The organism is Priestia sp. 53B2 (genome assembly GCF_056099005.1).
This window is the reverse complement of the sequence record NZ_JBLZXA010000030.1, coordinates 401,398-459,068: the sequence shown is the minus strand read 5'-3', so window position 1 is coordinate 459,068 and position 57,671 is coordinate 401,398. Positions and strand designations below refer to the sequence as shown.

The window sequence follows — 57,671 nt, the reverse complement described above, 5'->3', positions numbered from 1 at the left end:
CTGCGGTGTCACAAGCGTTTAGCTCATGTATCCCATTTGTTCGCCTTTAGATTGGATTCATTTCGTTATGTCTCAACCTCTTTTTCTGTTGTGAAAAAAACTTAATATACCCGTTAAATGGTCAATAAAAAAGAAGAAGCATAGCCAGCAATGATAGAGAAATTTAACTATTTTAGTAAAAACAACAATAAAAAGAAGTAAAAAGTAGAAACGTTTCATCATATAGCCAAATTATCAGAAATATTACGTTTAAACGTTCCGTTTTGTTAAGTTTTGTAATAAAAGTAGCATGGCTCTGTAACGGCTGTGAAATGTGAGGATGATATCATTCAATCATTGAGTAAATAAGGAGGTATTCGTAATGAAAAAATTTATATTTACTCTAGGAACAACAGCAATCCTTTCAGCAGGATTTGTAGGTGCAGCTTCTGCTTCTACAAGCGGAACGTATCACGTAGAAAAAGGTGATACGTTATGGAAAGTCGCTCAAAAGCACAGCGTGAGCGTAGACGAGCTAAAAGATGCAAACAACTTAACATCTAATATTATTTATCCAAATCAAGAATTAAACGTAGCTACTATAAAAGAAATGACGCACAAAGTTCAGCAAGGAAACACATTATGGTCCATCAGTCAGCAATACGGCGTGACGGTAGATCAAATTAAAGAATGGAACGGACTGAAGTCAGATTTAATTTATCCTGGCGAACAATTAAAAATTCAGTCTCCAAACGGCCAAGCTCAGCAATCAAGCCCTTCAGTAGCCCAAGCTGCTCCAGAAGCTCAGCAAGCTCAAGTGCCGGCTGAACAAGCTCAAAAAGAGCAACAGCAGGCTCAAGCCGAACAAGCTCAAAAAGAGCAACAGCAGGCTCAAGCTGAACAGGCTCAAAAAGAGCAGCAGCAAGCTCAAGCTGAACAGGCTCAAAAAGAGCAGCAGCAAGCTCAAGCTGAACAGGCTCAAAAAGAGCAGCAGCAAGCTCAAGCTGAACAAGCTCAAAAAGAGCAGCAGCAAGCTCAAGCTGAACAAGCTCAACAACAACCTGCTGAATCGTCACAACAAGCCAGCGGCAAATCAATGACAGTTGAAGCAACTGCCTATACGGCTAATTGTGCTGGATGTAGCGGTACAACTGCTACAGGAGTGGATTTAAAAGCAAATCCAAATCAAAAAGTAATCGCTGTTGACCCTAGTGTTATTCCATTAGGTTCGAAAGTTTATGTAGAAGGCTATGGTGAAGCTGTAGCTGCCGATACAGGTGGAGCAATTAAAGGTAATCGAATTGATGTATTCGTTCCTTCTGAAGGTGATGCTCAACAGTTCGGAAGAAAATCTGTTAAAATCACGGTTATGAACTAAGAAGTTCTTTATAAAATTGCTAGTCTAGTATAGAAATACATAGCTAGTAAAGCAAAAGAGGTGCCATATGGCACCTCTTTTTACTTTATAATACGCTTTGCTCCCGCATAGCTGTTTTTCCAGTACGCTGTTGAAAGTGATTGCGTTTTAACGCCTTTGCTGCTGACATAAATGAATTCTTGTTTGTCTAGGTAAATTCCTACGACTGAAACGGATTTGCCGTTTTTAAAGAAAACTAAATCTCCAGCCTGCAGGCTGTTTTGCTTTACGTCCGTGCCGCTTTTATACTGATCTGCTACTGTACGGGGGATAGAAATATTTGAACCCGCGTTTTTATATACATACTGTGTGTACCCTGATACATCAAAACCTTTTGGTGTCGTGCCTCCATATTTATAGGGCTTTCCAATTAGCGTTTTGGCATACGATACAATTTGCTGCTGTTTTGCACTAACAGAAGCTTGAGGTGCTGGAGCCGGCGAAGGTGCGTTTGTACTTTTCACTTTCAGCACTTGTCCAACTTTTAGCGCATCTGTTTTTAAATTGTTTAATTTTTTTAATTCAGCTACCGTCATGCCGTACTTTTTAGCGACTGCTGTCAGCGTGTCTCCTTTTTTCACCGTGTAGGTGCCATTGCTATCAGCCGGTGTAGATGGAGCTGTTGGTGAAGGTTGAATATCTTCATCAAGCAAATAACTCATATTTGCGTTAAACGTTACTTTTCGCTTCGTTTTATAGCTCTTCGCTTTTTGCTGAAATTGCGTATTGTATGCGTTGATTTCTTTTTCAAAATTTGCAGAGATCTTATTAAATTCCGCGTCACTTACATCTCCATACGCATAGTCTTCAAGATCCACAATGTAATTGTAAAGAGCAATTAAGCTGTCGTATAAATACCCTTGAAGCTGATCAGCTTCTGAATTAAGGTGATTCATCGCATAATTTTTATCAGTCTTTGTTAGAAACTGGTCAATTTGATCCGCAAGCTGATCATATGCAGCTAACGCTTTTTCGTCATCTTTTATTCCTTCAATTTCTTTTAGCTTTTTTTCTACGGTTTTATAAAATGGTGCGTAATAATCTGCTAGCGAATTAACGTCTTTTTGATAAATGCTGACAGAAGAAGCAGCATAAGCAGAGTGACTAAAAACAGGCGTTGTCACCGATGCTCCTACTAAAACGGATGCTGCTATAAATGGTACAAGTAGTTTCTCTTTTTTCATTTGTAAAGTCCCCCAAATATCCAAATAATAGTATAGCAGATAGATTATACTATATTAGGTTATAAAAGAACTAGTACTTTTCCTTTAATTTCATATTTTTTAGCAGTTTGCGTACCTAATAGAAGATAATCTAAGGAACAAAGAAAATATGTGATACAATGTACAAATATTCAGTTAAAAAGGAAGTGTACGATATGCAGCAATTTATCAAAGAAATAGCGCGCGGAAAAAGAGGATCAACTGACTTAACGTATGAACAAGCAAAAGAAGCAGCTCGCTTAATCGCTTCAGGACAAGCTACGGATGCTCAGATCGCTGCTTTTTTTATTGCGGAACGTATTAAAACTGAAAATGCAGATGAACTATTGGGATTCGTTCATGCTTTTCGTGAAAAAACAAAAGAAATACCGCTGTCTCAGCCGTTAAAAGATAAATCAATTGATTTTGCAAGCCCTTATGCAGGGAGAAATTCATTTTTTGCGACCATTCCTGTATCGATTTTATTAGCTGAAAGAGGTGTGCCAGCTTTTTTACACTGTACAGAAGCACTTCCTCCAAAGTTTGGAACAACGATTGAAGACGTACTTCATTCATTACAGATCCCTCAAGCTCAAACGATTGAAAACATCGGTCATGTGTTTGAAACGTTAAAAATTGGCTTTGTAAATGCCGAAACAATTTCTTATCCTCTTAGTCGCATCAAAAAAATTCGTCATGAAATTGGTGTAAGGACACTTATTAATACGGTTGAAAAACTACTAAACTTATCGAATGCTTCTTCTTTAATGATGGGGGCTTTTCATCGTACGGCCATTAATAAGATTGTGCCTATTTTTGCTTCTCTGCCTTTCAAACACGTATACGTGGTACAAGGGATAGAAGGATCAGAAGATGTACCTGTACATAGAAGCAGCTTTGTTTTTACTATCTCACAAGGAGAGATGGAGTCGTTTATTGTCAATCCAAAAGAATACGGACTGTTTGTGGAAGAAGAGCACTTTGAAAAGAAAATAAGTGTTGAAAAACAAGCGGAATATGTGACGCGCATTCTGGAGGGTGAATCTTCTTCCGAACTGACTTATGTCTATAATCAAGTAGTATTAAACGCTGGCTTGCGCTATTATCTATTTGGCTATGAAGCTTCTATTGAAAAAGGAGTAGACTATGCAAAACGTCAGCTAGCTGAAGGTTTGGGCTGGAAACACCTGCAGAAATGGAAAACACAAGCGATTTCAGAAGAGTAAAAGGTGAGCAAACATGCTCATCTTTTTTTATCGGAAGAGATAAATTCTTTGTTTTTTGTCAGAAAATTTACTATAATTAGTTATGTATTTGTGTTAGAAAATATCACATTTGATGTTAATAAGAAAATAGATTAGCAGAAAGGAAGCTTTCATTGAAACTTACGTCGAGAGAACAAGAGAAATTAATGATTGTCGTGGCTGCAGACTTAGCAAGACGCCGTCAGACAAGAGGATTAAAACTTAACTATCCCGAGGCAGTAGCTATCATTACATATGAAATTATGGAAGGAGCTCGTGATGGCAAGACGGTAGCACAGCTAATGCGAGAAGGTACCAAGATTTTAAAACGAGAAGATGTAATGGAAGGTATTCCGGAAATGATTCATGATATTCAAGTAGAAGCTACCTTTCCAGACGGAACCAAGCTCGTCACTGTGCACGATCCAATTCGTTAAGAGGAGGGAAAGATATGATTCCAGGGGAATATTTTTTTAAAAAAGACCCAATCACATGTAATAACGGAAAGAAATCAATTAGCGTGACTGTAATCAACAGAGGCGATCGACCTGTTCAGGTAGGGTCCCACTTTCATTTTTTTGAAGTGAATGCTGCGCTCGAATTCCCCCGAGAAGCTTCGCTTGGCTATCATTTAAATATTCCGGCCGGTACAGCCGTTCGTTTTGAACCAGGTGATGCAAAAGAAGTGGATCTCGTAGATTTCTCCGGAACAAGAGAAATCTACGGTCTTAACAATAAAACAAACAGATCGCTTTCTGATAGAAAGGAAGATGTATAAGATGAGTTTTCAAATGTCGCGACGTCAGTATGCAGATATGTTTGGACCAACCGTTGGAGATACTGTTCGTTTAGCAGACACAGAGCTATTTATTGAAATTGAAAAAGATTTCACCACGTACGGAGATGAAGTAAAGTTCGGCGGAGGAAAAGTCATTCGTGACGGAATGGGGCAGCATCCTCTTGCAACACGAAGCGAAGCAGTGGACTTAGTGTTGACAAATGCAATTATTGTTGATTATACAGGCATATATAAAGCAGATATTGGAATAAAAGATGGACTCATTCAAACCATCGGAAAAGCGGGCAATCCCCTGCTGATGGATGAAGTAGACATCATCATTGGTGCGAGTACAGAAGTGATTGCAGCAGAAGGGAAAATTGTAACCGCCGGCGGTATTGATGCACATATTCATTTCATTTGTCCGCAGCAAATTGAAACTGCTCTTGCCTCTGGCGTGACAACAATGATTGGAGGAGGAACGGGACCGGCTACAGGAACAAAAGCTACAACTTGTACACCCGGAGCTTGGCATATTGAACGAATGCTTGAAGCTGCTGAAGCATTCCCAATGAATATTGGCTTTTTAGGAAAAGGGAATGCAAGTGCCAAAGAGCCTTTAATTGAGCAAATTGAAGCTGGAGCAATTGGACTAAAGCTTCATGAAGACTGGGGAACCACGGCATCTGCCATTGACACAAGCTTACAGGTAGCAGACGAGTACGATGTTCAAATTGCGATTCATACAGATACTTTAAATGAAGGCGGCTTTGTCGAAGATACGATTGCAACGATTGGCGATCGAGTCATTCATACCTATCATACTGAAGGAGCTGGAGGCGGACATGCACCTGATATTATGGAAATGGCAAGCTTTCCAAACGTGCTTCCATCATCAACTAATCCAACAAGACCCTATACTGTCAACACGCTTGAAGAACATTTAGATATGCTCATGGTATGTCATCATCTTGATCCCTCTGTACCAGAAGACATCGCTTTTGCTGATTCTCGCATTCGCAAAGAAACGATTGCAGCTGAAGATATTTTACACGATTTAGGTGTATTCAGTATGATTTCTTCAGATTCCCAAGCAATGGGGCGTGTAGGAGAAGTGATTACAAGAACGTGGCAAACAGCTGACAAAATGAAAAAGCAGAGAGGGAAACTTGATGGTGACAGCGAAGCTGGCGATAACGCACGTGTCAAACGCTATGTAGCCAAATATACGATTAATCCAGCGATTGCTCATGGAATTTCCGAATACGTAGGATCAGTAGAAACAGGGAAAATGGCTGACTTAGTCCTATGGGAGCCAGCTTTTTTTGGAATAAAGCCTGACTTGATTGTAAAAGGCGGTTTGATTGCACACAGCTTAATGGGAGATCCTAACGCTTCAATTCCAACTCCACAGCCGGTTTTATACCGTCCGATGTTTGCTTCTTATGGAAAAGCAAGAGCTAAAACGTCTCTTACGTTTGTGTCAAAAGCAGCGTACGAGAACAAAGTGGGCGAGAAACTGGGGTTGCAAAAGCTGCTTAAACCGGTCAAAAATATTCGTCAATTAAAAAAAACAGATATGAAGTTAAACGGGGAAATCCCTAAAATTGAAGTTGATCCCCAAACGTACGAAGTAAAAGTAGATGGACAAATGATTACATGTGAAGCAGCAGAAGTTGTGCCTATGGCGCAGCGATACTTTTTATTTTGAGGTGAAAGAAATGGTAATAGAAAAAATTATCGGAAATATGGCAACATTAGAAAAACGGGCTCCGCATATAGAAAAGGTATATATCGAAAGTGATCACTTAGTAAAACGCGTTCAGCGCGTTGTAACAGATCACGGTAAGGAACTAGGAATTCGTCTAAAAGAAAATCGCGAGCTCACCGATGGCGACGTGCTGTTTATGGATGAAAGCAATATGATTGTTGTGCAGGTGCTGGCAGACGATATTTTGACGATTCAGCCGATTGATATTCAGCAAATGGGAGAAATTGCTCATCAGCTTGGCAACCGACATTTGCCGGCACAGTTTGAAGGTGGAGACATGCTCGTACAGTACGATTATTTAGTCGAAGAATTGCTCCAGCAGCTTGATATTCCCTATAAGCGCGAAGAAAGAAAAGTAAAACAAGCTTTTAAGCATATCGGACACAGTCATGACTAATTCATTGTTTTCGCTGATTCAACTATGTGATTCAAATTTTCCATCCGGTGCATTTTCACATTCGTTTGGCTTTGAAACGTATATTCAGCGAGATCAAATTTACAACACAGAAACCTTTCAAGAAGCGCTTCGTACATACCTTGATGTTCAGCTGACGTATACGGACGGCTTAGCATGCAGACTGGCTTATGAGTATGGGGCTCATGACCAGTTTAACGAAATTATGAGAGTGGATCATGAATTATACGCTCTTGCTTTGTCAAAAGAAACAAGAGAAGGGACAAGACGCGTGGGCCAGCGCATGTTAAAACTTTGCTTAGAGTTATTTCAAGGCTCTTATTTAGAAAAGTATATTAGTGAGGTAAAAGCAAAGAAGGCGTATGGACATCCTGCTGTTGTATTTGCGTTAGCCAGCCTGCAGTTAAATATCACAAAAGAAGAGGCAATTTTAAGTCACTTGTACGCTAGCATTTCTTCGTTAATTCAAAATGCTGTTCGCGGCATACCGATCGGTCAAACGGATGGACAAAAAACGCTCGTTCTTTTTCAGCCGCTGCTGCAGCAAGCACTTCAGCATATTTTACAAGCGGATCAAGAGGAATTTGGTGCCGTGACACCAGGGTTAGAAATCGCTCAAATGCAGCATGAACAATTGCATGTCCGATTGTTCATGTCATAAAAAAGGAGGGAAGGCCTTCTAAAGATGAAGGCGTAAAAAATGAATGCAATTAAAATTGGAATTGGTGGACCTGTTGGTGCAGGGAAAACAATGTTAGTAGAACGATTAACGCGTGCACTAGAAGGACAGCTAAGCATGGCAGTCGTTACAAACGATATTTATACAAAAGAAGACGCGCAATTTCTAGTAAAAAACAGTATTTTGCCAGAAAATCGTATCGTAGGAGTAGAAACAGGAGGATGTCCTCATACGGCCATTCGAGAAGATGCATCTATGAACTTTGCTGCGATCGATGAGTTAGTGGAACGTCACCCCGATGTTGAACTTATTTTTGTAGAAAGCGGAGGAGATAATTTAGCCGCAACGTTTAGCCCAGAGCTCGTTGATTTTTCGATTTATATCATCGACGTAGCACAAGGGGAAAAAATCCCGCGTAAAGGCGGTCAAGGAATGATTAAATCTGATTTATTCATTATCAACAAAACAGATTTAGCCCCGTATGTAGGAGCCAGTTTAGAAGTAATGGAAAAAGATACAATCCAAGCGAGAGGGCACAAGCCTTTTGTTTTCACCAATTTAAAAGAAGATAAAGGGCTCGACCAAGTGATAGAATGGATTAAAAAAGAGGCCTTTTTAATCGGCCTTGAATCATGAGCTACACGGGTTATTTAGAGCTTCGAGCAGAAAGAAACAGTGAGCGAACCGTTATTAAAGATACGTACCATTACGGTGCTTTCAAAGTTGCCAGACCTATTTACATGACTCCTGAATCCCCTTTTGTTTATATGCTTCACGTAGGCGGAGGATACGTAAGCGGAGACAAGTATAAAACGATGATAACGGTAGAGAAAAATGCCCAGCTGACGGCTACTACTCAATCTGCGACAAAGGTGTACAAAACACCGAACGAAGCTGTTTTACAAGAAACGTGTATAACCCTTAAAGAACAAGCCATCATGGAATATATACCAGACCCGCTTATTTTGTATGAAAATGCTGCATTTGTCCAAGAAATAACGGTTCGTATGGCACAAAACGCTGCTTTGTTTATGTGTGACAGCATAACTCCGGGGTGGTCGCCGGATGGGCAGCTGTTTCAATATACCTCTATGCGTTCCAAGCTTAAATTGTATGTAAACGAGCAGCTGAAGGTATACGATCACTTATACTTGAAGCCAGAAAGCCATTTGCGCGGCATGATGAAAATGGAAGGGTATACTCATTTTGGATCGATTATCATTGTTCATCCAAACGCCGACGACGCATTTATAGCGAAAGTACATCAGCTGTGCGAAGAGGCAGGCTGTAAAGTAGGAGCTTCCGCACTTCCGATCCCCGGATGTGCTATTCGAATATTAGCTGCTAGTACACAAGAAGTTGAAGACATAATCGCTAAAGTATACGGATTGTTCCGACAGCATTTACTAAAAGCTGAAGTATCACTTTTGCGTAAGTATTAAAGAGGCTGGGACAAAAGTATTGTAGTTGAAGGAAGATCCGAACGAGCTGGATTCTTAATGGAGAATCAAATTCGTTCGGATTTTTTTATTGGTAGGGTGAACGTAGGTTCCCTGTATGTAGTTCCTTCTAGCCGTTGATTAAAGGGCAAAGCGACGTCTTGCACAGAAATCAACAGCTGTGGAACAAGCAGTCCAGATCATTTATCCTACTTGTTCATCTTTAGATTGAATTGTTTTCGTTATGTCTCATTCGCTTTTAGAACCACAGGCTAAACAATCCGTCGCTTACAGCTAAATTATACATATAATAAAGGCCAAATATAATGCTGACAGCGCCTGTTACCTGCATTAAGCAACGGTTTAACGTCACTTGCTTTTTAGTTGTAACGAATGGAATTCCAATGACCGTTGTAAATAACAGCATGCCAAGACAAGTGCCGATTCCAAAAATGATAATGTACAGAGCACCTTGCCATACGTGAGTAACGGTGCTCATCGTTAATACAACCATCGCTGCGCTTCCGGCCAGTCCATGAACAAAGCCAATGCCCAATGACTTTAAGTAAGACGTTTTTTCGTGATGCGTATGTACTTGTTTTTTGTAAGACAGAAACGATGTGAAACCGAGGTAAACGAGCATAATGCCCACTAAAAATTCAAGTGACATGCTCATACGTTCAGAAATACTGCTTTTTAACACCATTAAAATCATGCCAAAAATAAACAGCGTAAGCGTATGGCCAATCCCCCAGTATACTCCTGCAAGCGAAGAGCGCCAAAGCTTTTTACTTTTTGAAGCAATGGTTGATACAGCGATAATATGATCTGGTTCTAGAGCATGCTTGATTCCTAAAAAAACCCTAGTATTAAAATTGAAAAAAAACTTGTTTCCATGTCAGCTTTCTCATCCCTTCGTACGTATAAAACTAGTATATCGTACGCTTTTGTTTTAATAAACAGAAAATTCTAAACGAAAATGTCTGGTCGAATAGCTAAACTATTTATCAATTTACAATAAGTTACAAATATTAAAGGAGATGTAGTATAAAAATTTTACATTTACAAAAACTATGAGTAAATTATTGTGAGGTTGATAACTATGGACAAAATTTCTACTGATATCATGCTGTGGAGTTCTTTTATACGTCAAAATGTTAGGACAGAACGTGACTAGACTAGAAGCTCTTTTATGGAGCATTGCGTTGCCGGGCTTTGGACAATTACTAAACAAAAAACATATAAAAGGAATTTTGTTTATTGTACTTGAATTTCTCATTAATATGGGCGCAAATTTTAATGAAGGCATTCGCTTAAGCTTTTTAGGAGAAACAAGGCAGTCCCTAGAGGTAATGAACATGCAGTGGTTAATGTTTTATCCATGTTTGTATTTTTTTGCAATTTGGGATGCTGTTAAAGAAGCAGAAAACGGCGCATCGAGATTTACATTTATTCCTTTTGTCTCCTGTGCTTATTTTGTTACAGTAGGCATTATGTATTCCTCAGTAACAACCGTCAACGGTGTTTTTATAGGACCAATTTGGCTTCCTATGCTGTCTGTTATACCCGGACTTGTTGTCGGACTCATTGTCAAAAAGCTATTAGAAGTGTCTATACATAAGAAAAAATAAACGTCATTACAATCTATACATCCGTAGATTTTAATGGACGTTTATTTTATTTTTGTTTATAAATAAGTAATAAACTCTCTTATTTAGGGAACGTACTAACAGTGGCTGTTTTTACATAATTTTAAGAGAGCGCTGACTACTCATAAAAAAGAGCACATTGAAAATGGAGAGAATGTGTACAAGCTTATATAATAGCATTTTGACAAAAAGAAGCTGGAGAGAAGGTGGATAGAGGATGATCACAAATGGTATTTATCGTTTTTTTCTTATCTGGTACGTATGCGGAGTCGTCTTGCTTTCCTTCGATTTGCTGCCTTCATGGTTAGAATGGGCAAACGAGGTCTTTTTACACTTGAGCAGTCTTCTTGCTCTTATTTATCTGGCTAAAGCTTATGGAGTAAGGCGGGCACTGCTCGTTGCGATATTTGTGACAGGCGCATCTATTTATATCGAAAGTCTAGGTGTTAAGTATGGATTTTTATTTGGATCCTACGATTATGAAAAAGATTTTGGCGCCAAAATTTTAGGGGTTCCTCTGACCATTGGTTCGGCTTGGTTTATGGTTGTGATTACAAGCAGAATATTAGCTCTCGGAATTATGAAACGTATGGAACTGCCGTTTATTGTCCATGGAATTGCATATGCAGTCATTAGTTCGCTTTTTGCTGTTATTATGGATTTGGCTATTGATCCTGTTGCCTATGTTGTTAAACAATATTGGGTGTGGGAAGGGGACAGCTTTTATTATAATATTCCTTTATCAAATTTCTCCGGCTGGTTTTTATTGTCTTTCTTCATTCAGCTGGTCGTATATTTCTTTTTAGCTAAGTCTCCTAAAGAGGAAAATCCGGTGTGGGAAAAAAGAATGGTATTTTTGTATAGTGCAGTTGTCATGATGTTTGTGATTGTAGCGTTAGCGAATGGCCTATGGCTTGTCGTATGGCTGACGATGATTCCTTTTCTTATTCTTTATATTGTGTATAAAAAGGAGACTCGCTTATGATTTACCCGAAGAAAAACTCAATATTTGAGCGGTTTTTTCAACTGTTTGTCACATATCAGCTTAAAAAGCAATTTTATCGTATTCATTTACATATAGAAGGGCTCCCAAAAGATAAAAAAATTTTATTAATTGCTAATCATTCCAGCTGGTGGGACGGTTTAGTGACATTTTATTTAAATAACGCGGTATTAAAAACAGATCTATACGCTATGATGTCTGAACAAGGAATGAAGGATTTTCCTTTTTTTCAACGAATCGGAGCTTTTTCAGTAAATGCAGCGTCTCCGAAGCATACGGTGGAATCGTTAAGGTTTGCCGGTAAGCTGTTAGAAGAGAAAAAAGCGGTGCTTATTTTTCCCCAAGGAAAAGAAGAGCATCTTGAAAAAAGACCGTTAACTTTTTCTGAAGGACCTGCTTTTCTTTTAAAGAAGCATTCTGACGTTGAAGTTATTCCCATTACGTATTATTATACGTTTCGCCATGATCAGCGACCGGAGCTTTTTATCTGGGTAGGGCAAGCTGTTTTTTACGAATCAGCTAAGGCAAGAGAAGAGATAACCAACACGCTAGGCGGTGCAGTCACTGCTCAGCTCGATCATCAAAAACAGAAAATAATTCAAGAAAACGATGAGGAATTTACGGTTTTATTAAAAGGAAAAAAGACGCTTAGTGAATGGTTAACGTGGTGGAAAGCGAAGGTGAAAGAATGATTTACTATATGCTTTTATTTATTTTTATGCTGCTTCTAACCATTGTAAATATTCAAGCAATGCCTAAATTAAAAAGATACGAGCCGGATTCCAAAACACCTCAGCCTCTCATTTCTATTTTGATTCCAATGCGAAATGAAGAACGAAATGTAAAGCGAATCATTTCCTCTATTAAAGGATTAACGTACAGCAATCTAGAATGTGTCATACTAGACGATCAGTCCACAGATCAAACACGAACACAGCTGTTGAAAGAAATTCACGGGGATCCGAGGTTTACCATCATAGAAGGAAAAGAGCGGAGAGAGGGTTGGGTCGGAAAAGTTCATGCCTGTCACCAGCTGTCGCAAGCTGCAAATGGAGACTATTTATTGTTTGTAGACGCAGATGTAGAACTAAAAGAACGTACACTAGAACATACTTTAGCCACAGCACAAGCGACAAAAGCCGCTCTTTTAACAGGTTTCCCTCGTTTTCCCGTAAAAACGTGGTTAGAAGCATTGGTTGTTCCGCTTCAGCATGTGGTTGTTTTTAGTTATTTACCGGTTGTCGTAGCTAATCGTAACAAGATGAGCAAAGCTTCAGCGGCTCACGGTGCTTTTATGTTTATAAAAAAAGAAGCTTACGAAGCCGTAGGAGGACATGAAGCCGTCAAATCTTCACTAGTAGAAGATGTCCACCTAGCCCAGCTTTTTAAGCAAAAGAAACACCGCGTCATTTTAGCTAATATTACCTCTCATGTTAGCTGTTATATGTATGAAACAACAGAAGAAGTATGGAACGGTTTTGCTAAAAACATCTTTGTAGGTCTGGGCCGCTCCGCTAAAGCAGTTTGGGTACTAAGCGTTTTTTTTGCCTGTTACTACGTGCTGCCGCTTCCTTTTTTTATAGCAGGAATATTCACAGGCAACATGCTTTGGATTCTGCCTTTTTGTATTATGCTTTTTCAGCGGTTTTTAATTGACCGGTCGGCTCAGCAAAAAGGGCTTTTATTTTGTACGATGCCCGCGTCGGCAATTGTGCTGATGCTGCTGATGAATCATTCCATGAAGCGTGAACGAAAAAAGCAGGGATATGAATGGAAAGGAAGGCATTATCAATGAAAAAAGTACTAATAGTTGGGGCAGGATTAGGCGGATTAGCTGCAGGAGTTCTTCTTCAAACAAAGGGGTTCGATGTCACAATTGTGGAAAAAAATGAGCATGTAGGCGGAAAAATGATGCCTGTGCAGCTAGGAGAATATTCTTTTGATTTTGGGCCTAATACCATTACAATGCCCGAAGTTTTTCAGTGGTTATTTGAGCAAGCGGGTGAACGTCCAGAAGACTATATGCCTCTTGTCAAACTAACGCATCATACGAATAATTTCTTCACCGACGGCTCACAATTTTCCATGTCTATAGATGAAAGGAAAATGATTCAGCAGCTTGAACGTCTCGATCCCTTTGCTGCAGAGCAATACCCTGCCTATTTAAAAGAAGTAAAAAGAATATACGATATTGCAAAAAGCCAATTTTTCTACCGGACATTTTCATCGTGGAAAGATTACACAAACCCTTCTTTATTAAAAGCATTGCTGCAAGTAAGGCCGTTTGAAACAGTAGATACGTTTCATCAGCGTTTTTTTCGAAACGAAAACATTCGAAATGCATTTAATCGATATGCAACCTATATCGGATCTTCACCTTATACATCACCCGCTACGTTTTCACTGATTGGACATTTAGAAATGAATAATGGGGTGTACTATGTAAAAGGAGGAAATCCTAGAATTGCAAAAGGGCTGGGACATGTGTTCCAAAAAGCTGGAGGAAAGCTGTATACAAACTGCAGCGTTACTGAAATAATCGTAAAAAATAAACGGGCTGTCGGAGTGGAAGTAAATGGAGAAGAAAAGATAGACGCGGATATCGTTATTGTGAACGGGGACTTGCTAAAAGCCTATCCGGCACTTGTAAAAGAACAGGATAGACCTCATTTTAAAAACAAAAAAGCAGCTGAATTCGAGCCTTCCATATCAGCTTATGTGATCATGGCAGCTGTTAAGAAGCGCTTTTCTCAGCTGATTCATCATCAAGTGTATTTTTCTCAGGATTATAAACAGGAATTCTATGAGCTATTTCAGCAAAAAACGCTTCCAACCGATCCCACCATCTACATTTGTAATTCTTCATATACCGATAACACGGTAGCTCCGGGTGATAATTTATTTATTTTAGTGAATGCTCCTGCTGTGAAAGAAGAGAATCAAGAAGAAATGAAAGCTTACAGAGAAGTTGTCTATCGCAAGCTTTCTCAGTTTGGTTTAGATATCGAGCCTTCGCTTGTACATGAACGAATTGTTACTCCATATGAAATTGAACAAATGTTTGGTGCATTTAAAGGTGCTTTGTACGGCGTGAGTTCAAACCGGAAAATGGATAGTTTTCTTCGCCCAAGCAACGTCTCAAAAGATGTTAAAAACTTATATTTTGTAGGAGGAACGACTCACCCTGGAGGAGGGTCTCCTATGGTCACGATTAGCGGCATCAACGTAGCTATGCTTATTTCATCTTCCTAATTGATAAATCAGGATTGTCAAAAAGTTTAGTTTTTTGGTACTATAAGAAAGTGCAGAGGCTGTTAACCTACTGTTCTTACGGATGGAAAAAATGAAAAAACATGTTACATAACGAAGTTGAAAAGGTGATTACATAACTATATGATTGTATTTACGTGTCTTATTATTATCATAAGCATTATCCGTCCGTACTTGGAAAGCGTGACTGTTAAGCGAATTGCTTCAGAAGGCAAAAAAATTCGCTACTACAAAGAACAGTTCTTTTTTTATGTGCTAATTTTACTATTTTATATTGCGGTGATGGTATACCATAGGGTTCCAATTTCTATGTTAGGATTACAGGGAGTATATCTCGATACGATTCATCGCACGGCTCCGTATCCAGCGTGGATTGAATATTTGCTGCTTTTAATCTTTGCAGGCTTTATCATTCTTTCCATTATGCTTCAATGGATGAAAGATCATGGAGAAACCGTTTTTGTGGAACAGGAAATGCCCACGTCAATTGAGGCAACCGTTCCTAAAACGGAAAGAGAGCAAAAGTGGTGGCTAGCATACAGTGGTATTTCCAGCTTCGTAGAAAGCACCGTCTATTTTCCTAGCTTTTATTTATATAGTCACTATATATTAGCCATTGAAAACACATGGGTATTGGCCGTCTTAATTGGTATTGGTTATTTCCTATCACAGCTAGCTTTCCAGCGTGACCGTTTAAGTGTTCAGACGCTGTTAGTTGGTATCGGGCTAGGCGCTTTATTTATCATGACGAAGTCAGTTGTCATCATGGTCTTGTACTATGGCTTTAGCTTTTTGATTTATGATATTTACCAGCAAGATCGCAATCTAGTAAAAAGCACAGATGATCACTAAGAAACAACACAGCATAAAGCTGTGTTGTTTCTTTTTTTTATAATTTATAAAAAAAGCTTGAAAAGCGCTTTCAATAGTCTTATAATTTAGATAAATCGATTTACTAAACCGGTTTAGTAAGTGGTTAGTTAGCATAATAAGAAAGGTAGGTCGATTTATGAATAGTATCATTATCCCGTTAAATGCATTCGAAACAACAGGCTTTCAGCACACCATGATTGGGAAAATACATGAGCAGCAAGTACATGGAGTGGAAATTCGAAGAGAGTTAATGAAAAAAGTAGATCAAGAGATTGAGCTTATTGCTGAAGAATTAAAAAAATATCCGCTTTTTACAGTATATTCGGCTCCAATTGAACTGTGGAAAGAAAATGGAGAGTTAAACACACAAGAATTAAAAGCGATTCTTGAAGAAGCCGTATCACTTGGCGCTCAGTGGGTAAAAGTTTCTCTTGGTTTTTATCAGCCTCAATCGCCTATGGCAGATTTACAGCAGCTATTAGAGGCATTTCCAGCTTTACGTCTATTTGTAGAAAACGATCAAACCAGTCACGGAGGCAACATAGCATCTCTGCACGCATTTTTTGATAACGCTTACGAAATTCCTGTTTCCATGACGTTTGATATTGGTAATTGGCTTTATGTACATGAACAACCCCAGGAAGCAATCAAAAAGCTAAGGTCATTTGTAGGCTATATTCATATTAAACACGTAATAAAAAACAGCGGAAAGCTAGTGACAACCGCTATATCAAACGATTCAAATGAAATGTGGAAAGATATTTTGAAAGGGTTTTCTCATTCGGTTTTTAAAGCTTTAGAGTTTCCAATCGATGAACCGGAACAAATCCCCGGCTTCATTTCAGTGGTGCAAGCAGCAGAACAGGAGGAAGTTCAATGAATTCATTAGACGTTATTACCTTCGGAGAAGCAATGGCGATGTTCATGGCAGAACAGCCGGGACCGCTGCATGAGATTAAGCGTTATACGAAAGAACTAGCCGGAGCAGAAACAAATGTAGCAATTGGTCTCGCTCGTCTCGGTCTGCGCGCAGGCTGGGTGAGCAAAGTCGGCAACGATCCTTTCGGTACGTTTATTATGAAACGGCTACAAGAGGAGTCAGTCAACACCGATTGTGTACTAGTAGATAGCGAACATGCAACAGGCTTTCAAATTAAATCAAAAGTGGAAGTGGGAGATCCGGAAGTTTGTTACTTCCGAAAAAATTCAGCAGCCAGTCACTTGCACTCCAGCGATTTTAATCAAAACTATTTTTTAGCGGCAAAACATATGCATATGACAGGCATACCGCTTGCTGTGTCAGCAAGTATGCGCGATTTTGCTCTACATGCACTTACATCGATGAAAGCAGCTGGAAGAACGGTTTCCTTTGACCCAAACCTGAGACCCACTCTTTGGAAATCGCAAGAAGAAATGGTTGTTACAATCAATGAAGCTGCTAAACAAGCAAACTACGTTCTGCCGGGTATTGAAGAAGGAAAAATCTTAACCGGCTACGAAAATCCAGAAGACATTGCTTCTTACTATTTAGATGCAGGCGTAGAGCTTGTCGTTATTAAACTAGGTGAACAAGGAGCCTTTTTTAAGACGGCTAAAGAGCAAGGGATGGTTGAAGGAATAAAAGTGAAACAAATAGTGGATACAGTCGGAGCAGGAGACGGTTTTGCAGTAGGACTGTTAAGCGGACTTCTTCAAAATGATTCTCTTACTCAATCTGTAAGGAGAGCAAATGCTATTGGGTCATTAGCTGTACAAAGCCCTGGAGATAACGACGGATATCCAACTAAACAGCAGTTGCAAAGATATATGGAATCCCAAAAACAAGGAGTGAAGTGATAATGAAACAGCAGCTAGCAAAAAAAAGATGGCTTCGATTAATTCCTATCGTATTTATTACGTATAGCCTTGCATATTTAGACCGTGCAAACTATGGGTTTGGAGCAGCGGCAGGGCTGGCAGAAGATCTGCATATTACGCCAGGTATTTCGTCTTTATTAGGATCGCTCTTTTTCTTAGGTTATTTCTTTTTCCAAATTCCAGGCGCTCACTATGCTGAAAATAAAAGCGCCAAAAAGCTGATTTTTTGGTCTCTGATTTTATGGGGAGCACTTGCTACAGCTACGGGTATGGTAAGCCACGTCGGATTTTTGTTTGTTATTCGGTTTGCTTTAGGAGTGGTCGAAAGTGCCGTTATGCCTGCTATGCTCGTGTTTTTAAGCCACTGGTTTACAAAAGCAGAACGTTCTAGAGCCAACACGTTTTTAATTTTAGGAAACCCGGCAACCGTTCTTTGGATGTCTATTGTTTCTGGGTATTTGCTAGAATCGTTTGGCTGGAGATGGATGTTTATTTTAGAAGGTTTTCCAGCTGTTATTTGGGCATTTTTATGGTGGAAACTAGTAAACGACGAGCCAAAAGATGCAGGCTGGCTGTCGAAAAAAGAAAAAGCAGATTTACACGATGCGCTGCAAAAAGAACAAGAAGGAATCAAACCTGTTAAAGGCTATAAAGAAGCTTTCAAAAATCGTACTGTCATTTTATTAAGCATTCAATATGCTTTATGGAGTATCGGCGTCTACGGATTTGTTATGTGGCTTCCGTCTATTATTAAAGCAGCGCCTAACATGAGTATAGTGAAAACAGGTTGGTTAGCGTCCGTTCCTTACGTATTAGCAGTTGTATTAATGTTAACGGTTTCATATCTGTCAGATAAGTTTTTAAAACGAAGCGCATTTGTATGGCCGTTCTTATTAGTAGGAGCGCTTGCTTTTTACGGATCTTATTTAGTTGGCACAAGCAACTTCTGGCTTTCTTTTACCTTACTCGTTATCGCCGGAGGAACGATGTACGCTCCGTACGGACCGTTCTTTGCGATTATTCCTGAAATTTTACCGCGTAATGTTGCCGGAGGAGCGATGGCTTTAATTAATAGCATGGGCGCACTTGGTTCATTTGCCGGTTCTTATATTGTAGGATTTTTAAATGGATCAACAGGAGGATTTGGCGCTTCATATATCTTTATGGCTGGATCATTATTCCTTGCGGCAGTTTTAACCATTGTCGCAACGAAAAAGCCAAGAGAAGTTCAAAGTGTAAAGCCAGTCGAAACAACGGCTTAATGTAACGATAAAAAAGGAGAATTGAGATGCATATTGAGAAAATTACAAGTAGCGGTATTGTAGCGGTCATTCGAGGAGCAAGTGCTGAGCGAATTATTCCGCTTGCCTACGCATTAAAAGAAGGCGGAGTAACAAACCTAGAAATTACAATGGAAAACCCTGCTGCTGTAGAGGTTATTAAAGAGTTGAAAAATGAATTTGACGACTCGATGTTTATTGGAGCAGGAACTGTTCTAGACGAAGAAACAGCACGAATTGCTATTATGGCGGGAGCGTCATTTATTTTTTCTCCTACGGTTAATGAACGAACAATTAAAACGGCTAAAAGATACGGTGTCATTAGCGTTCCGGGCGCTTTTACACCAACTGAAATACTAACAGCCTATGAATGCGGTGCAGATATGATTAAAGTCTTCCCGGCAAGCGTAGTAGGGCCCGCTTATTTTAAAAATATAGCAGGACCGCTTCCTCATATTCCATTAATGCCAACAGGCGGCGTTACGGCTGAAAATGCGGGCGCTTATATTAAAGCTGGAGCAGCTGCTATTGGGGCAGGAAGCACATTAGTGGATGGAAAGCAGCTTCCAACTCCTGAATACTTACTTCAAGTAACAAAGGAAGCGAAGCGTTTTACTAATGAAATTCAAGAAGCTAGGCTTGCGTACGCTTAATAAATAAAGCCTTCTGCTAGCAAGAAGGCTTTTCCTTTTTCATTTTTTTCGTTTACACTAGGAGTAGCATAATTTTAGGGATTGAATGAAAAGGACGGATTATGATGCAAAAAGTTACTATGCTGGACGTTGCAAAAGCAGCAAATGTCTCCAAAAGCACCGTATCACAATACATTAACAAGCGGTATGAATATATGGGCGAAGAAACACGAAAGAAAATTAAAGAAGCGATTGATACACTCGGCTATCAGCCCAACTATCTAGCAAGGAGCTTAAAACAAAAGCGAACGTCGATGATTGGGATTATTGTCGCGAATATTATGCACAGATTTTCTACTGAAGTCATTCGTGCAATTGAAGACTATTGCCATTCACAAGATATACATGTCATCATCTGTAACGCAGATGATGACCCTGATAAAGAAAAGAAATATATTAATATGTTAAAAGCAAAGCAAGTAGATGGCCTTATTTTATTTCCAACGGGAGCCAATACTTCTCTTTATGAGCAGATGATCAAAGAAGAATATCCGGTTGTTATTATGGATCGTAAAATTCATGATGTAAAAGGGAAAATTCCATCCGTAGTGGCAAACAACCAAGAAGCCACAAAACAGGCTATTTTGCATCTCCTTGAGCTTGGACATAAGCATATAGCGATTATTACAGAACCATTAACTATTACACCCCGGATTGAACGTGTAGAAGGGTACAAAGAAGCGTTAACATCAGCCAATATGCCTGTAAATGAATCTATGATTATCAACTGCAAAAAAGCGGACATGCAAAAAGCGCTTGAGAAGCTATTTGCAGCCGATAATCCGCCGACAGCGCTGCTTGCTGGAAACGATTTAGTATTCATTGAAGTGCAGAAATTTATTAAACAACACGGATTTAATATCCCAAATGATTTATCTTTAATTGTTTATGATAATATTCCTTACGCAGATGTAGCAACGCCTGCTGTTACGACGATTTCGCAGCCCGCTTTTGATATGGGAACAAAAGCAGCAGATTTACTTATTAAACAAATTTTGAAAGAAAAGATAGCTTATGAAGAGTACCAGTATGAGTGTGAATTAATTATTCGAGAAACAACTTTGTCGCATTAAGCTAAAAAGAGCGCCTATGGCGTGCTCTTTTTAGCTCATCAAAATATTGGTTTTTTTCACGCTGTTACTAAACCGATTTAGTAGAAAGTGAGGAGAAAAAATATGAAGATACAATTAGCATTAGATCGTGTCACAATTGAAGAAGCTATTATCCTTGCCAAGCTGGCAGAACCCTCTGTTGATTGGATTGAAGTAGGTACATCTCTTATAAAAGAGTATGGAATTGAAAGCATTTATAAAATCAAACAGGCATTTCCACACAAGACGATTGTAGCAGATATCAAAACAATTGATAACGCAGAGTATGAGTTTACAATGTGCTATCAAGCAGGTGCAGATATAGCAACAGTCATGGGTGTATCACCTTTACCTACGATAGATACTTGCGCAAATGTCAGCGAAAAATGGAATAAAAAAATGATGGTTGATTTATTAAACACGTCAAGCAGCTCGCAAAAGCAAGTAGGTATTTATAGAAACGCTATTTTTTGCCATCATATCAGCAAAGACGAGCAAGAAAAAGAAGGAAAATCGCTGAGTCAAATAAATTTGCGGCAATATTTTCATTCAGATGCCCAAATAGCAGTAGCAGGAGGAATTAATCCAGCCTCAGCAGCATCATTACTTCAAATGAAAGCGGACGTCGCGATCATTGGATCAGCGATTACAAAAAGTGCGGATGTGGCAAAGGCATCTGCTGAATTTCAAAACTTATTTATGAGCAGGGGGAACGTATAATGACAAAAACACAAACGATTTTAGACGAAATTACGGCCGTAATGAATCACATAAAAGAGCCGCAAATAGAAGAAGTAGCGTTTTCACTTTACCAAGCGAAACGAATTTTTGTTATAGGCGAAGGCCGCTCTGGGTTAATGGGCAAATCATTTGCGATGAGACTGATGCATTTAGGTGCGACAGTATATGTTGTAGGGGAGACCATTACTCCTTCGATTGCAGCAGGTGACGTGTTGGTGGCCGTATCTGGTTCAGGAAAAACACAGCAAGTGGTGAGTGTAGCTAAAAAAGCCAAAGAAGTAGGATGTTCAGTTATCGGCATTTCAGCTAGTACAGAATCACCATTAACTGCTCATACTGATGAGCTGCTGCACATTCCTGCTGCAACCAAATATCGAAGCGAAAATGAAGCAGCTTCCATTCAGCCACTTGGCTCGTTATTTGATCAATGTGCTCACGTTGTATTTGATACCATTTGTTTAGAATACGGGAATTTGAATCACACGGATCATGAACAGGCGTTTAAGCAGCATAGCAATTTAGAGTAAGTGGACAGAGGCTAGAACAAAAGTAGGTTATTTAAAAGAAAATCCGAACGATGAATCGAGATTCTTGATGGAGAATCACATTCGTTCGGATTTTTTCATTGTTATTGGTGAGCGTAGGTTTCATGTGTGTAGTTGCTTCTAGCTGTTGATTGAATCGATGTAGTTATGTCTCATCTCTTTTGATACAGGCAAGTCTAAGTCTAAACGTTTACTTCGCTTTTGTTTATTGCGGATATATTCCTTCTCTTCAAAGTAAATGACAGCATTTTTATGCTGAAATTGCTATAATATACAAGCCGGTACATATACTAAGGCGACTGAAAATAAAGGAGTTTTGATTAATGACAAAAATAAAATTAATTTCACATAACGATTTAGATGGGGTAAGTCCAGCACTGTTGGGTCGGTTAGCGTTTGGCGATGACAACTTTGATTACAGCACGGTAAGCATTGGCCGCATAAATGACACAGTGAGGCATTTTATTGAAGAAGAAAACGATGGAGACACAGCTTTATACATAACGGATATTAGCGTAAATGAGGAAGTAGCGGAAAAATTAAATGAACTGGTAAAAAAAGGCCAGAAAATCACTCTTATTGACCATCATATCTCTGCTCTTCCACTAGCTGAGAAATACGATTGGGTTCATGTTATTGCGGAAGATGAAAATGGTAAAAAGACGGCAGCTACATCTCTTTTCTATGACTACTTAGTGCGCAACAACATGCTCCAAAAAACGGCGTTGCTTGATGAGTACGTAGAACTTGTGCGCTTATTTGATACGTGGGACTGGTTCCATGAAAATAACTTGAAAGCAAAGCGCCTTAATCACCTATATTATCTAATCCCGCATGAAGAATTTAAAGAAACCATTCTAGAAACGCTTCGTGAATCGTATCATACTGAAAATCAAGAATTTACGTTTACGGACAAACACGAAATTTTACTAGAAGCAGAAGAAAAAAAGATTGAAAAATACATTTATGACAAACAAAAACAAATCATAAAAGAAAGTGTTGAAATTGATAACACAGCGTACAACGCAGGGATTGTATTCGCAGATACATATCAGTCTGAGCTAGGAAATGCACTGTGTCTAGAAAACGAAGATATCGACTTTTCCGTTATGGTGGACATGGGACGCCAAAAGATTGGCTTCCGTGCAGTAAAAGACGAAATCAACTTAGCAGAAATTGTTGGGCACCTTGGAGGAGGAGGTCATCCAAAAGCTTCTGGATGCAAGTTAACGGGGGAAACGTTTGCTCTTTTCGTCACGGATCACTTGTTTAAAGACGAAGAAGAAAGTGAATAAAGCGTATAAGGAGGAGATGATATGTCGTTTAAAGATTTAGTTGTTGTTGTTACCGGAGCTGCGAACGGAATAGGTAAAGATGTATCCCGCGCATACGCGAAACAAGGAGCAAAAGTGGTATTGGCAGATGTGGACGAAACCGAAGGAGAGCGTCACGCAGAAGCTATTCAAAGACAAGGCGGAGAAGCCATTTTTGTGAAAACAGACGTCCGAAAAGAAGGCGACATTTTAAATCTCGTTGAAAAAACGGTCAGTACGTATGGAACGATACATATTTTGATTAATAATGCAGGCGTTTCCTGCTGGAAATCACCGTATGAGCTAACCATTGATGAATGGGATGACATTATCAATACGAACCTGCGCAGCGTGTTTCTATGCTCTCGCGAAGCAGCTAAGGTGATGAGAAAAAACGAAAGCGGAGGCTCCATTGTAAACTTAGCTTCTACGAGAGCTACAATGTCTGAACCTCACACAGAAGCCTATGCGGCTACAAAAGGAGGAATCGTTGCTTTAACTCATGCACTTGCCATTTCACTTGGTGATGACAACATCACAGTAAATGCTATTTCTCCAGGATGGATTGAGACATCTGACTACGATGGCCTTCGTGAAATCGATCATACGCAGCATCCGTCTAATCGGGTAGGAACGCCAGCCGATATCTCAAGAGCGTGTATGTACTTAACAAACGTTGAAAATGATTTTGTAACAGGAGCTAACCTCGTAGTAGACGGGGGAATGACGCGAAAGATGATTTATGAACATTAAGCATCTACGAAAAAAGACTGCCGTATTTAGCAGTCTTTTTTCATATAATCAAGAAAAGAAAAAGATAATAATTTTTTCTTGACAGAACAAAATAATCATTGTAAAGTAAGTTACATAAAGTAATTAAATTTCAATTAATATTTTTTGGTTTAATATCTCGAATTAGAGATATAAGAATTCATTATATCTTGTTTATCTCCTTTTATCAGGGGGAAGGGTATAAACATGCAATTTAAGCTTAAAAAAACAAACAATTAGGAGTGTGGAAAATGGGTTTTTTAGATAAATTATTTGATAAATCAAGTGATCGACAACAGGTTGGAAAAGGTTTTTATGAAGCAATTAAAAACCGACGTTCTATTTATGCAATTGATAAAAATGTAAAAATATCAGAAGAAAAAATTGAAGAAATTATTAACTTTGCGGTGAAACATACTCCTTCAGCATTTAATTCCCAAAGCGCACGCGTAGTCGTTTTATTTGGCGAACAGCATGATAAAGTATGGGATATTACGAGAGAAACGCTTCGTAAAATTGTTCCAGCTGAAAATTTTTCAGATACGGATCAAAAAATGAACTTATTCGGAAGCGGCTATGGAACAGTTCTTTTCTTTGAAGATCAAGAAGTAGTTGAAGGGCTGCAAAAGCAGTTCGCATCTTATAGCGAAAATTTCCCGGTTTGGTCTAACCAATCATCAGGCATGCTGCAGCATGTGATTTGGACAGCGCTTGAGCTCGAAGGCCTAGGAGCAACATTACAGCATTACAATCCATTGATTGACGATGAAGTAAAAGCAGCTTGGAATATTCCAAGCTCATGGAAATTAATTGCCCAAATGCCATTTGGTAATCCTGTGTCACCTGCGGGAGAAAAAGAATTTCAACCGCTAACTGAACGTGTAAAAGTATTTAAATAAGCAAAAAAAGAGGTACGGACAAAATTATTTTAGTTGAAGCAAAATCCGAACGATGAATCGTTCGGATTTTTTCATAGGTATGGCAAGCGTAGGTGTTGCGTATGTAGCTGCTTCTAGCGGTTGATTTCGTTATGTCTCAGACCCTTTTTTAGTTAATAGTTTGAATATTCTTTTATGTTTAACCTAAGAAAAATGCGGTTAAATAGGAGGAGTAGTCCTCAAATCTTCTGTGGAATTTATGCGCTATACATAAGCAATACAACGATGTTTTACAAAAAAATAAAGTTTTTAACTTGGTTTTTTAGAGAATATTTGTTAACATATCCACTTGTGAGGTCTTAGTAAGAGGAGGATGATGTAAAGAATCCCATATCGGACGCAAGGGCGTAGATATGTGGAGTGGGAATTTTAAAGGAGGATTCTATGTCTGATCAAGGAAATCAAGGAAAATTTAAAAAATCAATATCGTTACTTGACCTAACGTTAATTGGGATGGGAGCTATTTTTGGTTCCGCCTGGTTATTTGCGGTTAGTAACGTAGCGTCAAAGGCTGGTCCAGCCGGAAGTTTTTCGTGGCTGATTGGCGGAGTCATTATTTTACTTATCGGTTTAGTGTATGCTGAACTTGGAGCAGCGCTGCCGCGTACCGGTGGAATTATCCGTTATCCGGTTTACTCACATGGTCATTTAGTGGGTTACTTAATTTCATTCATTACCATTATTGCTTACACAAGTTTGATTGCCATCGAGGTAACGGCTGTACGTCAGTATGTTGCGTTTTGGCTTCCTGGTCTAACTAAACATGGTTCTGAATCGCCTACTACAATCGGCTGGTTATTTCAATTCGCGTTATTAACGCTATTTTTTATCATTAACTACGTAAGTGTAAAAGCATTTGCTAAGTCAAATGTTATTATATCTGTGTTCAAATATGCGGTTCCTCTTACAATTATCGTCGTGTTGGCTTATCACTTTAAATCTGCTAACTTTACAACTGGCGATTTTACTCCGTTTGGTTTTAATGGTATTCAAGCAGCCATTTCAACAGGTGGCGTTATGTTTGCTTACCTAGGACTTCACCCTATTGTTTCTGTAGCCAGTGAAGTTAAAAACCCGCAGCGTAATATTCCAATCGCGCTCATTATCTGTATTGTACTTTCAGCGATTATTTACACAGCACTGCAAGTATTGTTCATTGGTAACATCCCGGCTGATATGCTATCAGGAGGATGGGGAACAATTCAAGAGCAATTCTCTTTACCATTTAAAGATATTGCACTTATTTTAGGCCTTGGCTGGTTAGTAACGCTTGTTATTTTTGATGCTATTTTATCACCAGGCGGTAACGGGAACATCTTCATGAATACAACTTCTCGTTTAGTTTATGCTTGGTCTCGTAATGGAACATTATTTAAACGTTTCTCAAAAGTAGATAAGAAAACAGGAATTCCACGTGCGTCACTATGGCTATCATTTGGAATGTCCGTATTCTGGACACTGCCATTTCCTTCTTGGGAAGCGCTAGTAAACGTATGTTCAGTGGCACTTATTCTGTCTTATGCGATTGCGCCAATTTCAGCTGCTGCATTCAGAGTAAATGCAAAAGACCTTAAAAAACCTTTTAAATTAAAAGGTATGAGCGTTATTGCTCCTGTTTCATTTATTTTCTGTTCATACATCGTATATTGGTCAGGGTGGACGACAATTTCTTGGCTGCTAGGATCACAGCTTCTAATGGTTGTTATCTACGTAGCGTTTAAGAAATACGTACCAACTGACGTCGTAAAATTTGCACAGCAGCTTAAATCTGCTTGGTGGCTAGTTGCTTATTATATTATTATGCTTGTTATCTCTTATCTAGGTTCATTTGGTGGAGGACAAGGTGTGCTAAGCAACCCGCTTGACTTAATTTTAATTGCTCTTGTTTCACTTGGTATTTTCTACTGGGCGAAATACACAGGTTTACCAAAAGCAGTTATCGATACAGATGATTAATAAAAAACACGGCATGAATTCATGCCGTGTTTTTCGCTTGTATAGGCGTATACTCTATTTATTTATCAAACAGCCATGTTTTTAATATAGCAGCATACTCACGAAAGTAGGCTTGAAGTTTAATTGAATTTGGTGTTTTTGCACCTAAAGGATAAACGTCAAAGCCCTGACGTTTGGCAATAATAGAGGCGCGAAATAAATGAAAATCACTGCTAACAAGCACGACTTTTTTGTGTTGAATATCAACTTTCTGTTTAGTAAAAGTAAAATTCTCAAAAGTAGAAGTTGACTGATCTTCTTTTATAATTCGATTCTTTTTAATTCCTTCTTTCCGCAGAAAATGATAGGCTGCCTCTGCTTCAGAAATTTCTTCATCGGATCCTTTTCCGCCCGTTACAATAACTTTTGTTTGTTGATGTGCTTGTAAATAAGATAAAGCCGTCTTTACTCGTTCTTTTAAACTAGGAGACATTTGATTACCATCTACTTTAGAACCTAAAACGAGCACATAATCTGCGTTTTGTGGAACAGGCTTGTGAGCAGTTTGATACATACAAAAAGATATAATTGCTATATAAAGAACAAGAGAACCAATAAAGGTATAAATCATTTTTTTCTTCAACTGTGAGCACCTTCCTAGCTATTTCATAAGATGTTTGGAAAATAATTGTTATTATAGCATACGAGACCCAAATAAGTATAAACACAGTAATATATAATAATAGAAGAAAATCGTTATTGTGAATGGTTATAAAATTCGTTACAATAAAGAATAAATGATTTTAAAAGTGCCTCTAAGGAGGATAATAGGGAAATCGGTGTAAATCCGATGCAGCCCCCGCTACTGTAAATGTGGATGAACCTGCAAAGACCCACTAGTCAAACTAGGAAGGGTGCAGAAGTAAAACGAAGCATAAGCCAGGAGACCTGCTTTTAAAAACCCCTTATTTTTCGGTGGGAGAAATAAGTCAAGACAATGTGTTAATGAGCGCATGACCAAACCTTGACTTTTACAGTTAAGGTTTTTTTATGTGGTAGGGAGTGGAAAAAGTGAAAAAAGGAAAACCGCTTATGATTCAAGGAACGCACTCAGACGCTGGAAAAAGCATGATTGCTACAGCATTTTGCCGTATTTTTAAAGAAGACGGCTATCAAACTGCACCGTTTAAATCGCAAAATATGGCGCTTAATTCATACATTACAATGGATGGAAAAGAAATTGGCAGAGCGCAAGGAATTCAAGCAGAAGCGGCTGGAGTAGAAGCAACAACCAATATGAATCCTATTTTAATTAAACCAACTCGTGATCATGAATCTCAAATTGTCGTTCACGGAAAACCGCTACGTAATATGTTTGCTTTTCAGTATCGGCAAGAATTTTTTAATGAAGGTTTGAACGTTATCACGGAAGCTTATAAAGAGCTTGCCAATCATTATGATCGAATTGTGATTGAAGGCGCTGGAAGTCCTGCTGAAGTCAATTTGAACGATCGGGAACTCGTAAATATGCGCGTTGCAAAAATAGCAGAAGCGCCTGTTGTGTTAGTAGGAGATATTGATAAAGGAGGAGTTTTCGCGAGCCTAGTGGGTACTCTTCAATTGCTTCCAGATGAACACAAGTCTAGAGTTATTGGGGTGTTAATTAATAAATTCCGAGGAGATTTAGAACTTTTAAAACCAGGGTTGAAGTGGTTTGAAGAATACACGGGTGTTCCGGTTCTAGGAGTTATTCCTTATATGAACAATGTGGAAATTGACGCGGAAGATTCGTTATCACTCAGAAATTACTCAACGCTTGTGAATCCGTTAAAAGAAATTGATATTGCGGTTATCTCATACCCGCGCATCTCAAATTTTACAGACATCGATCCTTTAAGCTTAGAAGAAGACTGTCACGTGAGGCTTGTAACCAAGCCGTCGCAATTAGGTACGCCTGATTTAATTGTTTTACCAGGAAGCAAAAATACGATTGAAGATGCTCAGTTTTTACAAGAAAGCGGCCTGGCTCTAGCCATTAATCAAGTTTTGAATACAACGAACGTTCACGTCATTGGCATCTGCGGAGGATATCAAATGCTAGGGGAGACAATTACAGACCCTGATGCAGTAGAATCTCGGATTGAATCCATTAAAGGGCTGGGCTTGCTTCCAGTGGAAACCGTTATGACAACCAGCAAAAAAACAGAAAGAGTTTCTGGGTATGTCCAGCTAGAAAGTGAAAGAGTTTCGATTGAAGGCTACGAAATTCATATGGGAAAGACGATTTCTAAGAGCACCACGGAAGCTTTTGCAGTGGTAGAGCATGAAAAAGAAGGAACGGTTAAAGACAACGTCATTGGCACGTATGTTCATGATGTGTTTCATAACGATGCTTTGCGCAGAGCTTTGCTTAATCAAATTCGTAAACATAAAAAATTGCCGCCTATTACGGACACATTCAACAGTCGCCTGCAAAAAGAGGAGTCTTTTTCAAAAGCAGCAGCATATGTGAGAGAAGCTGTAGATATGGAAAAGCTGTATCATTTAATAGACAACTATAAAAGCCCGGAGCAAGCACAAAAAGTATAGCTTATAGAGGCTTTCGCTTGTTTTTTTACCGAGAACTTTAGTACGCTATTCTACGTTGCCTAGTTCAACAGTCTAGCACTCGTAACAAATAAAAGATGATTGTTTCCAACTTAATGCATGGTGGAAGCATGGTTTATGGACAGGAAAATGAATGGTTAATGTAATGTAAAACATCACGCCTCGTTTCCTAGAGGAGCTGAAAGTATTGATTTTTAAACGTATTTTTTTAAACAAAGCATCTCTTTTATACATAGTCAGTTTATTTATTGTATGTACTTCGGTGATTATGGGCGTATTTATTGGTACAGTTTCGTTAACCGTAGGAGATACAATCAAAATTATTATTGGCCACCTTACCGGGCTATCCCTATATCACGGTCCGGAAAACATGGATTTAATCATTTGGCAAATTCGTTTTCCAAGAGTACTGGTGGCATTTTTAGTAGGAGCTTCGCTTTCAATAGCAGGGGCTGCCTTTCAAGGGCTATTAAGAAACTCTCTTGCCGATCCTTATACGATCGGAGTTTCCTCAGGTGCAACCCTTGGCTCTGTCATGGCAATTTATTTTCATTGGAGTATTTTTGGTTTGTCTATCTTCACGCTGCCTGTAGTCGGCATTGTATTTGGTTTTATCACTCTTCTTTTAGTTTTTGGTATTACGAAACTCGCAAGCGGCAATTTAGCCAATGAAACCATCATCTTAGCGGGGATTATTTTATCATCCTTTATGAGCGCGCTTATTTCATTAATTGTGGCTCTTTCTCCTGAAGAAGATGTAAGGCAGGTTTTATATTGGCTAATGGGAAGCGTATCAATGAGAGGATGGTCTCATATTCAAATTTTAGGGCCGTTCTTTTTGATCGGTACAATTATGCTGTTGTTACATGTGAAAGAGCTGAACGGCTTAGCATTTGGAGATCAATCCGCTCAGTTTATGGGAATAGACGTAAAGAAGAAAAAAAGAATGATTTTAATAGGTGCATCCGTATTAACAGGGGCTGCGGTATCAGTATCTGGGGCAATTGGATTTGTTGGCTTAGTTATCCCCCACGTAGTGCGTCTCGTAGCGGGAGCTAATCATAAGCATGTACTGCCGCTTTCTATTTTAATTGGAGGAAGTTATTTGGTTTTAGCAGATTTATTGGCACGAACGATATTAGAACCTCGTGAACTGCCGATTGGAGTCGTAACCGCCTTAATTGGTTCGCCGATTTTTACCCTGCTCCTTGTAAAAGAACGTATGCGGAAGAGAGGAATATCATGATTGAACTATATAATGTGACAGGAGGATACGATAAGCAGCAGCCGACCGTTCGTGACATCACGTTCACCGTAGACAAAGGTTCTTTTGTCGCTTTACTAGGACCAAATGGAAGCGGGAAAACAACGCTTATTCGCTTAATTATGAATGTATTAACCATTCAATCAGGAGAAGTGAAGGTGGAAGGAAAGTCAGTGAAGGCTTATTCACCAAAACAACTGGCGCAAAAAGTGGCAGTCATGACGCAAGAAAATCAAATTGGGCTAGAATTTACGGTTCAAGAAATTGTTTCACTTGGACGTTACCCTTATCAGGCAAAAGGATTGTTTAGCACTGTATCAGCACAGGATGAAGAAGTGGTGGAAAGCGTGATGAAATTAACAAACGTCTGGCACTATAGAAATCATACTTTTCAATCGCTAAGCGGTGGAGAAAAACAGCGGGTTTTACTGGCTAAAGCACTAGCTCAAGAACCTGACTACTTACTTCTTGATGAACCAACGAATCACTTAGATGTAAAACATACAATGGAACTGCTTCAGCTGTTAAAAACTTTACAGCAGGAAATGAGCTTAACGGTCCTGGCCATTTTGCATGATCTCAACATCGCCTCGCTGTTTGCAGATAATGCCGTGTTACTGAAAGATGGAAGAGTAGAAGAAACGGGGATGGATGCCATTTTTCAGGATGCAGCTACGTTAAAAAGAGTATATGGGGTTGATTTGCATGTATTTCACCATCCCGCTGTGAACAAGCGACAAATTGCTTTTGTGCCGCCGTATCAATATCCAGAGACGGACTTCCATGAGTTGTATCAGTTACAAAAGGAACCGGGCAACCTATGTTTATCCTTTGTTCGTCCTTTGAGAACTCTTTCACTGGGTTCAAATGAAACAGGTCTAGACTGGTGTCAAGAAATTGTTCAACAGCAAAGCAGTGCTAACGCGGCGTGGAAATCTGCGTCTTTATCTAGTCATGAAGTTCGCTTAAAAGATGATAAAGGTTACTCGTGGCTGGCTGTGCTGACACATGGACAAAAAGAAAACGAAATAAATATTGTTCTACTAACAAATGCGCCGCTTTCGGACGGGAACTTACTTCATGCTGCGATGAAGGTAATTGAGTACCGGGCTTTCTTAGGAAAAACAGGACGTATTGTTGTAGCATCATCTCATCATAAAGAAGAAAATCAAGAAGAAATTTCAGAGTTCTTGATGGAACGCCTCCAAAAAGAATTACAACTATTTACGGAAACAAAAATGACCGACAATTGCTTTAAATAAGCAGTAGCGGTCATTTTTTATTCTTCTGAGTGATCATCAGACTTTTCTGTTTCACCTCCTGAACTCACCGTTGTCTCAGTTGTATGTTCATCAATCTTTTTTTCTTTTAGCTTAACAGAAAACAAGTCTTTGACTTCTTCATCTACTTGATCAGAATCAGCGCTGTAAGTGGTGCCAATGTTTAAGTGACCGGTCAAATCTTTAATGCCTAGCTGGCCGAAATTATTACTAAGATCAATTTTGTCTAACAATACTTTTTCGACCATGATTTTTTCAACAACAATGGACTGCTTTGGGTGAGTTACTTCATCAATCTTTTTGTCAAGAGTTTTCACCATCTCATATAAGGCTGTATTGGACGATTCTTCCTTTAACGCAGAGAGCTGATTTTGAATAGCTTCGAAATTAGGAGCTGACTGCATAGCCGAGAGTAAATGAGCTGTTTGCTCGTGCAGTTGAGACAGTGATTGAATAAGGTGAGCCGATTCATTTAATTGCTGATGAAGCTCTTCTATTTTAGGGATCGCGTCGGTTAACCGCGTCACTTGATCAATAATTCCCTGCAGGTTCAGCGCTGAATCTGACGAAAGAGCAGGTTGTGTGAATTCAGCTTCAGCAGAGGTCTTAGGCTCCATTTGGCTAGGCAACTTCTTTGGCTGTTGAGGGGGTTTTTTTAGATTAGACTGTTTTTTAGCTTTCATCTTTTCGGGTAATTCTTTCCGCTTTTGATTAGAACGTTGGTCTATGGGACTTGCTTTTTTTTGAGTTGGAAGGGAAGACGGATTTATTTTACGGACTGTTTCAATTTTAGACGATTGTTTAAACCACTTAGAAAACATGAAATTCCCTGCCTTTCATGCTACGTATAGTTCTGCACAATAAATTACAAATCAAATTTCACATGCAAAAGACCATCTTTAAATGATGCATGACACGGCGCTTCCCCTACAGCAGGCGGAAGGATGATTGATCGTTGAAACGTTCCTTCACGTCTTTCTTTGTGAAGAACATTTGCATCCTTCACGGTTAAAAGAGATGAACCGGATATGTGTAAAGTATTTTCGTGCATGGTCAATTCGACATCTGTTCGTTTAGCACCGGGTATTTCAATTACAACTAACAGCTGATTTGCCCATTCATATACATCAATTAAAGGATAATCTCGATACTCATTTACAATTTGAGGAGAAGCATCTGCTTCCGGATCATTCTTTTCTTCATGATCATCATCAAAAATTTTTTCCCGAAATTTCGTATGGTTTTCTTCTTGTAACGTTTCTGCCCACTTTTTAAATTTTCCATGATTCATATTTGTCACCTTCTTAAGAAAAATAAAACAAGGCCTTTTGCAGCTTTCTATTTTATATGTATGCATGAAAACAGAAAAAAACGTCCACTTTAATCTAAATCGTGGACGTCTATTTGAGACATAGGAATATTAACATGTTTAGGCATCCGGATTTCCAACACTCCGGAACGATAGATGGCGCGTGTGCCTTTTTTACGAACCGAACAAGGAAGCTGAATTTCTTCTTTGAAGGATTCTTCTCCATCTATTCCTTCAATCGTACACACATATGGCGTATGATAGACTTTAATGCTTGATACAATATCGCGGTTAGGGATTTTTAGCTGTACAATGCATTCATCTAATGTATTGATGACGTTTGAATCAAATCTTCTTGGTTTTTGTCCATGACCTTCAGTTCCCATATCCTGCTGTTCTTTCATCATGTCTTGGGCTTGCTTAAAGAATTCATTTCCTTGCATAAAATCCGGAAAAGAATGGGACATCGTAGAAGAAATCATTTGCTGAATATACTTATTCATGTCTTTAGATGCCATTCCTTTTGGGATATTTTCCATCATTCCTTTAAAGGGAGATTTTCCAAATGGAAACATATTTACACACCTCCTTGTAATGTGCCAAGTAAAACGACAAAATTGTTAAAGCTAAATTTGATTTCCAATTGGAGCTGAAGGGTTTGCAATTTGATCTTGATCGCTTACATCAGGATCTAACACGCCCGTATTCATTTGAGAGCAAGTAGGAGAGAAGTTACCTAAAGAAAAATTCGCGCCGTTAAACTTTGAGTTCGCCGTGTGACTGTTTTGAATGGTGGAACCAAAATCAATATTTGCGTTTTGCGTGACACCGTTTGTTACGATATTAAAAACGTTAATTTGAAGAGGCATAAAGAGACTCCTTACTGTTTTTATTCATTCTACTCCAACGGTCTATTGCGTTCAGAGAGAATGTATTCACCGTTTGTCGTCATGCTGTTGACAAGCATTGCCCTATATCACTGCTGATAACCATTGACATGATCAACGTTTGCAATATCTGTTTGGTCATTTGTATCAGGATCGATATAAATGTTTCGCATTTTCGAGGAAGCAGGTGAGACATCGCCATAAGAAGAGTTCGTACCAGTGGATTTTGAATGAGCCGTGTGACTGTTATGGAGTGCTTCGCCAATGTTGACAGAACCGTTGCTTGAGATACTGTTGATCTTTAAATTATAAATGTTAATAACACTTGGCATACGCTCTCACCCTTTTCTATGGTTGATTAATGTATCCTATGATGATAAGTGCCTAAACGTTCACAATTCCTCATAACTAAAATCGCCTTTTCCGATTGAAGGAAAAAGCGATTGAGAGAGGATTACTTAATGATATGATGGGCTTATGAAATGGGTGCAATACGATAATTCTTTTTTTCTAAAATATAAGAGATGCTTTGTTGGACAGTGGAAAATGTTCGCCAATTAAACTGAGAATCTACAAGCGAGAGAGCCATTTTTGAAGAAAGACCAACAATAAGGCAAGTGGTACCAATCAAACGCAAAGCATCGTGAAGCGTGTTAATATAATAACCGTGTTCTTCATCTAACGAATGAAGGGAAGATAAATCAATAAGCAAATAGCGCGCCTGTTCTTTTACAACTGCCTCCAATACCGTTTCAGTTAGCTTCTTTCCACGTTCTATATCCATCTTACCGGTAATGGGCACAGCTAAAACCTCGTCCCATATTTTTAATAAAGGCGTGGACAAATCCTCAATTAACCGTTCTTTTTCAAGCTCTGCTTCGGCTTGATCTGTAAAGTCTAATAGCATAAGCAAGTAGCCATAACGCTCGCCGTCTTTTGTATCAATAGGATGAATCACAGCTTCTGCTACGTATTGACTGCCAATCGTTATACGCGTTCGGTAGGTTGTATGAAGAGAGGTGAGTAATTTTTCCGCTTCTTCAGAATTGGAATGAAAGAAGTCCATATGCTTTCCAATTAACTCTTCGATATGAGATAACTGGTAGATTGGGAGTACTGGCTGGAGTGTTTCAATTGCTCTTGCATTCATCCACTGCACACGATAGTCTTTATCTGCAATGATCATGGTTTCTTGAATATTTTCTAAAATCAAATGTCCATTAAGCTTTTGTGGAAGTCGTCCAATTCCATTCATTCTCCATCTCTCCTTATGTGTGTATTAAGTTTATGTACATCTACTTTATATTTTACAGTGAAAAGAATGAAGAAGGCTATAAGAAATTTATTAACGTGTATAGGGATCATGGTATGTAAAAAAACGTAGGAGTAAGCACTCGCTTCAATTAAAAAACTCCCCTGTGCAAAAGGGGAGTCCACCTTACTCATAAGATTTAATAAAATCAACGTTATATTTTTCAACGCTTGATAAGTAGGAGTCTCTAAATGATGAATCAGGCGTATACCATGACTTTTCATAAAAATAGGCTTGAAGATCTTTCGATTTAAATACATACCCATGCCGCGCATAGATTTCATTTCGAGCTAGCCTTAGTTCACTCGAGCTCAAACTGCTAATATCTCTATAGCTTAATTTGTAAGAATCCGAACCAGGAAGAATATAAGAGCTTGAAGTAGCATAAGAGCGCGGCCCAGGCACGATCACTTCTCGTTCTTTTATGACGGTTTTTTCCTTTTCGACGGGCGGGGTTTGTATATTTAACATAATACTTTCTTCACTTTGAATAGTGTAGGGACTGCTTTTGAACGTTGTGCCGTCTTTTTGCACTTCTGCATGAACAGTAACGCTTCCATCCGTGGCAACAGGCCCTATTTGTGATGAGCTATTCACCTGCAGTCCCTTGCTTTTTCCATTTACGAATAAAATAGCGTCATCTCTATTTGATGAGATTGTAACGTAAGCCCCTTTAAATACCACAGATATATTTTCTTCTTTTTGCCGGTGAAAATTTACAGTGGTTTGGTCTGTAAGTTTTCCGTAAGAGCTTTCATAAGAAGCCGTAAGCGGGTAATTTCCAATCATAAAAAGACCCTATTTTTTGCGTTTGATTCTTGGATATCGATTGTTTTGTATCATTGACTGTAACCGTTGCATCCTCTGGCGTGGTGAGGGAGATATAATATGATGACGGCACAACCACGTACTGTTTTTTAAAGATTAGTGAATGTTTCTGTTCTTTTATTGTAAAGTAGATACTCGATTTATTTTTTAAATCATTTTCAACGTCTCGTAAAATAGAACCATCGGAAGTTGCATCTAACAGAGCTTGAATAGATGTGTCATTAATAACTATAGTAGACTGCGAAGAGTCTAATAACTCTCTTAACACAGCTGTATCTTTCGATTCTAATGCCTCAATAAAGCGGTCAGCCGTCTTTTCTTCTGAGCCAGAGAAAAAGAAATAAAATACAAAAGTTAAAAGAAGTATAAGCGCAATACCCCCGCCAATATACCAGCTCTTTTTATGCTTAGCTGCAGCTGGCGACACGGTGAAAGAAAAGCCGCAGTTATTGCAAAATAATTGGTCTGTGCTTGCCCTGGCCCCGCATTTTGGACATTGATTCATTCACACCATTCCTTTCTTTTTATTCCATTAAATGTATGGAACGTGCAGGTAAAACAGACTATTAAATTGGAAAAAGAAATAGATTCAACAAGAAAGATAAACACACCAAACATGCACAGAAAAGGTGAGGTATGCTATGATAAGAACTATATATTAATCCGATAGGGACACTCTGTCATATAAAAAGGAGATGAAGCAAATGAGTGTTTCATTTGTAAATAAAAATCAAGAGTCTACGTATGAAAAATTGCTGCCTCTAGTCGAAAAATTTAAGAAACGAGCTTTTAAAATAGATGAAGAAGGTACGTTTCCCTTTGAAAATATTCAAGAGTTAAAAGAAGCGGGCTATACACGTCTTTCTCTCGAAAGCAAATATGGCGGAGATGAATTGCGCCTTTATGATTTTTTATTATTTCAAGAATTAATTGCTCAAGGAGACGCTTCTACGGCTCTTAGTATTGGATGGCATATGGGGGTTACAATGGACTTGCGTGAAAAACAGCCTTGGAATCAGCAAATGCTCGATTTTATTTTTAAAGAAATAGAAAAAGGTGCACTTATTAACACCGCTGCCACTGAACCGAAGACAGGAAGTCCTACTCGAGGAGGCAAACCGGAAACGACAGCTGTAAAAACAAAAGAAGGCTGGCGAATCAATGGCCGAAAAACATTCACCACGATGTCTCCGGTCTTAAATTACTTCTTGGTAAAAGCAAGCATCGAAGGTGAAGAAGAGATCGGCTTATTTTTAATTCCTCGTGAAACAAGCGGACTTTCAATAGAAGAAACATGGGATATGATTGCAATGCGCGGGACAGGAAGTCACGATCTTGTGCTAGAAAACGTCGATATTGAACACGACTTTCTTGTTGAACGCCTCGGTGGTTTTAAAAAGAATGAGCCAAGCGGCTGGCTGCTTCATATACCAGCTTGCTACATGGGTACAGCCATCGCAGCAAGAGATTATGCTCTCGCATTTGCTACAGAATATTCGCCTAATAGTATTGAAGGGACGATTAGCGAGCTGCCAAATGTGCAGCGTTTAGTAGGAGAGATGGAACTTGAACTTATGCAGGCGCGTCACTTTATGTACAGCGTGGCAAGTAAATGGGATGAGACCAGCGACCGAGCAGCATTAGCCGGAGAGTTAGCAGCTGTCAAACACGTGGTGACCAATAGTGCCTGTACGGTTGTCGACAAAGCAATGCGCATAGTAGGAGCACGAAGCTTGCAGCGCAGTAATCCGTTGCAGCGTTATTATAGAGATGTGCGTGCCGGGCTTCATAACCCTCCCATGGATGATATGACGATTGTTAATTTAGCGAAGCAGGCGTTTACTAGATAAAACTTAATAACATGTTAAATGATGAAAAACTGCTTATTAAAGGCTATTCTATAATAAGCAGTTTTTTCGTTGCAAGAGGAGGAATTGAATATGAAGTCCGTAAGAGAAATTCAGCTGACACCCTATAATATCGCGTGGGAAAAGGAATTTACAAAAGAAGCTGCCACCTTAACAACTATAATGTCAGCTCAAGTTTTAGAGGTTCATCATATTGGAAGCACTGCTGTTCCCGACTTAAGCGCAAAACCGATTATTGATTTACTTATTGAAGTGAAAGATATAAAGAAAGTAGATACATATAATCAGAGGATGGAACAGCTTGGATACGAAGCGAAAGGTGAAAACGGCATAAAAGGAAGAAGATACTTCCAAAAAGGCGGAAATGAAAGAACGCATCATGTTCATATTTATGAAAAAGGCCACCCAGAAATTAATCGGCATATATGGTTTCGAGATTATCTGCGTACTCACCCTGATGCAGCGAAAGAATACGAAACGTTGAAAATAGAACTAGCGCACCGCTATCGCTTTGAACCAGAAAAATATGTGGAAAATAAAACGAATTTTATTCATAAAATAGATGGGCTAGCTTTAAAATGGAGAAAGGGAAGCAACAATAAGAATAGGAAAGATTATCTTAGATAAAAAGGAGGAACGAGCTTGACTCCAGTTCTAAATCGACAGACAAATACAGGAAAAAAGAAAAAAACAATATGGATCAGCCTGATATCCTTTGTTCTTCTTTGTTTTGTACTTTGTACGGCAATTTCTCTTTATGTAGGCATAAGCCTGACAAAACTAGATAAAAATCCTGCTGTGAAAAATCCTGGTGATTACGGCATGCACTATAGCAATCAAGTATTTTTGAGCAAAGACGGAATAACCCATTTAAAAGGATGGATGATTGAACCAACGGAACAACCAAAAGCAACTATTATTATGTCACATGGATACGGGAATAACCGTGAAGCACAAGGAGCTGGCTTTCTGCCGCTGAGTAAAGAATTTGTAAAAGCGGGATATCGAGTGGTCATGTTTGATTTTAGAGATGCAGGAGACTCAGAAGGAAATCAAACGACGATTGGTGTAAAAGAACAGCTCGATTTATTAGGCGTTATTCAGAAAATGAAAGAAACAACAAAAGAGCCAATTGTGCTCTACGGCATTTCAATGGGAGCAGCCACTTCTTTATTAGCAGCTTCTCAAGATGACGACGTAAAAGCATTGGTAGCTGATAGTCCCTTTAGTGATTTAACCTCTTATTTAAAAGAAAATCTATCTGTATGGTCTCATTTACCAAACTTTCCGTTTACACCGCTAACCATTGCTATTCTTCCTGTTATTGCAGATGCAAATCCTGCTGAAGCTAGTCCCATTAAAGCAGTCGAGCATATTTACCCTCGACCAATTTTATTTATACACAGCACAGGAGATACAAAAATTCCTTACACTGAAAGTGAAAAAATGGCTAAAACGCACCCGGATGCTTTTCACTTCTGGAAAACTGATAAAGCAGAACACGTTCAAAATTATCATGTATACAAAAAAGAATATGTAAAGCGCGTATTATCTTTTATTGAGCAATCGCTGTAAAAAAAAAGAGGCTGGGACAAAAATATTTTAGACGAAATGTAAAACGAACCATTGATCAAGACTTTTGATTAGTGGTTCGTTTTTTGTTAGGACAAACGTAGATTTCATGTGTGTAAATCTTTCTAGCAGTTGATTGGAGGGCAAGACGAAGACTCCTGCGGGAAAAGCGGAACAGGTGAGACCCCGTCGACGAGGAGGCTCAGCGGCCGCCCGCGGAAAGCGAAGTCTTGCACGGAAATCAACTGCGGTGTCTCAAGCAGTTCAGCTCATATATCCCATTTGTTCATCTTTAGATGGGATTCATTTCGTTATGTCTCAACCTCTTTTAGCCGTTGATTTTACCTTGTTCTATAAGCTCAGCATATAAATTACGAAGAATATAGGTTTTGTAACTTTCTAGCTTTCTTCCATCGATTTTAGAGATATTGGCCGCTTTTAACTGTTGAACAAACCAGCCCTTGGAATAGATATAAGCCATCGTTAACCACTCCTTTAAAAAAGGTGCACGTTAAATAATTAACTATATTCATAAAAGGAACTAAAAAGAAGTGAACGAGGTAAATGAATTGACGTTCATTTTTTGCAACGTTATACTGCTCTACAGCTATTTATAAAGGAGGAATGAACAATGAGTAAACAGTATATAAATGTAAATGGCGTTAATTTGCACTATATAAGCAAGGGACAAGGAGAGCTTATGCTATTTCTTCATGGGTTTCCTGACTTTTCGCATATTTGGCGACACCAGATAGACGAATTTTCTAATGATTTTCATACAGTTGCTTTGGATTTAAGAGGATATAACTTATCTGAAAAGCCAAGCGGACTGGAATCATACGAAATTGATGTATTAGTAGAAGATATTCGCCAAGTGATTGAAGGTTTAGGATATAGCTCCTGTACGCTAGTTGTACACGACTGGGGAGCAGGAATCGGCTGGACATTTGCTTATCGCTACCCTGAATATGTACAAAAATTAATTGCTTTTAACGGTCCGCACCCTTATACATTTATGCGTGAGCTTAGAATAAATAAAAATCAGCAAAAAGCAAGTGAGTATATGAAATGGTTTCAAAAACAAGAAGCACAGGACTATATGGAACGAGATAACTTCTCAGGTTTGCGTAAGCTTGTGATCGACCCAGGTGTAAAAAAAGGATATCTAACAGCTGATGATGTTCAAGCATACATGAACTCTTGGGAAAATGGCTCTGTGCTGTCCATGCTAAGTTATTACCGCAATTTAAAGATTTTTACAGAAGAAGACCTTCAAAGAAAATCTTTGTTTCCGTTAGAAGAAGAAGTGTTAAACATCCCGGTACAAATTATTTGGGGAAATCAAGATCCTACTTTTATGCCTGAAAACTTAGATGGTATTGAAGAATATGTACCAAACATATCTGTTCACCGATTAGCTGAAGCATCTCATGCCCCTCAGCATGAAAAGCCACAGGAAGTCAACGACGTGATGTGGAATTTTTTAAATAAGTAAAGATAAAAAGAGGTTCAGACAAAAGTAGTTTAGTTGAAGGAAGATCCGAACGATGAATTGAGATTCTTGATGGAGAATCCAACTCGTTCGGGTTTTTTATTGCGCAGGTTTCATATATGTAGTGGCTTCTAGCTGTTGATTGGAGGGAAAGGCGAAGACTCCTGCAGGAAAGACCCCGCAGGGCGCAAACGACGAGAAGGCTCAGCGGCTGCCTGCGGAAAGCGAAGTCTTGCACGGGAAGCAACAGCGGTATTAAAAGTGATTCATACTAACTCATTTATCCCATTTGTTCGTCTTTAAATTGAATTTATCTTGTTATGTCTCAATCTTTTTTTCTGTTGAATTTAAAATAATTTTTCAAAAAGTGATCCAACAGAAGAAGGTGCTCGTTAGGTAAGTAGAAAAGGAAGCATTTCTAAAAAAAGACGGTTAAAAACTTTTTTCAAAAAGTGATCTAGCTGAAGAAGGCGTTCGTTAGATAAGTAGAAAGGGAAGGAATTCTTCACGAAGATGACATTTAAAAAATTTTTTAAAAAGAGTGATCCAACATCACTCAGCAATCGTTTAGTAGATAGAAAGAGAATACTTCCTAAAAAGGATCATTAAATGTGAGGGAACATGAAGGTTTAATATATATAATATTCAAAATGTTCAATCTATTTAATGGTTTAAGATGTAGTAAGAATGAAAAAAGTGGCGTACATCAACTGAAAATGAGGAGAGTGGAAAATGATGAAATTAAGTAAAAAATTAATGATTCCTGTACTAGGAGCTTCACTATTGATGCCGACTATTGCAAATGCAGAGGAAGCAAAACCAACGGCATTAACAAAAGCTTCAGATCTACGAGCGAACTTAGACTACCTATTATCTGAACACTTTACGCTTGCCGTTGCCGCTATGACAACAGCTTATGATGGTTCTAAAGATGCTGACGCTGCGTTCAAAGCATTGGATCAAAATGCCGTCGACATGGAGCCAGCTATTGCTTCTATCTATGGTGATAAAGGAGCGGCTGAGTTTGAACGAATTTTCAGAGAACACAACAATTACACAGATGATTTTGTAAAAGCAACAAAAGAAAACGATAAAGAAGCCATGGCGGAAGTAGATAAAGAAGTAGATCAATTCGTAAATGAATTTGCTAAGTTTCTAAGCACTGCTACGGAAGGTAAACTACCTGAAGATGCAGCAAAAGAAGCGCTTCGCGTGCACGAAGATCAAGTAAAAGAAACGTTTGAAGATTATGTAGAAGGTGACTATGAGGCAGCCGCGAAGACATACCGCGAAGGATATCAGCAGATGTTTGCAATTAGTAAAGCGTTATCAAACGCAATCGTAACGCAAATGCCTGATAAATTCGACAATACAAAAGTAGATACACCAGCAGCAGATTTACGTTCTTCATTAAACAGCTTAGCAGCAGAACATTTTGCTTTAGCAACAATGGGAATGGAAAAAGGGTTTAACGGTTCAAAAGATTACGACTATGTTAGCTGGTTAGAAAATGCCAACACAGCAGATTTTAAAGCTGCAATCGGCTCAGTATATGGCGATGAAGGAGCTGCACAATTCGAAAAAATTTGGCAAGGAGATCACATCAATGCCCAAGCTGAATTAGTAAGTGCACAAGTAAAAGGCGATGAAGCAGGAGAAAAAGCTGCAAAAGATAAGCTCCATAAATTCGCGCAAGAATTTGGTGCATTCTTAGGAACAGCAACAGATGGAAACCTTCCAACTGCAGACGCACAGGCAGCTATAAAAGCACACGAGGATACGGTTATTAAAACATTTGAACAATATGCATCCGGTGACTACGCTGGAAGTTATGATACGTATCGTGAAGGGTATAAATTAATGTTTGGTGTTGGCCAAGCTTTAGGTGAAGCAATCGTAAAACAAAACCCCGATAAGTTTGCTGAAACAGCTATGCCAACAGATATGCCGAAAACAGGTATGGGCGGGGCGTCTGAATCAACGATGAACCCACTAACAGCGATCTATATTGCACTAGGTTCGTTAGCTGTGTTAACAGCTGGAGTTATTTTACGCAAGAAACCAGTAAGCAAATAATATTTTTTCTCCTTTTCCTTATGAATTAAAAGTCAAGAGTCCTGAAAAAAAGAAGAGAGGTTGTTCTCTCTTCTTTTTTATAAACAGCTGTGAAATGAGGTGACGATGTGAAAAAAGCGATTGTTCTCGCCTACTGTATATTAAGTTTAGTCCTGCTTGTTAGCGGCGGACTATATTTTAAAGAACAAATGGTAGAAGCAAAAGAAACAAAGCAACAGGCTGCAGCTAAGCAAAAAGAAAAAGAAGCGCAATCAAAGGATCTAAAAAGCCGGGTAACGCTTAAAGAAGAATTTGCTGTACTAAAAAAGCATAAAACAGAAGCCAAACAGTTAAACAAAGAATTCAAAGGAATTATCCCTGAAAAAGTGTCCATTCCTGCTGTTCATGTGGAGGCTTCAATTGAACAAGTAGGATTATTAGACAGCGGTGAAATGGCAGCTCCATCTACAGAAAATGGAGTTGCTTGGTTTGAACCAGGAGCTAAACCTGGCGTAAAAGGAAATGCTGTATTAGCAGGACACGTAGACAGTAAAACCGGCCCTGCCGTCTTTTACAACCTAAAAAACTTAAAAAAAGACGATGAAATTACCGTAAGAGATGCACAGGGGACCACACTTACTTTTGTTGTTAAACGTATAAAAAGCTATCCGCGAGATAAAGCACCTCTAAACGAAATTTTTGGGTACAGCAACAAACGTAATTTAAATTTAATTACGTGCACAGGCACGTTTGACCGTGCGGAAGGAACCCATCAAGAGAGGTTAGTTGTCTATACAAAACTAAAAGCTGACCAAGCAAAAGAATTGGAGCGTGAAGCAACTGCACCACCACCTCCTACACATGTAAAGATGAGCGGTAATTTGCTTACGTGGTACGCGGTACGAGAAGGTAATATTATCGGCTACCGAATTTATAAAAAGAATCCAGGCGGAACATTTGCCCATATTGGCAGCGTTTCGGAATTTGAGCGAAAAAGCTTTGCTGACTCCGACGCATCTCAAGCTCGTTACTATGTAACAGCTGTTAATGAGTCAGGAAAAGAGTCCGCTCCGTCTAGTATAGCGAAATAACAAAAAGCTCTCCTTAAACGGAGAGCTTTTTGTTATTTTTGATTGTCGATTAAAAAGATATCTTCTGCCTTTCTATTTATCTAAATGCTATTAGTTTTAATAGATAAATAAAAATCCCTTAAAAATAATACTTTAATAATATAAATATTCAGATTATTATGTACTAATAGTATTTTTTGGTAATTAAAAGGAAAAATCTAAAAAGAATCTAAACGAAAAAGGAGAGAAAGCATGGCACAACCTAATTTGCAAACAGAGCAAAAATCACATCTAACAACTTTTCTAGATAAACTATTAGGAAGAGTAGAAGCAATCGGAAACAAACTACCTGATCCTTTTATTTTGTTTGTATGTTTAGCGCTTATTATCGTAGTAGCATCTGTTGCTATTAATAGTATGGGAGTAACGGTAGTCCATCCCGGTACTAATAAGACTCTTCCAATTAAAAGTTTGTTGTCGCATGAAGGTATTCAGTATATCTTAACATCGATGCTGACCAATTTCACTGAATTTAAGCCCCTAGGACTTGTACTTGCTATGATGCTTGGAGTCGGACTTGCAGAAAAAGTAGGTCTGCTTGAAGTGGCCATAAAGAAAACGATTTTAAATGCTCCAAAAGCTCTTATTACATACGCCATCATTTTTACAGGAATTATGGCCAACTTAGCGGCAGATGCTGTTTTTGTCATCGTGCCTCCGCTTGCCGCAATGATTTTTTATACAGTAGGAAGGCACCCGCTTGCTGGATTAGCAGCAGGATTTGCTGGGGTGGGATCAGGCTTTACAGCGAATCTTATTATATCCGGAACCGACGGGTTGTTATCAGGCATTTCTACTGAAGCTGCTAAAACAATTGACCCAAGCGCTGCTGTCAGTCCTGCAGCGAACTGGTATTTCATGGCAGCTTCTGTATTTGTTTTGACCGTTATAGGGGCGATCGTCACCGAAAAGATTGTAGAACCTAGGCTGGGCAATTATAAAGGAAAAAAACGCAATGATTTTGGTGAAATTAGTGAGGCAGAAGCAAAAGGATTAAAAAACAGTATCGTTGCTACATGTATTTATGTCGCTGTACTAGCTGTTTTCTTATTTTGGCCCAACTCTCCTCTACGAAATGAAGACGGTGGAATTGTTCCATCTCCTTTTTTAGATGGTATCATTCCGATCACGCTGCTGTTTTTTGTGGTAGTTGGCTCTGTTTACGGAATAACAGTAGGGAAAATCAAAAGTTCCAGAGATGTACCTGCTTATATGACTGATTCGATGAAAGATATGGCTAGCTATATTGTTCTTATTTTTGCGGCTGCTCAATTTATCGCTTACTTTAATTGGACTAATATTGGAACGTGGATTGCAGTAGAAGGAGCGGATACATTAAAAGCACTAAATCTAACTGGACTTCCAGTTGTGGTTGGTTTTGTATTTTTAACTGTTGTTCTAAGCCTTCTTATCTTTAGCGGCTCCGCTCAATGGGCACTAGAAGCACCTATTTTTATTCCATTGTTCATGCTGTTAGGATACAATCCTGGATTTATTCAAGCGGCATACCGAATAGCGGATTCTTCCACGAATGTAATCACTCCTTTAAATCCATACATGATTGTTATTTTAGCCTTTATGAAAGAATACGAGCCTAAGGCAGGACTTGGCACAATTATTTCACTTATGCTTCCTTATACCTAGCTTTTTTGGGGATTTGGATTATTATGTTGCTTATTTTTGCAGTATTCGGTATTCCTCTAGGGCCTGGTGTATATATGCATTTGTAAAGAAAAATCCTCTTCTACTCCAAGAAGAGGATTTTTTATGTCAGAAACTCTAACACATATTAAAAATAGTTCAACTTATGTGTACATAGGAGAATACATAAGAAAAAGAAAACAGTATAAAAAAACAAAAGTTTTCTGAATAAATTTGCAAAAAGTAGTTGCCAAATACATATAAATCAAATATGATAGTAAACATAACAAAAGATGTTATATAATCTAACATTGAATTTAGGGGTTACTTATTCGTACTTAAGGGGGAAATCATCATGCAAATGGGCGATTCAGTATTTATGTTTTTTTCAGCATTATTGGTTTGGATTATGACACCAGCTATTGCATTGTTTTACGGGGGCATGGTTCGAAGTAAAAACATGTTAAGTACCGCGATGTATAGCGTAGGTTCCTTAGCTGTTATATCCGTTCTTTGGATAGTAGCAGGCTATTCGTTAGCTTTTTCTACCGGCGGCAATGCTTTTATTGGTAACTTGGACTGGGTAGGATTAAAAGGAGTCGGGTTCACTCCAAACGGGGACTACAGTGCTACGATCCCGCATAATATGTTTATGATGTTTCAGCTGACATTTGCTGTACTAACAGTAGCTATTATCTCTGGAGCTTTTGCAGAGCGCATGAAGTTTTCAGCATTTATCTTATTTGCTATCCTATGGTCATTATTTGTATATGCACCAGTAGCACACTGGGTTTGGGGAGTTGGCGGATGGCTTCGTGAACTAGGAGCTATTGACTTTGCCGGAGGAAACGTCGTTCACATTTCATCAGGTGTAGCAGGATTAATTCTAGCTCTTGTTGTTGGAAAACGAAAAAATGCCGATGCCGCAGCACCTCACAATTTACCGTTAACTCTTTTAGGCGGAATGCTGATTTGGTTCGGCTGGTTTGGTTTTAACGTTGGAAGTTCTTTAACTATTAACAGCGTTGCAATGACGGCTTTCATTAACACGAATACAGCAGCAGCAACAGGAATTATCGGCTGGCTTGTAGTAGAGTGGATTATCAATAAAAAACCTACGCTGCTTGGAGCTGTTTCGGGAGCGATTGCTGGACTTGTAGCTATTACACCAGCTTGTGGATTCGTTACACCGTTTGCCTCTATTGTAATTGGTTTTATCGGCGGAGCGGTTTGTTTCTGGGGTATCTTCTCACTTAAAAAGAAAATCGGTTACGACGATGCGTTAGATGCATTTGGTCTCCACGGTATTGGGGGAACATGGGGAGGTATTGCAACAGGTTTATTTGCCACAACTTCTGTAAATGACGCCGGTGCGAATGGTTTATTCTACGGAGATCCAAGTCTACTTTGGAAACAGCTGGTGGCTATTGTAGCAACGTACCTATTTGTCGGTATTGCTACCTTCATTATTGTTAAAGTGGTTGGATTAATCGTATCTCTGCGTGCGACACAAGAAGAAGAAACGCTTGGGCTTGATATTACGCTGCACGGTGAAAGAGCGTATCACGAATCGAATATGTAAAAGGGGTGGGCACAGTGAGTGATGTTTTAACAAAAATTGAAATTATTACACGCCCTTCAAAGTTTGAAGAGCTTAAGCAAGAACTGGCGAAAATCGGCGTTAGCGGTATTACAGTTACGGATGCGCTGGGGTGCGGGTTGCAAAAAGGCATTACGGAACTTTATAGAGGCGTTAAAAAACAAGACAATATGCACGCACGAATTAAAGTAGAAATTGTGGTGTGCGAAGTTCCAGTATCTGACGTTGTTGATAAAGCAAGAAAAGTACTAAATACAGGTCAGCCTGGAGATGGGAAAATATTTATCTATGAATTAAAAAATGCAATTAAGATCCGAACAGGGGAAGAGGGATCACAGGCATTACGAAATAATAGTTAAACTTAGGGAGAAAGAGAAAACAAAGGGTCATATAAAAGGTGCATACTATGCACCTTTTTTTAGGTTGAATAGTTACACGGCATGTTTCCTTATGGTGACATGCTTTTTTGTTATATATATAGCCAAAAAGTATATCGCAAAAAATAAGTGAATATAATTAAAATTATTTTTATAAAATTTAGAAAATTATAAAAATATGTGTCATTGTTACTGACAAATTTGGTGAAATACTGCTGTTCATCCTTTTATAATAGTAAAAAATAACTATATTTTTACTTTTATTAGTTTCTCTTTGTATATGAAATTGAATCTATTATGAAAGGATGTGAAAAAAAGATGTACATAAACAGCAAGCTGTTTCACCGTTTTGAGAAATGACATTTGTTGCAAAAATAAAAAGCGTTCTAGACGCAAACAAAGGGAGGGAAAATCGTTATAAAAGACTAGCCGCTATTAAGCGTTTTATAACGATTACTACATGCTAAGTAAAAAAATGTTATCTATTTTAGCAACAACGGTCTTATCGGTAGGGTTTGTAGCTGGCTGTGGGAGCAACAGTACATCAGGAGCAGATAAAGGCAGCAATGTTATCAAAATTGCTACGCAAAGCCCTTTGTCAGGAGGTAGTGCGACGTTAGGTGAAGCGATCAAACTGGGAGCTCAGCTAGCTCTTGATGAAGAAAAAGACACGTTTAAAAAATTAGGATATAAACTTCAGCTTGTACCGTATGACGATCAGGGCGATCCGAAAAAAGGCGTAGCGAACGCTCAGTTAATCGGAGCAGATAAAGCCGTCTATGGAGTGATAGGACATTTAAATTCAGGAGTTACCATTCCTTCATCTGAAACGTATGAGAAATATTCAATTCCAATGATTTCTCCTGCAAGTACAGCAACGGACGTAACAGATCGAAAGTTAAAAACGGTTAACCGCATTGTAGCGCGCGATGACTTCCAAGGGCCTGCAGGAGCTGAATATGCTGTTAAAGAGTTGAAAGCAAAAAATATTTTTGTCATTCAAGATAAAACAGCTTACGGACAAGGGCTTGCAGATGCTTTTAAAACAGCAGCTGAAAAAGAAGGAGCAAAAATTGTTGGGTTTGAAGGAATTACGGTTGGAGAAAAAGATTTTAACGGTGTGTTAAATCAAGTCTCTAAAGAAAAGCCGGATCTCGTTTATTTTGGTGGTCTTTATGCAGAAGGCGGACTTTTAATTAAACAAGCTCGTGACAAAGGAATTAACGCTAAGTTTATGGGAGGGGATGGCTTAGACTCATCAACTTTAGTTGATATTGCCGGAGATGCTGTAAAAGATACGTATCTTACGTCAGTAGCAGGCGATGCTTCCAAGACGCAATTCGCTAAAGATTATGAGAAGAAATTCAATAAAAAAGTAGAGTCATATTCTGTATACGGGTATGATTCCATGAAAGTTATGCTTCAAGGTATTCAAAAAGCAATTGAAGACAATGATAAAAAGCTTCCTTCTCATGAAGCAGTACGTGACGCCGTACGCGGTATTACAGAATACAAAGGAGAACTTACGCAGGTAGGATTTGACGAGAAAGGAGACAATAAATACGCTAAAATCTTTATCTATAAGTTTGACGCTCCTTCGTACCCAGCTAAATTAGAAGGAGAAATCTCACAGTAAACCTTAGAAAAGAAAGGTATGGATGTTCCGTACCTTTCTTTTCTTAAAATCGATTTTATAGGACGAAAGGGACGAGGTTATATGTTTGCTCATATTATACAAACGCTGCCGCAAGTGTTAATTGACGGACTAACATTAGGAGCTGTATATGCAATTATTGCCCTAGGTTATACGATGGTATATGGCATTTTAGAACTCATCAATTTTGCACACGGCGAAATTTTTATGTCAGGCGCCTTTATCGGAACCGCTATTCTATTAGGGTTAACAGGCGTAGGTTGGATTGCAGCTTTTCCAGCTGTTGTGACGTTAATTTTAGTTCTTCTTATTACGAGTGTTGCGACTGGGTTTCTTGGTATGGGAATTGAAAGAGTGGCTTACCGCCCCCTGCGCAAGTCTTCTAAACTGATTACACTTATTACAGCTATCGGAATGTCGTTTCTATTACAGGATTTTGCGCGCTTCATTACGGAACTTAAGAATGGTAACTATATTGTTAATACCCCTGCTTTATTTTCAGGCAAAGTATCGGTTAGCGCTTCTTCTCTTTCATCATCATTTGATGATGCTACATTTAAAGTAACGTTTATTGTAGTGTTAATTGTTGCTCTTTGCTTAATGATCGGACTTGAAATTTTCGTCAATCGAACCAAATGGGGAATGGCAATGAGAGCTGTAGCCCAAGATCCCGATACAGCTTCACTCATGTCCATTAATGTAAACAAAGTCATTTCCCTTACTTTTTTTATTGGTTCGGCTCTAGGAGGCGCAACCGGTGTGTTATTTGCGCTTCATTACGGAACAATTGATCCTTACATTGGGTTCATATTAGGATTAAAGGCTTTTACAGCAGCTGTTTTAGGAGGAATAGGCAATATACGAGGAGCAATGTTTGGAGGGCTAATGCTTGGCATCCTTGAAATGTTTGCAGCTGCGAATTTATCAACAATCACCGGCAATATTTTAGGAGCAGAGTATAAAGATGTATTTGCATTTGCCATTTTGATTTTGGTGTTAATTTTTAAACCAGAAGGCTTATTTGGAAAAGCCGTTACAGAAAAAGTGTAGGTGATGAAGATGAAAAAATTAATGAGTAAGCTTGAAGGAAACAAAAAAGCGCAAATCATTCTATTTTTTATATATGTAATTGCAACAAGCGGTAGTTTAATGCTTGCCCAAAAGTCCGTTGTCGCATTTTTACTTCTTTTATTTTCATTATTACTTCTGTATTTTATGTCTCTTTCTACTAAATTAAAATGGCTAATAGCAGGGCTCATTTTAATTGTGCTGCTTCCTTTTTCAGCTAGCCAAGGCCCTGCTTATGAATCCTATATGGAAGTATCTACACTAGTAGGTATTTACATTGCTATGGCACTTGGGTTGAACATTGTAGTGGGATTAGCCGGATTATTGGATTTGGGATTTGTTGCTTTCTTTGCAGTTGGGGCTTACACGTATGGAATTTTCGCGACCAATCAAGCTGCTAATTTTATGCCTTTTGGTACGTACCCATTATCAGGAGAAAGCTTTTGGTTTTTTATTATTGCGGGGTGCCTAATAGCCGCTTTATTTGGAGTTCTGCTTGGTATACCTGTGCTGCGCGTAAAAGGAGACTATCTTGCTATCGTTACGCTTGGATTCGGGGAAATTATTCGAATTGTATTTAACAATTTGGATAAACCAATCAATATTACAAACGGAGCAATGGGGCTGTCCTCCGTGACGCCGCCTTCTATTTTTGGGATTAACTTAGTATATCCAAGTCAGTTCTATTATGTAGTATTAGTCATCTTAGCTGCGGTTATTTTTATTGTACGGCGATTTGAATATTCTAAAGTAGGACGATCGTGGAAAGCGGTTCGTGAAAATGAAATTGCAGCTCAAGCGATGGGAATTCACCTTGTCAGAACAAAGCTGCTTGCGTTTGCTATCGGTGCCTCTTTTTCAGGCATGATGGGAGTAGTGTTTGCCGCTAAGCAAACCTTTGTTGACCCAACCAGCTTTACGCTGTTAGAATCTATCACGATTTTAGTCATGGTTATTTTAGGAGGAATGGGGAGCGTTCCAGGCGTCATACTTGGAGCGGCTGTTGTAACCATTCTTAATCTTCAAGTATTAACGGAGCTCACCGATTGGTTTAATCAACTGAGTTTAAACGGGGTTATCTCTATACCAGATGCACTTTCGCCAGCTAAAATGCAGCGATTTATTTTTGGCGGACTTCTTATTCTATTTGCTCTATACAGGTCTCAGGGGTTGCTTCCTGCTAAACAGCCTACGTTCGATTTGAAAGAGCTGAAAGAAGAAGCTGAAGAAGAAATGCAGCCTGTGATTTCAGCGGCTGAGAAAAACGTCAATTTATAGAGGTGAAAGAAATTGTCTATTTTAGAAGTGAAAAATGTAACCAAGACCTTTGGCGGTTTAGTTGCCAATCAAGACGTAACAATGGATATTCAAAAAAATTCAACAACTGCTGTAATAGGACCAAACGGCGCTGGGAAGACTACATTTTTTAATATGGTGACAGGTGTTTATCAGCCAACCTCAGGTGATATTATGTTAAATGGTCAATCTATAACAGGACTAAAACCTCACAGTGTATCAAAACAAGGGATTTCTCGGACATTTCAAAACATCAGGTTATTTAGTAATATAACGGTTTTAGAAAATGTGTTAGTTGGGATGCACAACCATTTGAAAGCAACCACTTTTGAAACGCTGTTGAATTTACCTCGAGCAAGAAGAGCGGAAAAAGCAGCTAAAAAAGAAGCGTATAAGCTGTTAGAATACGTTGGGCTAGAAGCTTTATATAACGAAGTAGCCAATAACTTATCATATGGAGCGCAGCGCCGACTCGAAATTGCCAGAGCGTTAGCTACTAGACCCTCACTGTTATTATTAGACGAACCGGCTGCTGGTATGAATCCGCGTGAAACAAAAGAGCTGACGGATCTTATTCACACGATACGAAAAGACCGGGAAATAACCATTTTATTAATTGAGCATGACATGAAGCTTGTCATGGAAATTTCTGATCATATTATTGTATTAGATCATGGAATAAAAATTGCAGAAGGAAACGCTGAACATATCCGTACACACCCAAAAGTGATCGAAGCCTATTTAGGAAAAGGAGCGGCAGAGGAGATAGAAAGAAAGGAGAAAAGCACATGACTCTATTAAAGTTAACTGAAATTGATACCTTTTATGGAGGAATTCAAGCACTTAAAGGAATAACGTTTGATGTAGAAGAAGGAGAAATTGTGACTCTTATTGGAAGCAATGGAGCCGGAAAATCTACCACATTAAAGTCCATTAGCGGTCAAGCTCCTGTCAAAGCAGGTAGTATCATGTATAAAGGCACCTACATCACGAAATTCCCTCCTCACCAAACGGCCCGCTTAGGAATAGCTCATGTACCAGAAGGAAGAAAGATCTTTCCTAAGATGACAGTAAAAGAAAATTTAACTATCGGAGCATTTTCACTTTCTAATAAAAAAGTAATAGAAGAAAATATGACTAGAGTACTCACATATTTTCCAAGGTTAAAAGAAAGATTGACTCAAAAAGGAGGAACGATGAGTGGCGGTGAACAGCAAATGCTAGCTATCGGGCGAGCGCTTATGATGAATCCTTCTATGCTTATGCTAGATGAACCTTCTATGGGGCTTGCTCCTATCATTGTAGAACAAATATTTGAAATCATTATGGAATTAAATAAAAGCGGAATGACCATTTTACTCGTTGAACAAAACGCTTATCAAGCACTGCAAATCGCGCACCGAGGCTATGTGATTCAAACGGGAGAAATTATTCTGCAAGGGAAAGGCTCGGAATTAATTCATAATGAAAAAATAAAAGAAGCTTATTTAGCTTAAAAAAACAAACCGCATCGCGTTTTAACGCTGCGGTTTGTTTTTGTTCACAAAGGATGATTTGGATAAAGCAGGTAAGCATTGCTATTATCTGGTTTAGTTTCTTAATTAAGTAGGGAACGTTTAAAATAAGATTATTGAATAAGTGAGTAATTAGGTAACCTCCTAGATGAAAGAAATGATTCAATTTAAAGCTTTTTTATAAAAAACAAAAAAAGTTGAAACTTTTTTCATTAAAAAACGTTTATAAAGTAATAGAAAAAAATGGGTACGGTTATTTACACTCAAAAAGGAAGTGAGAGCGTGGCGACGCTGAAAACTAATTATTTGACTGACTTATGCTTAATCTATAGAGAAAGTCAATTTTATGTAATGCAAATACCTAGTTTCTACAAAAAAATGGCTAGCAAATACTTTCAGTTTCAGCCTCAAGAAAAAATAATTGCATATTTACACAGCTCTTTTATAGCAGGCCTAGATAAAAGGGGAATTTGCTTTACAAATAAGGGGATTTACTGGAAAAGCAGAGGGATGAAAAAAGGAAAAATGTTATGGGAAGAGTTCGCTAACATTCAATCCATTACCATTCGAAAAGAAGAAATGATTTGTTTTAATGACGTGGAGAAATTTCAAGTCAATCAAAACGATTACTCAGCTAGAAAGCTAGTATCTCTATTAAAAAAAATCAAGAAATTTATTCGCACTCATTCCCATGAATATATGTGTCAAGACTATATATATCCGTGTGTATCCTCAAAAGAATTAACTTCTATTTGTTCATCTTTTCAAATTCATCAAACCCCTGATCCAAAAGATGTGTTGTCGGTAGAAGGACAACTATGTGAAGAAGTTGAAAAAGAGATGCGAAACAGGCTCTATTTACCTGCTAAAGAAAAAATTGTAGCTCATTTAAATACATATCCTCTTCAAAAAACCGAAGGGATTACCGTTTGTTCTAAAGGAATTTATTTCTCAAAATCTTTTAAAACAGTTTACTACCCTTGGCACTTATTTCGCCACGTGAGTATTTCAGTGGAAACCGAAGAATTAAAAATTGCTAAAAAACATTCGTTGTCTCTCAACTCAGCTGCCGTATCAAGCGGGGAAGTAATGCTGTTTCTCAAACAAATTAAACAGCATGTGCAGGCTTTGCATGAAAAAGAAGTCGATATTAAACAAGATAATAAGTTTGCATGGAAAATGTTAATTTAAAAAACAGGTTACGCGTAATCTGTTTTTTATTTTGTAGTTCTTTAGAATCATTTATTTGGAATATTGAAAGACATCATACAAGTAAACAAGACTAGAATATTGGAAGTTAAGAAAATTTCTCCATGACTATAAGGTTAATTTTACCAAAATCTCTTTTTCGGTTGGATAATTATGCTAAAATAGAGCTCGAGTTTATTTTAAGGAGCTGACAACAAGATGGAACGTAATTATTCAATTGATTTTATTAAGTTTTTTGCTACAGTGTTTGTGGTTTGTATTCATGTTAACCCATCACATGACGATTTCTTTTTAGGGAACCAGGAAAATGTGCTAGATGTCATTGTTGACACATTTGCACGATTCGCGGTTCCTTTTTTCTTTATGGTATCAGGATATTTGTTTATGAATAAAATTCAAAAACATCCAAAGCCTTCTGCATACTTAAAAAAATACACGTGGAATATTTCAAAGCTTTACGCATGTTGGTTCGTCTTTTATTTATTGTTTGGTGTAGTTATGCGCTTATTTCAGAACCACGGAACATTAGCAGAACGAAAAGGTGCAGTAGCTGATTATTTAACATCATCCATCACATTCAAAGACATCTTTTATTATGGAAGTGACACAAGTGGATTTCAGCTTTGGTACTTGATTGCATTAATTTGGGCTGTTGTCATCGTTTTCTTATTTCAAAGATGGAAAAAGATTGGCTTATTAATGCTTATCAGCACCGTATTATATGTAACTGGGTTATTTGGGCAGTCTTATTCTTTATTTTTTCCACTTTCTTTTCAAACGAGAGATGCCCTGTTCTTTGGTTTGTTCTATACAGTATTAGGAGCTATGTTTGCCCTTTATGGTAAGCAAATTCTGTCAGTATTAAACGCAAGGCCAATGATTTATTTAGCCAGCTTTTTTGTGTTTTCAGCGTTAGAGATCGTCGAGCGTTACTGGTTGGTTAATATCCAGCACAGCAAGCCCGGAGACTATTTTATTTCTACGATTTTTTTATCGGCATCATTGTTTTTATTCGTATTGAGCAGTCCAAGTCTTGGCAAAAACTCGTTTTTTTCAAAGGTTGGGAAAAATTCAGTTGGCATTTATGTAGTGCATATATGTATATTAAATGAGACTTATCGATTGCTTCGTTCTATAGATTCTTCTTTCTTTACGAATAGTGTCGTTGCCTACGTACTTATCGTTCCAGCAGTTTTTTGGTGCTCGTACTATTTATATAGAGGAATTCAATGGACAAAGGAAAAATTACATGTGAAGCCGCACAAACATCCAATCACAAAACTACAGCATAAATAAAAAGAGCTGGCTAACTAAGCCAGCTCTTTTATGATGCAATAGCGTACAAAAGCTGCTTTTGCAGTTGAGGGGATAAAGAAATATTTTGATACAATTCGTAAATATGATGTTCGTTCCGGTGATAACAAATCCAATCCTTGTATGTTCCTTTTAAGAAGATGCGAAAAAACACGATTCGCTTATTCGTGCCGCCTGTTTTTAATTCAATTTTCAAATCATCTGTTTCTAATGTATACTGTACTGTAGAAGAGGAAAGAGCAAGTTTAGTTGTTTTTTTACTTGTTTTAATGAATTCGGCAAGTTCAATGATCTTCATTTTTTTACCTCACTCTATTGTAAATTAGGGGTATCTTATACGTATGATGTTTACAAAGAAAATAGAATCGTTTTTTTATAGCTTAGAAGAAAGATCTTCAGCCCCTTCGTTAAGGGATTTGCATAAAAGGTTGACGTTTTCTTTGAATACAAATAAAATGCATATTAAGAAGTATTTCCCTCATTGTAACTACAGAAAAAGAAGAATTAAGGGGGCTCAATATGTTGACTGACTTAGTTGTAAGTCAAAAAGTAGTCAAGGTAAATGAATTTACTGTTGTAGGAGTGCCTATTCGAACAGATGAACCTGTGGAAGAAACGGGCACAGGTCTTATTCCCGAGCACTGGCAGACTTTTTATAAACAACAGTTAGCTAATAAAATCGCCAATAAAGTAAATGGTAATACATTTGCTCTTTATACAGAATTTGAATACAATCAAAAAATGGATTTTACATTTGCTCTCGGATATGAAGTTTTACCCGGCGGCGAACTGAAAGATGATATGAGAGAGTTCATCATCCCAGAAGGTGAATACATGGTGTTTACAACAGCTGTTGGGCCAGCTAGACAGGTAGTCGTAGAAGCTTGGGCTTATATTCGGGAGTGGGCTAAAAAAAATCATCGTGCTTATAAAATAGATTTTGAATTATATGATGAACGCTGTATTGATCCTGAGTACAGTCAAGTTGATATTTATGTTTCGATTTAATAGCTAGTTTTGCTAAGTAGTTAAGATGCAGATAAGCGTTTTTTGCTGCGTTCTTACTTTTGACGATAGGAATACAAAAGGGGTTTAGCGAGAGTGATCAGCAACGATTTATTACAAGCTTTAAAAGACGGATATAAACAGAGAATTAAATGGGTACTTATAAGTCAAATGGCACTGTTCATCACCGTAGCAGTCATACTTGTATCAAATTTTGTCACTAAATTTTCGTTTAACCAATTAAGCTTTATTTTTGTTTTGGTTAGTATAAGTTCGCTATTATCAGGGGTAGAGCACGTATTGTTAAAACGTGAGAAGTGGCAATGGATTTTTGATTTTATTTTAGCTGCTTTTTTTATTGGTTTATCTATTTTTTTACACCGTTAAAGCGCCTGGTTCAGCGCTTTTTTATTTTGAGCAGCTCCGCATACAATTTTCGGACCTTTCTAGTATAAACAAAACAACAATAGGTATTTATGATGAAAATAGTCAGAAAATTTAGTAAAA

The 57,671-nt window shown here is 38.4% G+C and carries 59 protein-coding genes, 4 pseudogenes and 1 riboswitch (1 of these 64 running past the window's edge); of the genes and pseudogenes, 50 read left to right on the top strand and 13 right to left on the bottom strand.

The features are described from left to right. Nucleotides 1-94 (top strand): annotated as a pseudogene (locus ACN6NE_RS27045) (hypothetical protein) (it extends 124 nt beyond the left edge of the window). A 267-nt stretch (nt 95-361) separates the two neighbouring features. Further along, entirely contained in the window at nt 362-1,357 is a 996-nt protein-coding gene (locus ACN6NE_RS27040) for a 3D domain-containing protein (RefSeq protein WP_474328360.1), read from the top strand. An 80-nt stretch (nt 1,358-1,437) separates the two neighbouring features. Here the strand turns inward: ACN6NE_RS27040 and ACN6NE_RS27035 are convergent, their stop codons facing one another. Beyond that, complete coding sequence (locus tag ACN6NE_RS27035; RefSeq protein ID WP_129710404.1) at nt 1,438-2,580, bottom strand: C40 family peptidase; 1,143 nt, start codon at nt 2,578-2,580, stop codon at nt 1,438-1,440. Nucleotides 2,581-2,774: 194 nt separating this feature from the next. Between ACN6NE_RS27035 and ACN6NE_RS27030 the strand changes: the two genes are divergently transcribed. The 8 genes from ACN6NE_RS27030 to ACN6NE_RS26995 all read left to right on the top strand — a co-directional run bounded on the left by ACN6NE_RS27030 (nt 2,775) and on the right by ACN6NE_RS26995 (nt 8,927). Next, nucleotides 2,775-3,824 (top strand): anthranilate phosphoribosyltransferase, encoded by a 1,050-nt coding sequence (locus ACN6NE_RS27030; protein ID WP_474328359.1) that lies wholly within the window; start codon nt 2,775-2,777, stop codon nt 3,822-3,824. Between the two features lie 152 nt (nt 3,825-3,976). Beyond that, nucleotides 3,977-4,279 carry an urease subunit gamma gene (locus ACN6NE_RS27025; RefSeq protein WP_013057659.1) on the top strand — a complete coding sequence of 101 codons (303 nt, stop codon included), beginning with the start codon at nt 3,977-3,979 and terminating at the stop codon, nt 4,277-4,279. A 14-nt stretch (nt 4,280-4,293) separates the two neighbouring features. After that, nucleotides 4,294-4,620 carry an urease subunit beta gene (locus tag ACN6NE_RS27020; protein WP_474328356.1) on the top strand — a complete coding sequence of 109 codons (327 nt, stop codon included), beginning with the start codon at nt 4,294-4,296 and terminating at the stop codon, nt 4,618-4,620. Nucleotide 4,621: 1 nt separating this feature from the next. Then, complete coding sequence (gene ureC / locus ACN6NE_RS27015) at nt 4,622-6,331, top strand: urease subunit alpha (RefSeq protein WP_474328354.1); 1,710 nt, start codon at nt 4,622-4,624, stop codon at nt 6,329-6,331. Between the two features lie 10 nt (nt 6,332-6,341). Further along, nucleotides 6,342-6,788: an urease accessory protein UreE gene (ureE, locus tag ACN6NE_RS27010; RefSeq protein ID WP_129710401.1), complete on the top strand. Its 447-nt coding sequence runs from the start codon at nt 6,342-6,344 to the stop codon at nt 6,786-6,788. Further along, on the top strand, nt 6,781-7,467 hold the full coding sequence (locus ACN6NE_RS27005; RefSeq protein WP_129710400.1) for an urease accessory protein UreF: 687 nt from the start codon (nt 6,781-6,783) through the stop codon (nt 7,465-7,467). Before ureE ends, ACN6NE_RS27005 begins: the two co-directional genes overlap by 8 nt. Before the next feature lie 39 nt (nt 7,468-7,506). Then, the gene (gene ureG, locus ACN6NE_RS27000) at nt 7,507-8,121 is read left to right on the top strand and encodes an urease accessory protein UreG (RefSeq protein ID WP_013057654.1); all 615 of its coding nucleotides are present in this window, start codon (nt 7,507-7,509) and stop codon (nt 8,119-8,121) included. Then, entirely contained in the window at nt 8,118-8,927 is an 810-nt protein-coding gene (locus tag ACN6NE_RS26995; RefSeq protein ID WP_474328351.1) for an urease accessory protein UreD, read from the top strand. Before ureG ends, ACN6NE_RS26995 begins: the two co-directional genes overlap by 4 nt. A gap of 256 nt (nt 8,928-9,183) precedes the next feature. Here the strand turns inward: ACN6NE_RS26995 and ACN6NE_RS26990 are convergent. Beyond that, nucleotides 9,184-9,821: pseudogene (locus tag ACN6NE_RS26990) on the bottom strand (HoxN/HupN/NixA family nickel/cobalt transporter). Between the two features lie 272 nt (nt 9,822-10,093). On the opposite strand from ACN6NE_RS26990, the gene ACN6NE_RS26985 reads away from it, so the two are divergent. The 17 genes from ACN6NE_RS26985 to ACN6NE_RS26905 all read left to right on the top strand — a co-directional run bounded on the left by ACN6NE_RS26985 (nt 10,094) and on the right by ACN6NE_RS26905 (nt 26,903). Further along, complete coding sequence (locus tag ACN6NE_RS26985; RefSeq protein ID WP_474328349.1) at nt 10,094-10,555, top strand: hypothetical protein; 462 nt, start codon at nt 10,094-10,096, stop codon at nt 10,553-10,555. A 235-nt stretch (nt 10,556-10,790) separates the two neighbouring features. After that, nucleotides 10,791-11,558: a carotenoid biosynthesis protein gene (locus tag ACN6NE_RS26980; protein WP_474328347.1), complete on the top strand. Its 768-nt coding sequence runs from the start codon at nt 10,791-10,793 to the stop codon at nt 11,556-11,558. Continuing rightward, complete coding sequence (locus tag ACN6NE_RS26975) at nt 11,555-12,268, top strand: lysophospholipid acyltransferase family protein (protein WP_474328345.1); 714 nt, start codon at nt 11,555-11,557, stop codon at nt 12,266-12,268. Before ACN6NE_RS26980 ends, ACN6NE_RS26975 begins: the two co-directional genes overlap by 4 nt. Continuing rightward, entirely contained in the window at nt 12,232-13,371 is a 1,140-nt protein-coding gene (locus ACN6NE_RS26970) for a glycosyltransferase family 2 protein (RefSeq protein WP_474328343.1), read from the top strand. Before ACN6NE_RS26975 ends, ACN6NE_RS26970 begins: the two co-directional genes overlap by 37 nt. Next, the gene (locus tag ACN6NE_RS26965; protein WP_474328341.1) at nt 13,368-14,828 is read left to right on the top strand and encodes a phytoene desaturase family protein; all 1,461 of its coding nucleotides are present in this window, start codon (nt 13,368-13,370) and stop codon (nt 14,826-14,828) included. Before ACN6NE_RS26970 ends, ACN6NE_RS26965 begins: the two co-directional genes overlap by 4 nt. A gap of 141 nt (nt 14,829-14,969) precedes the next feature. After that, nucleotides 14,970-15,698, top strand: coding sequence for a hypothetical protein (locus ACN6NE_RS26960; protein WP_028409104.1), 729 nt, complete (start codon nt 14,970-14,972; stop codon nt 15,696-15,698). Between the two features lie 157 nt (nt 15,699-15,855). After that, entirely contained in the window at nt 15,856-16,599 is a 744-nt protein-coding gene (locus ACN6NE_RS26955; protein ID WP_129710388.1) for a sugar phosphate isomerase/epimerase family protein, read from the top strand. After that, nucleotides 16,596-17,555 (top strand): sugar kinase, encoded by a 960-nt coding sequence (locus ACN6NE_RS26950; protein ID WP_129710386.1) that lies wholly within the window; start codon nt 16,596-16,598, stop codon nt 17,553-17,555. Before ACN6NE_RS26955 ends, ACN6NE_RS26950 begins: the two co-directional genes overlap by 4 nt. A gap of 2 nt (nt 17,556-17,557) precedes the next feature. Continuing rightward, nucleotides 17,558-18,838, top strand: coding sequence for an MFS transporter (locus ACN6NE_RS26945; protein ID WP_013083743.1), 1,281 nt, complete (start codon nt 17,558-17,560; stop codon nt 18,836-18,838). 26 nt (nt 18,839-18,864) lie between these two features. Further along, the gene (locus tag ACN6NE_RS26940; protein ID WP_028409100.1) at nt 18,865-19,509 is read left to right on the top strand and encodes a bifunctional 4-hydroxy-2-oxoglutarate aldolase/2-dehydro-3-deoxy-phosphogluconate aldolase; all 645 of its coding nucleotides are present in this window, start codon (nt 18,865-18,867) and stop codon (nt 19,507-19,509) included. A gap of 101 nt (nt 19,510-19,610) precedes the next feature. Beyond that, complete coding sequence (locus tag ACN6NE_RS26935) at nt 19,611-20,621, top strand: LacI family DNA-binding transcriptional regulator (RefSeq protein ID WP_474328337.1); 1,011 nt, start codon at nt 19,611-19,613, stop codon at nt 20,619-20,621. A gap of 102 nt (nt 20,622-20,723) precedes the next feature. Then, nucleotides 20,724-21,359: a 3-hexulose-6-phosphate synthase gene (gene hxlA, locus ACN6NE_RS26930; RefSeq protein ID WP_129710384.1), complete on the top strand. Its 636-nt coding sequence runs from the start codon at nt 20,724-20,726 to the stop codon at nt 21,357-21,359. Beyond that, nucleotides 21,359-21,907 carry a 6-phospho-3-hexuloisomerase gene (gene hxlB, locus ACN6NE_RS26925; protein WP_028412834.1) on the top strand — a complete coding sequence of 183 codons (549 nt, stop codon included), beginning with the start codon at nt 21,359-21,361 and terminating at the stop codon, nt 21,905-21,907. Before hxlA ends, hxlB begins: the two co-directional genes overlap by 1 nt. Nucleotides 21,908-22,248: 341 nt before the next feature. Then, nucleotides 22,249-23,220, top strand: a complete 972-nt coding sequence (locus tag ACN6NE_RS26920) for a DHH family phosphoesterase (RefSeq protein ID WP_129710382.1) — start codon at nt 22,249-22,251, stop codon at nt 23,218-23,220. 21 nt (nt 23,221-23,241) lie between these two features. Then, entirely contained in the window at nt 23,242-23,991 is a 750-nt protein-coding gene (locus tag ACN6NE_RS26915) for an SDR family oxidoreductase (protein ID WP_474328334.1), read from the top strand. A gap of 269 nt (nt 23,992-24,260) precedes the next feature. Further along, nucleotides 24,261-24,908: a nitroreductase family protein gene (locus ACN6NE_RS26910; RefSeq protein WP_129710378.1), complete on the top strand. Its 648-nt coding sequence runs from the start codon at nt 24,261-24,263 to the stop codon at nt 24,906-24,908. Between the two features lie 423 nt (nt 24,909-25,331). Beyond that, nucleotides 25,332-26,903, top strand: coding sequence for an APC family permease (locus tag ACN6NE_RS26905; protein WP_057235420.1), 1,572 nt, complete (start codon nt 25,332-25,334; stop codon nt 26,901-26,903). 58 nt (nt 26,904-26,961) lie between these two features. On the opposite strand, the gene ACN6NE_RS26900 is transcribed toward ACN6NE_RS26905, so the two are convergent. Beyond that, a complete protein-coding gene (locus ACN6NE_RS26900; protein ID WP_129710376.1) occupies nt 26,962-27,525 on the bottom strand; it encodes a YdcF family protein in 564 nt (187 codons plus the stop codon). Between the two features lie 147 nt (nt 27,526-27,672). Beyond that, nucleotides 27,673-27,852, top strand: a riboswitch (cobalamin riboswitch). A gap of 92 nt (nt 27,853-27,944) precedes the next feature. On the opposite strand from ACN6NE_RS26900, the gene ACN6NE_RS26895 reads away from it, so the two are divergent. The 3 genes from ACN6NE_RS26895 (at nt 27,945) to ACN6NE_RS26885 (ending at nt 32,015) form a co-directional block, all read left to right on the top strand. Beyond that, nucleotides 27,945-29,471: a cobyric acid synthase gene (locus ACN6NE_RS26895; protein ID WP_129710374.1), complete on the top strand. Its 1,527-nt coding sequence runs from the start codon at nt 27,945-27,947 to the stop codon at nt 29,469-29,471. Between the two features lie 205 nt (nt 29,472-29,676). After that, nucleotides 29,677-30,735: a FecCD family ABC transporter permease gene (locus ACN6NE_RS26890; protein ID WP_129710372.1), complete on the top strand. Its 1,059-nt coding sequence runs from the start codon at nt 29,677-29,679 to the stop codon at nt 30,733-30,735. After that, nucleotides 30,732-32,015, top strand: coding sequence for an ABC transporter ATP-binding protein (locus tag ACN6NE_RS26885; RefSeq protein WP_129710370.1), 1,284 nt, complete (start codon nt 30,732-30,734; stop codon nt 32,013-32,015). The genes ACN6NE_RS26890 and ACN6NE_RS26885 overlap by 4 nt, the downstream gene beginning before the upstream one ends. A 17-nt stretch (nt 32,016-32,032) precedes the next feature. Here ACN6NE_RS26885 and ACN6NE_RS26880 read toward each other — a convergent pair whose 3' ends face one another. From ACN6NE_RS26880 to ACN6NE_RS26845, 8 genes are all read right to left on the bottom strand, one after another. Continuing rightward, entirely contained in the window at nt 32,033-32,854 is an 822-nt protein-coding gene (locus tag ACN6NE_RS26880; protein ID WP_129710368.1) for a hypothetical protein, read from the bottom strand. Between the two features lie 44 nt (nt 32,855-32,898). Continuing rightward, entirely contained in the window at nt 32,899-33,324 is a 426-nt protein-coding gene (locus ACN6NE_RS26875) for an Hsp20/alpha crystallin family protein (RefSeq protein ID WP_474328329.1), read from the bottom strand. Nucleotides 33,325-33,413: 89 nt separating this feature from the next. Further along, the gene (locus ACN6NE_RS26870) at nt 33,414-33,917 is read right to left on the bottom strand and encodes an Hsp20/alpha crystallin family protein (RefSeq protein ID WP_013057627.1); all 504 of its coding nucleotides are present in this window, start codon (nt 33,915-33,917) and stop codon (nt 33,414-33,416) included. A 51-nt stretch (nt 33,918-33,968) separates the two neighbouring features. Further along, complete coding sequence (locus ACN6NE_RS26865) at nt 33,969-34,211, bottom strand: spore germination protein (RefSeq protein WP_013057626.1); 243 nt, start codon at nt 34,209-34,211, stop codon at nt 33,969-33,971. 107 nt (nt 34,212-34,318) lie between these two features. Further along, nucleotides 34,319-34,561: a spore germination protein gene (locus ACN6NE_RS26860; RefSeq protein ID WP_013057625.1), complete on the bottom strand. Its 243-nt coding sequence runs from the start codon at nt 34,559-34,561 to the stop codon at nt 34,319-34,321. A gap of 143 nt (nt 34,562-34,704) precedes the next feature. After that, entirely contained in the window at nt 34,705-35,484 is a 780-nt protein-coding gene (locus tag ACN6NE_RS26855; RefSeq protein ID WP_013057624.1) for an STAS domain-containing protein, read from the bottom strand. 183 nt (nt 35,485-35,667) lie between these two features. Beyond that, nucleotides 35,668-36,330 carry a YARHG domain-containing protein gene (locus ACN6NE_RS26850; protein WP_474328326.1) on the bottom strand — a complete coding sequence of 221 codons (663 nt, stop codon included), beginning with the start codon at nt 36,328-36,330 and terminating at the stop codon, nt 35,668-35,670. Continuing rightward, entirely contained in the window at nt 36,296-36,874 is a 579-nt protein-coding gene (locus ACN6NE_RS26845; protein WP_474328324.1) for a TcaA second domain-containing protein, read from the bottom strand. Before ACN6NE_RS26845 ends, ACN6NE_RS26850 begins: the two co-directional genes overlap by 35 nt. 199 nt (nt 36,875-37,073) lie before the next feature. Between ACN6NE_RS26845 and ACN6NE_RS26840 the strand changes: the two genes are divergently transcribed. The 4 genes and pseudogenes from ACN6NE_RS26840 to ACN6NE_RS26825 all read left to right on the top strand — a co-directional run bounded on the left by ACN6NE_RS26840 (nt 37,074) and on the right by ACN6NE_RS26825 (nt 40,179). Continuing rightward, on the top strand, nt 37,074-38,219 hold the full coding sequence (locus ACN6NE_RS26840; protein WP_474328322.1) for an acyl-CoA dehydrogenase family protein: 1,146 nt from the start codon (nt 37,074-37,076) through the stop codon (nt 38,217-38,219). 90 nt (nt 38,220-38,309) lie between these two features. Further along, complete coding sequence (locus tag ACN6NE_RS26835; RefSeq protein WP_474328320.1) at nt 38,310-38,864, top strand: GrpB family protein; 555 nt, start codon at nt 38,310-38,312, stop codon at nt 38,862-38,864. 15 nt (nt 38,865-38,879) lie between these two features. Beyond that, nucleotides 38,880-39,812, top strand: coding sequence for an alpha/beta hydrolase (locus ACN6NE_RS26830; RefSeq protein ID WP_474328318.1), 933 nt, complete (start codon nt 38,880-38,882; stop codon nt 39,810-39,812). A 129-nt stretch (nt 39,813-39,941) separates the two neighbouring features. Further along, nucleotides 39,942-40,179: pseudogene (locus ACN6NE_RS26825) on the top strand (hypothetical protein). Here the strand turns inward: ACN6NE_RS26825 and ACN6NE_RS26820 are convergent. After that, entirely contained in the window at nt 40,138-40,290 is a 153-nt protein-coding gene (locus tag ACN6NE_RS26820) for a YflJ family protein (RefSeq protein ID WP_075420850.1), read from the bottom strand. The pseudogene ACN6NE_RS26825 and the gene ACN6NE_RS26820 sit on opposite strands and share 42 nt — an antisense overlap. A 150-nt stretch (nt 40,291-40,440) precedes the next feature. Between ACN6NE_RS26820 and ACN6NE_RS26815 the strand changes: the two genes are divergently transcribed. The 14 genes and pseudogenes from ACN6NE_RS26815 to ACN6NE_RS26750 all read left to right on the top strand — a co-directional run bounded on the left by ACN6NE_RS26815 (nt 40,441) and on the right by ACN6NE_RS26750 (nt 56,141). After that, the gene (locus ACN6NE_RS26815) at nt 40,441-41,304 is read left to right on the top strand and encodes an alpha/beta fold hydrolase (RefSeq protein WP_078081935.1); all 864 of its coding nucleotides are present in this window, start codon (nt 40,441-40,443) and stop codon (nt 41,302-41,304) included. Nucleotides 41,305-41,439: 135 nt separating this feature from the next. Beyond that, nucleotides 41,440-41,604 (top strand): hypothetical protein, encoded by a 165-nt coding sequence (locus ACN6NE_RS26810; protein ID WP_165351757.1) that lies wholly within the window; start codon nt 41,440-41,442, stop codon nt 41,602-41,604. A 429-nt stretch (nt 41,605-42,033) separates the two neighbouring features. Beyond that, the gene (locus ACN6NE_RS26805; RefSeq protein ID WP_474328315.1) at nt 42,034-43,377 is read left to right on the top strand and encodes a copper amine oxidase; all 1,344 of its coding nucleotides are present in this window, start codon (nt 42,034-42,036) and stop codon (nt 43,375-43,377) included. Between the two features lie 107 nt (nt 43,378-43,484). After that, complete coding sequence (locus ACN6NE_RS26800) at nt 43,485-44,447, top strand: sortase domain-containing protein (RefSeq protein WP_474328313.1); 963 nt, start codon at nt 43,485-43,487, stop codon at nt 44,445-44,447. A gap of 231 nt (nt 44,448-44,678) precedes the next feature. Then, nucleotides 44,679-46,216, top strand: a pseudogene (locus ACN6NE_RS26795) (AbgT family transporter). 266 nt (nt 46,217-46,482) lie between these two features. Then, nucleotides 46,483-47,709 carry an ammonium transporter gene (locus tag ACN6NE_RS26790; protein ID WP_013057612.1) on the top strand — a complete coding sequence of 409 codons (1,227 nt, stop codon included), beginning with the start codon at nt 46,483-46,485 and terminating at the stop codon, nt 47,707-47,709. A gap of 14 nt (nt 47,710-47,723) precedes the next feature. Continuing rightward, a complete protein-coding gene (locus tag ACN6NE_RS26785; RefSeq protein ID WP_013057611.1) occupies nt 47,724-48,086 on the top strand; it encodes a P-II family nitrogen regulator in 363 nt (120 codons plus the stop codon). Nucleotides 48,087-48,564: 478 nt separating this feature from the next. Next, entirely contained in the window at nt 48,565-49,740 is a 1,176-nt protein-coding gene (locus ACN6NE_RS26780; protein ID WP_474328310.1) for a branched-chain amino acid ABC transporter substrate-binding protein, read from the top strand. 81 nt (nt 49,741-49,821) lie between these two features. Beyond that, nucleotides 49,822-50,808, top strand: a complete 987-nt coding sequence (locus ACN6NE_RS26775; protein ID WP_129710354.1) for a branched-chain amino acid ABC transporter permease — start codon at nt 49,822-49,824, stop codon at nt 50,806-50,808. 9 nt (nt 50,809-50,817) lie between these two features. Beyond that, entirely contained in the window at nt 50,818-52,104 is a 1,287-nt protein-coding gene (locus tag ACN6NE_RS26770; RefSeq protein ID WP_474328308.1) for a branched-chain amino acid ABC transporter permease, read from the top strand. Between the two features lie 12 nt (nt 52,105-52,116). Continuing rightward, a complete protein-coding gene (locus ACN6NE_RS26765) occupies nt 52,117-52,914 on the top strand; it encodes an ABC transporter ATP-binding protein (RefSeq protein ID WP_474328306.1) in 798 nt (265 codons plus the stop codon). Beyond that, a complete protein-coding gene (locus ACN6NE_RS26760; RefSeq protein WP_129710350.1) occupies nt 52,911-53,618 on the top strand; it encodes an ABC transporter ATP-binding protein in 708 nt (235 codons plus the stop codon). Before ACN6NE_RS26765 ends, ACN6NE_RS26760 begins: the two co-directional genes overlap by 4 nt. Before the next feature lie 528 nt (nt 53,619-54,146). Beyond that, entirely contained in the window at nt 54,147-54,827 is a 681-nt protein-coding gene (locus ACN6NE_RS26755; protein ID WP_227257185.1) for a hypothetical protein, read from the top strand. Nucleotides 54,828-55,043: 216 nt separating this feature from the next. Then, on the top strand, nt 55,044-56,141 hold the full coding sequence (locus tag ACN6NE_RS26750; protein WP_474328303.1) for an acyltransferase: 1,098 nt from the start codon (nt 55,044-55,046) through the stop codon (nt 56,139-56,141). Between the two features lie 28 nt (nt 56,142-56,169). On the opposite strand, the gene ACN6NE_RS26745 is transcribed toward ACN6NE_RS26750, so the two are convergent. Then, complete coding sequence (locus ACN6NE_RS26745; RefSeq protein WP_028409073.1) at nt 56,170-56,457, bottom strand: hypothetical protein; 288 nt, start codon at nt 56,455-56,457, stop codon at nt 56,170-56,172. A 221-nt stretch (nt 56,458-56,678) separates the two neighbouring features. Between ACN6NE_RS26745 and ACN6NE_RS26740 the strand changes: the two genes are divergently transcribed. After that, nucleotides 56,679-57,167, top strand: a complete 489-nt coding sequence (locus ACN6NE_RS26740) for a GyrI-like domain-containing protein (RefSeq protein ID WP_013057602.1) — start codon at nt 56,679-56,681, stop codon at nt 57,165-57,167. 93 nt (nt 57,168-57,260) lie between these two features. Then, nucleotides 57,261-57,551 carry a hypothetical protein gene (locus ACN6NE_RS26735; protein ID WP_013057601.1) on the top strand — a complete coding sequence of 97 codons (291 nt, stop codon included), beginning with the start codon at nt 57,261-57,263 and terminating at the stop codon, nt 57,549-57,551. The last annotated feature ends 120 nt before the right edge of the window (nt 57,552-57,671 follow it).

What these genes read in the sequence shown, in the direction of transcription:
- ACN6NE_RS27040 (WP_474328360.1), top strand. Translation starts at nt 362, where the DNA reads ATGAAAAAATTTATATTTACTCTAGGAACAACAGCAATCCTTTCAGCA.
- ACN6NE_RS27035 (WP_129710404.1), bottom strand. Translation starts at nt 2,580, where the DNA reads ATGAAAAAAGAGAAACTACTTGTACCATTTATAGCAGCATCCGTTTTA.
- ACN6NE_RS27030 (WP_474328359.1), top strand. Translation starts at nt 2,775, where the DNA reads ATGCAGCAATTTATCAAAGAAATAGCGCGCGGAAAAAGAGGATCAACT.
- ACN6NE_RS27020 (WP_474328356.1), top strand. Translation starts at nt 4,294, where the DNA reads ATGATTCCAGGGGAATATTTTTTTAAAAAAGACCCAATCACATGTAAT.
- ureC (WP_474328354.1), top strand. Translation starts at nt 4,622, where the DNA reads ATGAGTTTTCAAATGTCGCGACGTCAGTATGCAGATATGTTTGGACCA.
- ureE (WP_129710401.1), top strand. Translation starts at nt 6,342, where the DNA reads ATGGTAATAGAAAAAATTATCGGAAATATGGCAACATTAGAAAAACGG.
- ACN6NE_RS27005 (WP_129710400.1), top strand. Translation starts at nt 6,781, where the DNA reads ATGACTAATTCATTGTTTTCGCTGATTCAACTATGTGATTCAAATTTT.
- ureG (WP_013057654.1), top strand. Translation starts at nt 7,507, where the DNA reads ATGAATGCAATTAAAATTGGAATTGGTGGACCTGTTGGTGCAGGGAAA.
- ACN6NE_RS26995 (WP_474328351.1), top strand. Translation starts at nt 8,118, where the DNA reads ATGAGCTACACGGGTTATTTAGAGCTTCGAGCAGAAAGAAACAGTGAG.
- ACN6NE_RS26980 (WP_474328347.1), top strand. Translation starts at nt 10,791, where the DNA reads ATGATCACAAATGGTATTTATCGTTTTTTTCTTATCTGGTACGTATGC.
- ACN6NE_RS26975 (WP_474328345.1), top strand. Translation starts at nt 11,555, where the DNA reads ATGATTTACCCGAAGAAAAACTCAATATTTGAGCGGTTTTTTCAACTG.
- ACN6NE_RS26970 (WP_474328343.1), top strand. Translation starts at nt 12,232, where the DNA reads ATGGTTAACGTGGTGGAAAGCGAAGGTGAAAGAATGATTTACTATATG.
- ACN6NE_RS26965 (WP_474328341.1), top strand. Translation starts at nt 13,368, where the DNA reads ATGAAAAAAGTACTAATAGTTGGGGCAGGATTAGGCGGATTAGCTGCA.
- ACN6NE_RS26960 (WP_028409104.1), top strand. Translation starts at nt 14,970, where the DNA reads ATGATTGTATTTACGTGTCTTATTATTATCATAAGCATTATCCGTCCG.
- ACN6NE_RS26955 (WP_129710388.1), top strand. Translation starts at nt 15,856, where the DNA reads ATGAATAGTATCATTATCCCGTTAAATGCATTCGAAACAACAGGCTTT.
- ACN6NE_RS26950 (WP_129710386.1), top strand. Translation starts at nt 16,596, where the DNA reads ATGAATTCATTAGACGTTATTACCTTCGGAGAAGCAATGGCGATGTTC.
- ACN6NE_RS26945 (WP_013083743.1), top strand. Translation starts at nt 17,558, where the DNA reads ATGAAACAGCAGCTAGCAAAAAAAAGATGGCTTCGATTAATTCCTATC.
- ACN6NE_RS26940 (WP_028409100.1), top strand. Translation starts at nt 18,865, where the DNA reads ATGCATATTGAGAAAATTACAAGTAGCGGTATTGTAGCGGTCATTCGA.
- ACN6NE_RS26935 (WP_474328337.1), top strand. Translation starts at nt 19,611, where the DNA reads ATGATGCAAAAAGTTACTATGCTGGACGTTGCAAAAGCAGCAAATGTC.
- hxlA (WP_129710384.1), top strand. Translation starts at nt 20,724, where the DNA reads ATGAAGATACAATTAGCATTAGATCGTGTCACAATTGAAGAAGCTATT.
- hxlB (WP_028412834.1), top strand. Translation starts at nt 21,359, where the DNA reads ATGACAAAAACACAAACGATTTTAGACGAAATTACGGCCGTAATGAAT.
- ACN6NE_RS26920 (WP_129710382.1), top strand. Translation starts at nt 22,249, where the DNA reads ATGACAAAAATAAAATTAATTTCACATAACGATTTAGATGGGGTAAGT.
- ACN6NE_RS26915 (WP_474328334.1), top strand. Translation starts at nt 23,242, where the DNA reads ATGTCGTTTAAAGATTTAGTTGTTGTTGTTACCGGAGCTGCGAACGGA.
- ACN6NE_RS26910 (WP_129710378.1), top strand. Translation starts at nt 24,261, where the DNA reads ATGGGTTTTTTAGATAAATTATTTGATAAATCAAGTGATCGACAACAG.
- ACN6NE_RS26905 (WP_057235420.1), top strand. Translation starts at nt 25,332, where the DNA reads ATGTCTGATCAAGGAAATCAAGGAAAATTTAAAAAATCAATATCGTTA.
- ACN6NE_RS26885 (WP_129710370.1), top strand. Translation starts at nt 30,732, where the DNA reads ATGATTGAACTATATAATGTGACAGGAGGATACGATAAGCAGCAGCCG.
- ACN6NE_RS26880 (WP_129710368.1), bottom strand. Translation starts at nt 32,854, where the DNA reads ATGTTTTCTAAGTGGTTTAAACAATCGTCTAAAATTGAAACAGTCCGT.
- ACN6NE_RS26875 (WP_474328329.1), bottom strand. Translation starts at nt 33,324, where the DNA reads ATGAATCATGGAAAATTTAAAAAGTGGGCAGAAACGTTACAAGAAGAA.
- ACN6NE_RS26870 (WP_013057627.1), bottom strand. Translation starts at nt 33,917, where the DNA reads ATGTTTCCATTTGGAAAATCTCCCTTTAAAGGAATGATGGAAAATATC.
- ACN6NE_RS26865 (WP_013057626.1), bottom strand. Translation starts at nt 34,211, where the DNA reads ATGCCTCTTCAAATTAACGTTTTTAATATCGTAACAAACGGTGTCACG.
- ACN6NE_RS26860 (WP_013057625.1), bottom strand. Translation starts at nt 34,561, where the DNA reads ATGCCAAGTGTTATTAACATTTATAATTTAAAGATCAACAGTATCTCA.
- ACN6NE_RS26855 (WP_013057624.1), bottom strand. Translation starts at nt 35,484, where the DNA reads ATGAATGGAATTGGACGACTTCCACAAAAGCTTAATGGACATTTGATT.
- ACN6NE_RS26850 (WP_474328326.1), bottom strand. Translation starts at nt 36,330, where the DNA reads ATGATTGGAAATTACCCGCTTACGGCTTCTTATGAAAGCTCTTACGGA.
- ACN6NE_RS26845 (WP_474328324.1), bottom strand. Translation starts at nt 36,874, where the DNA reads ATGAATCAATGTCCAAAATGCGGGGCCAGGGCAAGCACAGACCAATTA.
- ACN6NE_RS26840 (WP_474328322.1), top strand. Translation starts at nt 37,074, where the DNA reads ATGAGTGTTTCATTTGTAAATAAAAATCAAGAGTCTACGTATGAAAAA.
- ACN6NE_RS26835 (WP_474328320.1), top strand. Translation starts at nt 38,310, where the DNA reads ATGAAGTCCGTAAGAGAAATTCAGCTGACACCCTATAATATCGCGTGG.
- ACN6NE_RS26820 (WP_075420850.1), bottom strand. Translation starts at nt 40,290, where the DNA reads ATGGCTTATATCTATTCCAAGGGCTGGTTTGTTCAACAGTTAAAAGCG.
- ACN6NE_RS26815 (WP_078081935.1), top strand. Translation starts at nt 40,441, where the DNA reads ATGAGTAAACAGTATATAAATGTAAATGGCGTTAATTTGCACTATATA.
- ACN6NE_RS26805 (WP_474328315.1), top strand. Translation starts at nt 42,034, where the DNA reads ATGATGAAATTAAGTAAAAAATTAATGATTCCTGTACTAGGAGCTTCA.
- ACN6NE_RS26790 (WP_013057612.1), top strand. Translation starts at nt 46,483, where the DNA reads ATGCAAATGGGCGATTCAGTATTTATGTTTTTTTCAGCATTATTGGTT.
- ACN6NE_RS26780 (WP_474328310.1), top strand. Translation starts at nt 48,565, where the DNA reads ATGCTAAGTAAAAAAATGTTATCTATTTTAGCAACAACGGTCTTATCG.
- ACN6NE_RS26775 (WP_129710354.1), top strand. Translation starts at nt 49,822, where the DNA reads ATGTTTGCTCATATTATACAAACGCTGCCGCAAGTGTTAATTGACGGA.
- ACN6NE_RS26770 (WP_474328308.1), top strand. Translation starts at nt 50,818, where the DNA reads ATGAAAAAATTAATGAGTAAGCTTGAAGGAAACAAAAAAGCGCAAATC.
- ACN6NE_RS26760 (WP_129710350.1), top strand. Translation starts at nt 52,911, where the DNA reads ATGACTCTATTAAAGTTAACTGAAATTGATACCTTTTATGGAGGAATT.
- ACN6NE_RS26755 (WP_227257185.1), top strand. Translation starts at nt 54,147, where the DNA reads ATGAAAAAAGGAAAAATGTTATGGGAAGAGTTCGCTAACATTCAATCC.
- ACN6NE_RS26750 (WP_474328303.1), top strand. Translation starts at nt 55,044, where the DNA reads ATGGAACGTAATTATTCAATTGATTTTATTAAGTTTTTTGCTACAGTG.
- ACN6NE_RS26745 (WP_028409073.1), bottom strand. Translation starts at nt 56,457, where the DNA reads ATGAAGATCATTGAACTTGCCGAATTCATTAAAACAAGTAAAAAAACA.
- ACN6NE_RS26740 (WP_013057602.1), top strand. Translation starts at nt 56,679, where the DNA reads ATGTTGACTGACTTAGTTGTAAGTCAAAAAGTAGTCAAGGTAAATGAA.